The sequence below is a fragment of the Pseudomonas triticicola genome (assembly GCF_019145375.1).
In the GTDB taxonomy this organism is placed as follows: Bacteria; Pseudomonadota; Gammaproteobacteria; order Pseudomonadales; family Pseudomonadaceae; genus Aquipseudomonas; species Aquipseudomonas triticicola.
Window position 1 is genome coordinate 3693450 of the sequence record NZ_JAHSTX010000001.1, and the last position, 57671, is coordinate 3751120.

The 57671-nt window shown below is 58.2% G+C and carries 40 protein-coding genes, 2 tRNA genes and 1 other RNA gene (2 of these 43 cut by a window edge); 14 read left to right on the forward strand and 29 right to left on the reverse strand.

The window, feature by feature from the left end; translation table 11 throughout:
• From infB to rlmE, 11 genes are all read right to left on the reverse strand, one after another.
• Positions 1 to 1796, reverse strand: the 5' portion of a protein-coding gene (gene infB, locus KVG85_RS16490) for a translation initiation factor IF-2 (protein ID WP_042608863.1). Its footprint begins 736 nt before the window's first position; 1796 of the gene's 2532 nt are visible here — the first part of the coding sequence; it begins with the start codon at positions 1794 to 1796; the stop codon falls past the left edge of the window.
• Positions 1797 to 1823: 27 nt separating this feature from the next.
• Positions 1824 to 3305 (reverse strand): transcription termination factor NusA, encoded by a 1482-nt coding sequence (gene nusA / locus KVG85_RS16495; RefSeq protein WP_186618636.1) that lies wholly within the window; start codon positions 3303 to 3305, stop codon positions 1824 to 1826.
• Between the two features lie 47 nt (positions 3306 to 3352).
• Positions 3353 to 3811: a ribosome maturation factor RimP gene (gene rimP / locus KVG85_RS16500; RefSeq protein ID WP_007993601.1), complete on the reverse strand. Its 459-nt coding sequence runs from the start codon at positions 3809 to 3811 to the stop codon at positions 3353 to 3355.
• 139 nt (positions 3812 to 3950) lie between these two features.
• Positions 3951 to 4027, reverse strand: a tRNA-Met gene (locus KVG85_RS16505).
• Positions 4028 to 4124: 97 nt separating this feature from the next.
• Positions 4125 to 4210, reverse strand: a tRNA-Leu gene (locus tag KVG85_RS16510).
• 22 nt (positions 4211 to 4232) lie between these two features.
• On the reverse strand, positions 4233 to 4616 hold the full coding sequence (secG, locus tag KVG85_RS16515; RefSeq protein ID WP_016771756.1) for a preprotein translocase subunit SecG: 384 nt from the start codon (positions 4614 to 4616) through the stop codon (positions 4233 to 4235).
• Positions 4617 to 4620: 4 nt separating this feature from the next.
• Complete coding sequence (gene tpiA / locus KVG85_RS16520; protein WP_217864382.1) at positions 4621 to 5376, reverse strand: triose-phosphate isomerase; 756 nt, start codon at positions 5374 to 5376, stop codon at positions 4621 to 4623.
• A gap of 65 nt (positions 5377 to 5441) precedes the next feature.
• Entirely contained in the window at positions 5442 to 6779 is a 1338-nt protein-coding gene (gene glmM, locus KVG85_RS16525; protein ID WP_110603491.1) for a phosphoglucosamine mutase, read from the reverse strand.
• Between the two features lie 16 nt (positions 6780 to 6795).
• The gene (gene folP, locus KVG85_RS16530) at positions 6796 to 7647 is read right to left on the reverse strand and encodes a dihydropteroate synthase (protein WP_056782869.1); all 852 of its coding nucleotides are present in this window, start codon (positions 7645 to 7647) and stop codon (positions 6796 to 6798) included.
• Positions 7648 to 7655: 8 nt separating this feature from the next.
• A complete protein-coding gene (ftsH, locus tag KVG85_RS16535) occupies positions 7656 to 9563 on the reverse strand; it encodes an ATP-dependent zinc metalloprotease FtsH (protein ID WP_016771759.1) in 1908 nt (635 codons plus the stop codon).
• 202 nt (positions 9564 to 9765) lie between these two features.
• Positions 9766 to 10395, reverse strand: coding sequence for a 23S rRNA (uridine(2552)-2'-O)-methyltransferase RlmE (gene rlmE / locus KVG85_RS16540; protein ID WP_217864383.1), 630 nt, complete (start codon positions 10393 to 10395; stop codon positions 9766 to 9768).
• Positions 10396 to 10496: 101 nt separating this feature from the next.
• On the opposite strand from rlmE, the gene KVG85_RS16545 reads away from it, so the two are divergent.
• Positions 10497 to 10805 carry a YhbY family RNA-binding protein gene (locus tag KVG85_RS16545; RefSeq protein ID WP_016771761.1) on the forward strand — a complete coding sequence of 103 codons (309 nt, stop codon included), beginning with the start codon at positions 10497 to 10499 and terminating at the stop codon, positions 10803 to 10805.
• A 9-nt stretch (positions 10806 to 10814) separates the two neighbouring features.
• Here KVG85_RS16545 and KVG85_RS16550 read toward each other — a convergent pair whose 3' ends face one another.
• The 8 genes from KVG85_RS16550 to grpE form a co-directional block, all read right to left on the reverse strand.
• Positions 10815 to 11219, reverse strand: a complete 405-nt coding sequence (locus KVG85_RS16550) for an MFS transporter (RefSeq protein ID WP_076565784.1) — start codon at positions 11217 to 11219, stop codon at positions 10815 to 10817.
• Positions 11220 to 11247: 28 nt separating this feature from the next.
• Entirely contained in the window at positions 11248 to 11724 is a 477-nt protein-coding gene (gene greA, locus KVG85_RS16555; protein WP_038861135.1) for a transcription elongation factor GreA, read from the reverse strand.
• Between the two features lie 2 nt (positions 11725 to 11726).
• Positions 11727 to 14948 (reverse strand): carbamoyl-phosphate synthase large subunit, encoded by a 3222-nt coding sequence (gene carB / locus KVG85_RS16560; RefSeq protein ID WP_016771764.1) that lies wholly within the window; start codon positions 14946 to 14948, stop codon positions 11727 to 11729.
• 123 nt (positions 14949 to 15071) lie between these two features.
• A complete protein-coding gene (gene carA, locus KVG85_RS16565) occupies positions 15072 to 16208 on the reverse strand; it encodes a glutamine-hydrolyzing carbamoyl-phosphate synthase small subunit (RefSeq protein WP_016771765.1) in 1137 nt (378 codons plus the stop codon).
• Between the two features lie 258 nt (positions 16209 to 16466).
• Positions 16467 to 17270: a 4-hydroxy-tetrahydrodipicolinate reductase gene (dapB, locus tag KVG85_RS16570; RefSeq protein WP_217864384.1), complete on the reverse strand. Its 804-nt coding sequence runs from the start codon at positions 17268 to 17270 to the stop codon at positions 16467 to 16469.
• Between the two features lie 9 nt (positions 17271 to 17279).
• On the reverse strand, positions 17280 to 18404 hold the full coding sequence (dnaJ, locus tag KVG85_RS16575; RefSeq protein WP_217864385.1) for a molecular chaperone DnaJ: 1125 nt from the start codon (positions 18402 to 18404) through the stop codon (positions 17280 to 17282).
• Positions 18405 to 18701: 297 nt separating this feature from the next.
• Positions 18702 to 20618, reverse strand: a complete 1917-nt coding sequence (gene dnaK / locus KVG85_RS16580) for a molecular chaperone DnaK (RefSeq protein WP_024011565.1) — start codon at positions 20616 to 20618, stop codon at positions 18702 to 18704.
• A gap of 102 nt (positions 20619 to 20720) precedes the next feature.
• A complete protein-coding gene (gene grpE / locus KVG85_RS16585) occupies positions 20721 to 21287 on the reverse strand; it encodes a nucleotide exchange factor GrpE (protein ID WP_039759570.1) in 567 nt (188 codons plus the stop codon).
• Positions 21288 to 21527: 240 nt separating this feature from the next.
• Between grpE and recN the strand changes: the two genes are divergently transcribed.
• A complete protein-coding gene (gene recN, locus KVG85_RS16590) occupies positions 21528 to 23201 on the forward strand; it encodes a DNA repair protein RecN (RefSeq protein ID WP_217864386.1) in 1674 nt (557 codons plus the stop codon).
• 76 nt (positions 23202 to 23277) lie between these two features.
• Here recN and fur read toward each other — a convergent pair whose 3' ends face one another.
• Entirely contained in the window at positions 23278 to 23682 is a 405-nt protein-coding gene (fur, locus tag KVG85_RS16595; protein ID WP_016771770.1) for a ferric iron uptake transcriptional regulator, read from the reverse strand.
• 97 nt (positions 23683 to 23779) lie between these two features.
• Between fur and KVG85_RS16600 the strand changes: the two genes are divergently transcribed.
• Positions 23780 to 24307 carry an outer membrane protein assembly factor BamE gene (locus KVG85_RS16600; protein ID WP_110603496.1) on the forward strand — a complete coding sequence of 176 codons (528 nt, stop codon included), beginning with the start codon at positions 23780 to 23782 and terminating at the stop codon, positions 24305 to 24307.
• Positions 24308 to 24368: 61 nt separating this feature from the next.
• Here KVG85_RS16600 and KVG85_RS16605 read toward each other — a convergent pair whose 3' ends face one another.
• Genes KVG85_RS16605 through KVG85_RS16615 form a run of 3 tightly spaced genes read right to left on the reverse strand, consistent with a single transcriptional unit; the run spans position 24369 to position 26512 of the window.
• A complete protein-coding gene (locus tag KVG85_RS16605; RefSeq protein ID WP_217864387.1) occupies positions 24369 to 24674 on the reverse strand; it encodes an RnfH family protein in 306 nt (101 codons plus the stop codon).
• Complete coding sequence (locus KVG85_RS16610) at positions 24667 to 25101, reverse strand: type II toxin-antitoxin system RatA family toxin (RefSeq protein ID WP_016771773.1); 435 nt, start codon at positions 25099 to 25101, stop codon at positions 24667 to 24669. Before KVG85_RS16610 ends, KVG85_RS16605 begins: the two co-directional genes overlap by 8 nt.
• 7 nt (positions 25102 to 25108) lie before the next feature.
• The gene (locus KVG85_RS16615) at positions 25109 to 26512 is read right to left on the reverse strand and encodes a sodium-dependent transporter (protein ID WP_217864388.1); all 1404 of its coding nucleotides are present in this window, start codon (positions 26510 to 26512) and stop codon (positions 25109 to 25111) included.
• Between the two features lie 119 nt (positions 26513 to 26631).
• Between KVG85_RS16615 and smpB the strand changes: the two genes are divergently transcribed.
• A complete protein-coding gene (gene smpB, locus KVG85_RS16620; RefSeq protein WP_007953781.1) occupies positions 26632 to 27114 on the forward strand; it encodes an SsrA-binding protein SmpB in 483 nt (160 codons plus the stop codon).
• Between the two features lie 117 nt (positions 27115 to 27231).
• Here the strand turns inward: smpB and KVG85_RS16625 are convergent, their stop codons facing one another.
• The gene (locus KVG85_RS16625) at positions 27232 to 27999 is read right to left on the reverse strand and encodes a GntR family transcriptional regulator (RefSeq protein ID WP_110646639.1); all 768 of its coding nucleotides are present in this window, start codon (positions 27997 to 27999) and stop codon (positions 27232 to 27234) included.
• A 263-nt stretch (positions 28000 to 28262) separates the two neighbouring features.
• On the opposite strand from KVG85_RS16625, the gene KVG85_RS16630 reads away from it, so the two are divergent.
• The 10 genes from KVG85_RS16630 to KVG85_RS16675 all read left to right on the forward strand — a co-directional run bounded on the left by KVG85_RS16630 (position 28263) and on the right by KVG85_RS16675 (position 40413).
• Positions 28263 to 29957 carry a lactate permease LctP family transporter gene (locus tag KVG85_RS16630; protein ID WP_217864389.1) on the forward strand — a complete coding sequence of 565 codons (1695 nt, stop codon included), beginning with the start codon at positions 28263 to 28265 and terminating at the stop codon, positions 29955 to 29957.
• A 160-nt stretch (positions 29958 to 30117) separates the two neighbouring features.
• Positions 30118 to 30942, forward strand: a complete 825-nt coding sequence (locus KVG85_RS16635) for a (Fe-S)-binding protein (RefSeq protein ID WP_217864390.1) — start codon at positions 30118 to 30120, stop codon at positions 30940 to 30942.
• A complete protein-coding gene (locus tag KVG85_RS16640) occupies positions 30939 to 32396 on the forward strand; it encodes a LutB/LldF family L-lactate oxidation iron-sulfur protein (protein WP_217864391.1) in 1458 nt (485 codons plus the stop codon). The genes KVG85_RS16635 and KVG85_RS16640 overlap by 4 nt, the downstream gene beginning before the upstream one ends.
• On the forward strand, positions 32393 to 33064 hold the full coding sequence (locus KVG85_RS16645; protein ID WP_137215539.1) for a LutC/YkgG family protein: 672 nt from the start codon (positions 32393 to 32395) through the stop codon (positions 33062 to 33064). The genes KVG85_RS16640 and KVG85_RS16645 overlap by 4 nt, the downstream gene beginning before the upstream one ends.
• A complete protein-coding gene (locus KVG85_RS16650; protein WP_217864392.1) occupies positions 33061 to 35871 on the forward strand; it encodes an FAD-binding and (Fe-S)-binding domain-containing protein in 2811 nt (936 codons plus the stop codon). The genes KVG85_RS16645 and KVG85_RS16650 overlap by 4 nt, the downstream gene beginning before the upstream one ends.
• A 129-nt stretch (positions 35872 to 36000) precedes the next feature.
• Positions 36001 to 36279, forward strand: a complete 279-nt coding sequence (locus KVG85_RS16655) for a PA2433 domain-containing protein (RefSeq protein WP_217864393.1) — start codon at positions 36001 to 36003, stop codon at positions 36277 to 36279.
• Between the two features lie 98 nt (positions 36280 to 36377).
• Positions 36378 to 36766: a transfer-messenger RNA gene (gene ssrA, locus KVG85_RS16660) on the forward strand.
• Between the two features lie 187 nt (positions 36767 to 36953).
• Entirely contained in the window at positions 36954 to 38210 is a 1257-nt protein-coding gene (locus KVG85_RS16665; RefSeq protein ID WP_217864394.1) for an integrase domain-containing protein, read from the forward strand.
• 950 nt (positions 38211 to 39160) lie between these two features.
• Positions 39161 to 40141 (forward strand): site-specific integrase, encoded by a 981-nt coding sequence (locus KVG85_RS16670; RefSeq protein WP_217864990.1) that lies wholly within the window; start codon positions 39161 to 39163, stop codon positions 40139 to 40141.
• On the forward strand, positions 40138 to 40413 hold the full coding sequence (locus KVG85_RS16675) for a hypothetical protein (RefSeq protein WP_217864395.1): 276 nt from the start codon (positions 40138 to 40140) through the stop codon (positions 40411 to 40413). The genes KVG85_RS16670 and KVG85_RS16675 overlap by 4 nt, the downstream gene beginning before the upstream one ends.
• A 102-nt stretch (positions 40414 to 40515) precedes the next feature.
• Here the strand turns inward: KVG85_RS16675 and KVG85_RS16680 are convergent, their stop codons facing one another.
• The 5 genes from KVG85_RS16680 to KVG85_RS16700 all read right to left on the reverse strand — a co-directional run.
• The gene (locus KVG85_RS16680; protein WP_217864396.1) at positions 40516 to 42618 is read right to left on the reverse strand and encodes a UvrD-helicase domain-containing protein; all 2103 of its coding nucleotides are present in this window, start codon (positions 42616 to 42618) and stop codon (positions 40516 to 40518) included.
• Between the two features lies 1 nt (position 42619).
• Positions 42620 to 49057 carry a DEAD/DEAH box helicase gene (locus KVG85_RS16685; protein WP_217864397.1) on the reverse strand — a complete coding sequence of 2146 codons (6438 nt, stop codon included), beginning with the start codon at positions 49055 to 49057 and terminating at the stop codon, positions 42620 to 42622.
• A gap of 151 nt (positions 49058 to 49208) precedes the next feature.
• Complete coding sequence (locus KVG85_RS16690) at positions 49209 to 54170, reverse strand: Eco57I restriction-modification methylase domain-containing protein (RefSeq protein WP_217864398.1); 4962 nt, start codon at positions 54168 to 54170, stop codon at positions 49209 to 49211.
• A gap of 33 nt (positions 54171 to 54203) precedes the next feature.
• Positions 54204 to 57101, reverse strand: coding sequence for a DEAD/DEAH box helicase (locus tag KVG85_RS16695; RefSeq protein ID WP_217864399.1), 2898 nt, complete (start codon positions 57099 to 57101; stop codon positions 54204 to 54206).
• A 214-nt stretch (positions 57102 to 57315) separates the two neighbouring features.
• A protein-coding gene (locus KVG85_RS16700; RefSeq protein ID WP_217864400.1) for a DUF262 domain-containing protein crosses the window boundary here: on the reverse strand, positions 57316 to 57671 show its end. It continues 1675 nt past the right edge of the window; only the last 356 of its 2031 coding nucleotides appear in the window; its start codon lies beyond the right edge, outside the window; the stop codon is at positions 57316 to 57318.

Below are 57671 nucleotides of genomic sequence, written 5' to 3' on the forward strand. Positions count from 1 at the left end.
GCAACCACGCTCATCTCGTCGCCAGCGTCCGGGGTACCGTCCAGGCCGAGGATCTCGACAGGGATGGATGGACCGGCTTCCTTGATTGGCTTGCCGTTCTCGTCGAGCATGGCACGTACACGGCCGTAGTTCGAACCGACCAGGACCATGTCGCCTTGACGCAGCGTACCGTCCTGAACCAGCACGGTTGCTACCGGGCCACGACCCTTGTCGAGACGCGATTCAACCACCACACCACGGCCAGGAGCCGACGGAGTAGCTTTCAGTTCGAGAACTTCGGCCTGCAGCAGAACGGCTTCAAGCAGCTCGTCCACGCCAGTACCCATCTTCGCCGAAACCGGTACGAATGGCGTGTCGCCACCCCAGTCTTCGGAAGTCACGCCGTGAACCGACAGCTCGCTGCGGATGCGATCGAGATCGGCGCCCGGCTTGTCGATCTTGTTCACTGCTACCACCAGCGGCACGCCAGCTGCCTGAGCATGCTGAACCGCTTCGATGGTTTGCGGCATCACGCCGTCGTCCGCTGCAACCACGAGGATCACGATGTCGGTCGCCTTGGCACCACGGGCACGCATTGCGGTAAACGCAGCGTGACCCGGGGTGTCGAGGAAAGTGACCATGCCGCGATCAGTCTCAACGTGGTATGCACCGATGTGCTGGGTGATACCGCCGGCTTCGCCAGCAGCTACCTTGGCACGACGGATGTAGTCGAGCAGGGAAGTCTTACCGTGGTCAACGTGGCCCATTACGGTCACGACTGGTGCACGGGAGAACGACTCACCTTCAAACTTCAGGGACTCGGCCAGGGAATCTTCCAGAGCGGTGTCGCTGACCAGGGTCACTTTGTGGCCCAGTTCTTCGGCTACCAGTTGAGCAGTTTCCTGATCAAGCACCTGGTTGATGGTCGCTGGGGTACCCAGTTTGAACATGAACTTGATGATTTCGGCCGCTTTGACCGACATCTGGTTGGCCAGATCGCCAACCGTGATGGTCTCGCCGATCTGCACATCACGCACGACAGGGCCGGTCGGGCTCTGGAAACCGTGGGCGTTGCGCTTCTTCAGCTTGGCCTTGCCGCGACCACCACGACGGAAGCCATCGCTTTCTTCGTCGGTAGTACGTGGTGCCACACGTGGCGCCGGGGCTTTTTCTTTGACCGATGCGCGATGCGGAGCGTTTTTGCGCTCGCCATCACCGCCACCGCTGCGACGATTGTTGTCGTCGGCACGTGGTTTGTCCGGACGGCGCTGTTCGTTCTGCTTGTTGCGAACGTCAGCCGACGGAGCAGGAGCAGCAGCCACTACCGGTGCGCTTTCGCGAACAGGTTCGGCAGCGGCAGCCGGCGCCGCAACGGCGTCGCTGGCAGCGGTTTGCGCAGCAGCAGGCTGGCGACGCGCTTCTTCTTCGGCGCGTTGCTTGGCTTCTTCTTCAGCCTTCTGACGGGCAGCATTTTCTACTGCGCGACGCTCATCCAGTTCACGCTTGCGCTCGGCTTCGATTTCTTCCGGGCTGCGCTGCACGAAAACTTTCTTCTTGCGAACTTCAACGCTGATGCTCTTGCTACCAGCCACACGCAGGGTGCTGGTGGTTTTACGCTGCAGCGTGATTTTGCGTGGTTCTTCCACTTTCGCCTTGTGACTGCTCTTCAAGTGAGTCAGCAGGGATTGCTTCTCACTGTCAGTCACATTTTCGTCGGCGGCGGTGTGCGGCAGACCTGCCTCACGCATCTGCTGCAACAGGCGCTCTACCGGTGTTTTGACCTCATCGGCCAGTTGTTTCACCGTGACTTGCGTCATGCACTTCTCTCCTCAGGCCGCGCCTAATTACTCGAACCAGTGGGCTCGGGCGGCCATGATCAACTTGCCGGCACGATCATCGTCAATGCCGTCGATGTCGAGCAGGTCGTCAATAGACTGCTCGGCCAGGTCTTCGCGGGTAATTACGCCGCGCACCGCCAGTTCCATCGCCAAATCCTTGTCCATACCCTCAAGCGAGAGCAGGTCTTCGGCCGGATGGGCGTCTGCCAGCTTTTCCTCAGTAGCGATGGCTTTGGTCAACAAGCGATCCTTGGCGCGAGCACGAAGCTCGTTGACGATGTCCTCGTCAAAGCCGTCGATGTTGAGCATCTCCTCCACCGGTACGTAGGCAATCTCTTCCAGGCTGGTGAAGCCTTCATCTACCAGCACCTGTGCCAGCTCTTCGTCGACTTCCAGCTCGTCGATGAAGTTGCGCAGGATGTCGCCGGTTTCTGCTTGCTGCTTAGCCTGGATGTCCGATTCGGTCATCACGTTCAGGGTCCAGCCAGTCAACTGGCTCGCCAGACGCACGTTCTGACCACCGCGACCGATGGCCTGAGCCAGATTGTCTGCGCCAACGGCGATGTCCATGGCATGGGCATCTTCGTCAACGATAATTGCCGCAACCTCGGCCGGGGACATGGCGTTGATCACGAACTGGGCCGGGTTGTCGTCCCACAGCACGATATCAACACGCTCACCGCCCAACTCACCCGATACCGCCTGGACGCGCGAACCGCGCATACCGATGCAGGCACCTTGCGGGTCGATGCGTTTGTCCTTGGAGCGGACGGCGATCTTGGCACGCGAACCCGGATCACGGGAGGCGGCCATGACCTCGATGAGGCCTTCGGCGATTTCCGGCACTTCGATACGGAACAGCTCGATCAGCATTTCCGGCGCGGTACGCGACAGGATCAGCTGCGGGCCGCGGTTCTCGGTGCGGATTTCCTTGAGCAGCGCACGCAGACGCACGCCGACACGGAAGGTTTCGCGAGAAATGATGTCTTCACGGGCCAGCAACGCTTCAGCGTTGTTGCCCAGATCGACGATCACGTTGTCGCGGGTGACTTTTTTCACGGTGCCGGAGATGATTTCTCCCAAGCGCTCGCGATAGGCGTCAACCACTTGAGCGCGCTCGGCTTCGCGAACTTTCTGCACGATGACCTGCTTGGCAGTCTGTGCAGCGATGCGGCCGAACTCGATGGATTCGATTTTCTCTTCGACGACGTCACCGACCTTGGCGCCAGGATGCGTTTCGGCAACCTTGCTTGGCCAGGTCTCGATGGCCGGATCGTCGAGATCATTCTCTTCGACGACCGTCCAGCGACGGAAGGTTTCGTAGGCACCGGTGTGGCGGTTGATTTCCACACGCAGGTCCACTTCGTCTTCAAAACGCTTTTTGGTAGCAGTGGCCAGAGCCAGCTCCAGCGCTTCAAAAATTACGCTTGCCGGTACACCCTTTTCATTGGATACCGACTCAACAACCAGCAGTACTTCTTTGCTCATCGTACGCCTCGCCTTTCGCAAGCCATTGGATCCGCGGGATCCGCGTCTCAGTCAAAACTGGGAATAATGTTGGCCTTGTCGATCATATCGATCGGCAACAGGAACTCGTGGTCTTCTACCTGCACCACGACGTCCTGCTCTTCTACACCGCGCAGAAGGCCCTGAAAGTTGCGTCGACCTTCGAAAGGCGAGCGCAGCTTGATCTTCACTTGTTCACCGGCAAATTTGGCAAACTGCTCAAGAGTGAACAGCGGGCGCTCCATGCCAGGCGAGGAAACTTCAAGGGTGTATTCAACAGCGATTGGATCTTCAACATCCAGAACACCGCTGATCTGACGGCTGACAATGGCGCAATCGTCCACCAGCACGCCACCCTCTTTATCGATATAAACGCGCAACATCGAGTGACGACCCTGAGCCGAAAACTCGATACCCCAGCATTCATAGCCCAGGGCCACGACCACCGGGGCCAGCAAGGCCTGCAACTCTTCTAGCTTGCTCGACACCTGAACCCCCTAGTGCATGATATGTGCATGCTTTGCAAAATAAAAAAATGGGCATAACGCCCATCCTTGAAACGCCGTCGAACAGCGGCGTTGAAAGTATCCAGCTAACAAAAAGCCCCTTAAAAGGGGCTCCTAAAACTGGTTGCGGGGGCCGGATTTGAACCGACGACCTTCGGGTTATGAGCCCGACGAGCTACCAGACTGCTCCACCCCGCGACAAAGCTGGGGCGGAAGTATACGACCGATCCCTTTTAGGGTCAATGTAACCTTCCACCTGCAAGAAAGCCCGCAACAGCGGGCTCTCCTGACTAATTGGTACCGAGAAGGGGACTCGAACCCCTACACCCTATGGGCACAACCACCTCAAGGTTGCGTGTCTACCAATTCCACCACCTCGGCAATACTACGTTTGAAACCCTTCTTACTTCTGCTCTTGAGCTGGAGGCACGTCAGTCGCTGGAGTAGCCGACTTTTGCTCTTGAAGCACCGGGACATCATCAGAAGCCGGTTGTTGCTTAGGCACTTCCAACACTGCTGGATCTGGAAGACCTGCTTGAGTCAGCTGATGAGCTTTCTCTTTAGCAAAGTAACCTAACCCCAAGCTGGTTATGAAGAAACCGGCGGCAAGTATAGCAGTAAACTTACTAAGAAAGGTAGAGGAACCTTGGCTTCCGAACACAGTATTTGAAGCACCTGCTCCGAAAGACGCGCCAGCGTCCGCACCCTTACCCTGCTGCAGCAAAACCAGAGCAACTACGCCCAATGCACCCAGCAGATGAAAAACGACTACGACTGTTTCCAGCATTTTTTCAGTTTCCCGCGGCGCGACAGATCGCACCGAACTCATCTGCATTCAGGGAAGCTCCACCAATGAGCCCCCCATCGATATCCGGCATGCCGAACAGTTCGACCGCATTGGCCGCCTTCACGCTGCCGCCGTATAGAAGCCGCACACCTCGTGCGACTTCAGAATTCTCTGCCGCCAACTGCTCGCGAATGGCTTTATGCACATCCTGAGCCTGTTGCGGCGTTGCAGTCAGCCCGGTACCAATGGCCCAGACCGGCTCGTATGCAATCACTGCCTTGGCAAAGGCACCGACACCCAGCTCCTCGATGATGCTGCCCAGCTGACGCCCGACAATCTCAAGAGTTTTTCCGGCTTCGCGCTGCTCGAGGGTTTCCCCTACACACAACACCGGAATCAAGCCACATGCCTGTGCCGCTGCGAACTTGCGATTCAGCATCCCGTCTCGCTCGCCGAGAATCTGGCGGCGTTCGGAGTGCCCGACAAGCACCAGGGAACAACCTGCATCCACCAGTTGGCTGGGAGCAATCTCACCAGTCAACGCACCTTGCATGGCTTCCACCGCAGAATTCTGCGCGCCGACCGAAATCGACTTGCCTTTCAAGCCATCAATCACTTGATTGATATACAAGCAAGGCGGGAACACCGCGACATCAACACCGCTTGGCAAGGCCAGATGACGAAGGCCGTTGATCAGCTCAGCGACGCTGGCGCGGGTACCGTGCATCTTCCAGTTACCAGCTACCATAGGGCGACGCATGCTGTACCTCGTCGGTCAAAGTGGGCGCAGATGTTACCCAACACAATCATGGCTTGCAAGCCGTATCAGGCAGAAACTTCGGTTACCAGTTTTGCCAGCTCTTCGGCATAGCCGCGAACCTGGTTTTCGTCCTCGCCTTCGACCATTACGCGCACCAGAGGCTCTGTGCCGGACTTGCGCAGAAGCACGCGACCGCGCCCCGCCATCGCCTGAGTGACACGGGCACTGGCTTCCTTGACAGCCGGATGCTCCAGCGGACTTTCACCGCCGCCAAAGCGAACGTTGATCAGCACCTGAGGGCACTTGCGCAGCGCCTGGCGCGTTTGCGCCAGACCTTCGTTGCGGGATTTCAGAGCCATCAACACCTGCAGAGCCGCGATGATCGCGTCGCCCGTGGTGGTGTGGTTGAAGCAGACCACATGCCCGGAGTTTTCCCCACCAACGAGCCAGTTGCGCTCTTGCAGTTCGGCAATCACGTAGCGGTCACCGACATTGGCGCGAACGAACGGGATCGACAGATCCGCAAGGGCCAGTTCGAGACCAAGATTGCTCATCAACGTACCGACGACGCCACCCTGCAACTTGCCACGCTCATGCAGATCGCGGGCAATGATAAACAGCAGGTCGTCACCATCAACAATGGCGCCGGTGTGATCGACCATCAATACCCGATCACCATCACCATCGAAGGCGATACCCAGGTCCGCATGCTCGGCCAGAACGGCGGCCTGCAACGGCCCCATATGCGTGGAACCGCAGTTATCGTTGATGTTCAGCCCGTTCGGCTGAGCAGACAGCACGACAACTTCGGCACCCAGCTCACGGAAGACGCTCGGCGCGACCTTATAGGTAGCACCGTGGGCACAGTCGATGACGATTTTCAGACCGGCGAAATTGGTCCCGGTAGGCACGCTGCTTTTGCAGAACTCAATGTAGCGACCCGATGCGTCATTGATTCGCGACACTTTACCGATCTTGCTCGACTCGACGACGGTCATTGGCGTATCGAGCAACTCTTCGATCATCAGCTCCAATTCATCGGGCAGCTTGGTGCCTTTGCCGGAGAAGAACTTGATGCCGTTGTCATCATGCGGGTTGTGCGATGCACTGATCACGATACCGGCTTCAGCCTGGAACGTCCGCGAAAGATAGGCGATGGCCGGCGTCGGCATCGGGCCGAGCAGCATCACATCGGCACCCGCCGAGGTCAGCCCGGCCTCGAGTGCCGATTCGAACATATAACCGGAGATCCGCGTGTCCTTGCCGACCAGCACCTTGCAAGCACCCATCTTGCGGAAAGCCATACCAGCCGCCCAGCCAAGCTTGAGCATGAAGTCAGGCGTGATCGGGTATTCACCAACGCGACCGCGAATGCCGTCGGTACCAAAATATTTCTTGCTCATAAGTGCTCCATCATTCTTATTCAGCTGATTCTACGGCCGCGATCATTCGCACGACATCGACGGTTTCCGCCACATCGTGGACCCGCAATATACGTGCGCCCTTAACTGACGCCAGCGCCGCCAGTGCCAGTCCGCCATGCAGACGCTCGCCCACGGGACGATTTAAAGCGTGGCCAATCATACTCTTGCGCGAAACACCTACCAGCAGTGGTCGACCCAGTGCATGCAGGGCCTCCATGTGTTTGAACAAGCTTAGATTGTGCTGCAGGGTCTTGGCGAAGCCGAAGCCGGGATCGAGAATGATCCGCTCAGCGGGAATGCCCGCCTGGGCACATTGATCCATGCGTTCGGCGAGAAACTCACCGACTTCGCGGGTGACATCCTGATACTGCGGATTGTCCTGCATATCGCCCGGCTCGCCGAGCATGTGCATGAGACAAACCGGCAATCCGGTCGCCGCCGCCGCATCCAGCGCACCATCGCGACGCAACGAACGCACATCATTGATCAGGCCGGCACCGAGCCGTGCGGTTTCGCGCATGACTGCTGGGGTGGAAGTATCGACCGAGATGATCACATCCAGCTCGCGATTGATCAGCTCGACAATCGGCGCGACGCGCTCGAGCTCCTCCAGAGGAGAAACCGCTCGCGCTCCTGGCCGAGTCGATTCGCCGCCGACATCGATCAGCGTCGCGCCCGCCAGCACCATGGCTTCGGCATGGCGCAAAGCCGCATCGAGCTGGCTATAGCGGCCACCATCGGAGAAAGAATCAGGAGTGACATTGAGAATGCCCATGACATGCGTCTGGGCCAAATCAAGAACCCGGTTGCCGCAAGGCAACCGGGTCAGGGACTGAACAGAAGTCATTTCAAGCCTTAAACGTCAGCAGCCGGACCGCCAATCGGTTTTTCCGGACGCTCATCCTGCACGACAGGCGGGGGAGGCGTACCGGTGCCACCCGACCAGTCGCGAGGTTCGCGAGGTGTCCGGCCAGCCATGATGTCGTCGATCTGCTCGGCATCAATGGTTTCGTACTTCATCAGCGCATCAGCCATGGCATCCAGCTTGTCACGGTTATCCGTGAGGATCTGCTTGGCAGTGCCGTAGCACTGATCGATGATGCTGCGTACTTCGGAGTCGATCAGCTTGGCGGTCTCACCGGAGAAGCTGGCAGCCTGGCCGCCACCGCCGCGACCGAGGAACACTTCACCCTCTTCTTCGGCATACATCAGCGGACCGAGTTTTTCCGACAGGCCCCATTTCGTCACCATGTTCCGGGCAATCTGACTTGCACGCATGATGTCGTTGGAGGCACCGGTGGTCACACCGTCGAAGCCCAGGGTCATTTCTTCTGCAATACGGCCACCGTACAACGAGCAGATCTGGCTGATCAGCGCACGCTTGGACAGGCTGTAGCGATCTTCTTCCGGCAGGAACATGGTCACACCCAGCGCACGACCGCGCGGGATGATCGACACCTTGTAGACCGGATCATGCTCAGGCACGACGCGACCAACGATGGCGTGGCCGGCTTCGTGGTAAGCAGTGTTCTGCTTTTCTTTCTCGGACATGACCATGGATTTGCGCTCGGCGCCCATCATGATCTTGTCTTTCGCCAGTTCGAACTCTTTCATCTCGACGATACGCTTGCCGCTACGGGCAGCGAACAGCGACGCTTCGTTGACCAGGTTGGCCAGGTCAGCACCGGAGAAGCCTGGGGTACCGCGCGCGATCACCGCCGGAGCAACGTCGTCGCCCATTGGCACTTTGCGCATGTGAACTTTAAGAATCTGCTCGCGACCACGAATGTCCGGCAAGCCGACGACCACCTGACGGTCGAAACGGCCCGGACGCAGCAGCGCAGGGTCGAGTACGTCCGGACGGTTGGTCGCAGCAATAACAATGATGCCGTCATTCATTTCAAAGCCGTCCATCTCTACCAGCAACTGGTTGAGAGTCTGCTCACGCTCGTCATGACCGCCACCCATGCCGGCGCCACGATGGCGACCCACGGCATCGATTTCGTCGATGAAGATGATGCAAGGGGCGTGCTTCTTGGCCTGCTCGAACATGTCGCGGACGCGGCTGGCGCCGACACCGACGAACATTTCGACAAAGTCGGAACCGGAAATGGTGAAGAACGGCACTTTCGCTTCGCCGGCAATCGCCTTGGCCAGCAAGGTTTTACCGGTACCCGGCGGGCCGACCATCAGCACGCCGCGCGGGATACGACCGCCCAGACGCTGGAATTTGCCCGGATCACGCAGGAACTCGACCAGCTCGCCGACTTCTTCCTTGGCCTCGTCGCAACCTGCAACGTCAGCCAAAGTGGTTTTCACCTGATCTTCGGAGAGCAGGCGTGCCTTGCTCTTGCCGAAGCTCATCGGCCCGCCCTTGCCACCGGCGCCGCCCTGCATCTGGCGCATGAAGAACATGAACACCGCGATGATCACCAGGATCGGGAAGCTGGCCACCAGGAGCTGAGTCCAGATGCTTTGCTGTTCAGGCTGCTTGCCTTCAACCACAACGTGATTGTCGACCAGATCGCCGATCAGGCCATTGTCCTGAATTGCCGGACGAATGGTCTTGAAGCTGTCGCCATCGGTGCGCTTGCCGGTAATCACATAGCCGTCAACGGCTACGCGCTCGACCTTGCCATCCTTGACCTGCTGGATGAAGTCGGAATAGTTGAGGGTCTGCGGCTCGTTAGGGCTGGAGAAGTTGTTCATCACCGTCACCAGGACTGCCGCGATGATCAACCACAGGATCAGATTCTTTGCCATATCGTTCAATTAACTACCCTCTGAAGCAAGCTCCGCTACTGGCGCGCGCTTCGCATGATATTCACCAGCCTAACTTACTACATTACCTACAACTCTGGCAGGCGCCGTCTGTAACCCTTTGTGAAACACTTTCTACACAATATTCGCTTATGCCTGCAGAGCGAAATATGAAAAACCTATCGCCCTGCCGAAAAACCTCGTATTACGCATCACCGCCGCGATAACCCCAGGCCAGCATGTACTGCTCACGGGAGCTGCCACGGGAAGAGTCTGGCTTGATCATCTGGATCTTGTCGAATTTCTTCCGAGCGTCCTTCAGATAAACGTCGAAGCCCTCGCCCTGGAAAATCTTGATGACGAAATTGCCACCGGGCTTGAGGATCCGTTCCGCCAGGTCCAGCGCCAGCTCACAGAGGAACATGGCCTTGGGCATGTCCACTTCGGGCGTACCACTCATATTGGGGGCCATATCGGAAATCACAAGGTCCACCTGCGAATTACCCACGGCCTCGAGGATTTGAGCGAGCACTGTGTCCTCCGTGAAGTCGCCCTGGATAAAATGCACGTCCGGAATGCTGTCCATTTCCAGGATGTCCGAAGCGATCAGACGACCCTGACCGCCGATTAACCGACTGGTTACCTGCGACCAGCCACCCGGCGCCGCGCCGAGGTCGACCACGCTCATGCCCGGGCGGATGAGTTTGTATTTTTCCTGGATCTCCAGCAGCTTGTAACTTGCACGCGAGCGGTAGCCATCCTTCTGCGCCTGCTTCACATAAGGATCGTTGACATGTCTTTTCAGCCAACCAAGGCTTGTCTTGGAACGCGCCATTGGGCACCTCGATGATTAGGGTCGTGATTAGTTGGGCGGATCCACGAACCCTCGGGTAAAATGGCCGCCATTTTACAGAATCCAGACGAAAGGGTCAGATTATGCCGCTCACTCCAGAGCAGAAGAAACAGTACAAATCCATCGGCCACCACCTCAAACCAGTGTTGACGGTAGCGGACAACGGTTTGACTGAAGGTGTTTTAGCCGAACTTGAACGCGCCTTGGCCGATCACGAGCTGATCAAGATCAAGCTCAATATCCTCGATCGCGAGTCGCGCCTGGCGCACATCGCCGAACTGTGCAAGGTCGGCAAAGCGGACCTGGTTCAGGTCATCGGCAAGATGGCACTGGTCTACCGCAAGAACTTCAGCGCCAACAAGCAGCTGTCGAACGTTCATCGCTTCAAGTGATGCGCAGGGTCAAGGGTGTGCTTCGCGCACCCTGCCACTCCATCCCGGCACCGGCTGCATGACCAGCACCAACCCGGAAAATCCCAGCACCAGATAACTGAATACCTGCCAGCGCTGCGCATCCGGCCAGCCCACACGCACGGCGACATACATCGCGCACGCGTACAACGCCATCAACAGCACCTGCCCGCGAAAATCCCGCCATAGACTGGCAAGGCCCTCGGCCTGTACCAGCACCAAAGCCTGAAAGATCACGCACAAAGCAGCGAATCCGACTACCAGCACTTCGAATGCACTGGCCACTTCGTCGATCAACAGCGGCGCGAGGCCGATCCGGCCCAACGCCGGCTGCAAACCGATATGAATCAACCATAGGCCACCGACCCAAAGCATCTGGGTCAGCTGCCAAAGCATGGCGCCCGCATGCAGCGGGCGCCTTCTTTCAGATGTGACGAACTTCGACAATCTCGTACTCGATCACGCCGCTTGGCGTTTTGACGGCGACCACGTCACCCTCTTCCTTGCCAATCAAGGCGCGGGCCAGCGGCGAACCGACGGAGATCTTGCCGAGCTTGAAGTCAGCCTCATCCTCACCCACGATGTGGTAAGTGACGCTTTCATCAGTCTCGACGTTGGCGATCTCGACGGTGGTACCGAAAATCACTTTGCCGGTATGAGGAATGGTCGTGACATCGATGATGACCTGATTCTGAATCCGGCCCTCGATGTCACGAATACGCGCTTCGACCATGCCTTGCTGTTCGCGGGCAGCATGGTATTCAGCGTTTTCCTTCAAGTCACCCAACTCGCGGGCCGTACCGATGTCCTGGCTGAGCTTCGGACGGACGACCTTGGTCAGGTGAGCATGCTCCTCTTCCAGGGCGCGAGCGCCCTGAACAGTCATTGGGTACTTGGTTATGCTCATGCCTTCAATCCTGCGTGTAGATCCTGCAAGCGGCGCACGGTCTTTTCCGGACCGAACTTCAGCGCTTCGCAGATCGCTTCGCCCGCAGCGATAGTGGTGGTGCAGTAAATCTTGTGCTGCAGGGCATTGCGACGAATGGAGTACGAATCGGCGATCGACTGACGACCTTCGGTGGTGTTGATGATCAGCGTGACTTCGTCATTCTTGATCATGTCGACCACGTGCGGACGACCCTCGGTCACCTTGTTCACGCGGCGCACTTTCAGGCCTGCGGCTTCGATCAGCTTGGCAGTGCCGGCAGTGGCGACCACTTCGAAGCCCAAGTTGATCAGATCACGGGCCACGCCTGCAACCAGTGGCTTGTCGTCATCGCGCACGCTGATGAACGCGGTACCGCCGGTCGGCAGCACTTCACTGGCGCCCATCTGCGCCTTGGCGAATGCTTCGCCGAAGGTGTCGCCGACGCCCATTACTTCACCGGTCGACTTCATCTCTGGGCCGAGGATCGGGTCAACGCCAGGGAATTTGGCGAACGGGAACACCGCTTCTTTCACGCTGTAGAAGTTCGGGATGATTTCCTTGGTGAAGCCGATTTCCTTCAGGGTCTTACCGGCCATCACGCGCGCAGCGATCATGGCCAGGGAAACACCGATGCACTTGGAAACGAACGGTACGGTACGCGAGGCGCGCGGGTTGACTTCGATGACGTAGATGTCTTCGCCCTGCAGAGCCAATTGCACGTTCATCAGGCCGACAACGCCCAGTTCCAGGGCCATTTTCTTGACCTGTTCGCGCATCTCGTCCTGGATGTGCGCCGGCAGCGAGTACGGCGGCAGCGAGCATGCGGAGTCACCGGAGTGAACGCCCGCCTGTTCGATGTGCTGCATGATCGCGCCGATCACCACGTCTTTGCCGTCGCAAACCGCGTCCACGTCCATTTCGATGGCGCAGTTGAGGAAGTGGTCGAGCAGCACCGGGCTGTCGTTGGACACTTGCACCGCGTCGCGCAGGTAACGCTTGAGTTCGTCTTCCTTGTAAACGATTTCCATCGCACGGCCGCCCAGTACATAGGACGGACGTACCACCAGCGGATAACCGATTTTGGCGGCTGCACGAACCGCTTCGTCTTCGCTGCGCACGGTGGCGTTCGGCGGCTGACGCAGGTTCAGGCGCTCAACCATTTGCTGGAAGCGCTCGCGGTCTTCGGCGCGGTCGATGGCGTCAGGGCTGGTACCGATGATCGGCACGCCAGCAGCTTCCAGGGCGCGAGCCAGTTTCAACGGAGTCTGGCCGCCGTACTGGACGATCACGCCTTTTGGCTTCTCGACGCGGCAGATTTCAAGTACGTCTTCCAGGGTTACCGGCTCGAAGTACAGGCGGTCGGAAGTGTCGTAGTCAGTGGAAACGGTTTCCGGGTTGCAGTTGACCATGATGGTTTCGTAGCCGTCTTCGCGCAGGGCGAGAGCAGCGTGAACGCAGCAGTAGTCGAACTCGATGCCCTGGCCGATACGGTTAGGACCGCCACCCAGAATCATGATTTTGTCGCGACCCGACGGCGCTGCTTCGCATTCTTCCTCGTAGGTCGAGTACAGGTAAGCAGTGTCGGTAGCGAATTCGGCGGCGCAGGTGTCAACGCGCTTGTAGACCGGGAACACTTCCAGTTTCTGACGGTGCGTGCGCAGGTTTTTCTCGGTGACGCCCAGCAGCTTGGCCAGACGCTGATCGGAAAAGCCTTTGCGCTTGAGCTTGAACATCAGGTCGCGGTCGATCGAGGACAGACCGAGGGTCTTGACCTTCTCTTCGTCCTTGATCAGGTCTTCGATCTGCACTAGGAACCAAGGGTCGATCATGTTCATGCCGAAGATGTCTTCGACCGACAGGCCGGCGCGGAAGGCGTCCGCCACGTACCAGATACGCTCGGCGCCCGGCACGGTCAGTTCGCGCTTGAGCACGCTCATGCTGTCCGGGTTGCTCAGATCGAGCTTTTCGTCCAGACCGCAAACGCCGACTTCCAGACCACGCAGGGCTTTCTGCAGGGATTCCTGGAAGGTCCGGCCGATGGCCATGACTTCGCCGACCGACTTCATTTGCGTGGTCAGGCGCGCGTCAGCCTTGGCGAATTTCTCGAAGGCGAAGCGTGGCAGCTTGGTGACGACGTAGTCGATCGACGGTTCGAAGGACGCCGGGGTCTTGCCGCCGGTGATGTCGTTCGACAGTTCGTCGAGGGTGTAACCCACAGCCAGTTTGGCCGCGACCTTGGCAATCGGGAAACCGGTGGCTTTCGAAGCCAGTGCCGAGGAGCGCGAAACACGCGGGTTCATTTCGATCACGACCATGCGGCCAGTGTTCGGGCAGATACCGAACTGCACGTTGGAACCGCCGGTCTCGACGCCGATCTCGCGCAGTACCGCCAGCGAAGCGTTACGCAGGATCTGGTATTCCTTGTCGGTCAGGGTTTGCGCAGGAGCTACGGTGATCGAGTCACCGGTGTGCACGCCCATCGGATCGAAGTTTTCGATCGAGCAGACAATGATGCAGTTGTCCTTTTTGTCGCGGACAACTTCCATTTCATATTCTTTCCAGCCGATCAGCGATTCGTCGATCAGCAGCTCTTTGGTCGGCGACAGGTCCAGACCACGGGCGCAGATTTCTTCGAACTCTTCACGGTTGTAAGCGATACCGCCACCGGTGCCGCCCATGGTGAAGGACGGACGGATGATGCACGGGAAACCGAGGGTTTCGAGAACCGCGTTGGCCTCTTCCATGCTGTGGGCGATGCCGGAACGCGGGCACGCCAGACCGATGGATTTCATCGCCTTGTCGAAACGCGAACGGTCTTCAGCCTTGTCGATGGTGTCGGCATTGGCACCGATCATCTCTACGCCGAACTTCTCCAGAACGCCTTCGCGCTCCAGATCCAGGGCGCAGTTCAGAGCGGTCTGGCCGCCCATGGTTGGCAGGACGGCGTCCGGACGCTCTTTTTCGATGATCTTGGCCACGGTCTGCCATTTGATCGGTTCGATATAGGTGGCGTCGGCCATGTCCGGGTCGGTCATGATGGTGGCCGGGTTGGAGTTCACCAGGATGACGCGGTAACCCTCTTCGCGCAGGGCTTTGCAGGCCTGGGCGCCGGAGTAGTCGAATTCGCAGGCCTGGCCGATCACGATCGGGCCAGCGCCGAGAATCAGGATGCTTTTAATGTCTGTACGTTTTGGCATGGTTTGTCACTCAAATCCGCAGGTCAGTCGGCAAGCCGTCTTGATCGATTTCTGAAGTCCCGAGGGGCCGCCGGAACCGGGGCCGCCCTCGAGGGCTTCTCTCTACAGTCTCAAGGCGAACGCTTAGCGTCGCTTGGCCATCTCGTTGATGAAGCGGTCGAACAGTGGCGCAACATCGTTCGGGCCCGGGCTCGCTTCAGGGTGACCCTGGAAGCTGAACGCGCTCTTGTCGGTGCGCTCGATGCCTTGCAGGGTGCCGTCGAACAGCGACTTGTGGATCGCGCGCACGTTGGCAGGCAGGGTGGCTTCGTCTACCGCAAAACCGTGGTTCTGGCTGGTGATCATCACAACGCCTGTATCCAGATCCTGCACCGGGTGGTTGGCACCGTGGTGGCCGTGGCCCATTTTCAGGGTCTTGGCGCCGGAGGCCAGGGCCAGCAGCTGGTGGCCGAGGCAGATGCCGAACACCGGCGTCTCGGTTTCCAGCACTTCCTTGATCGCCTGGATCGCGTAGTCGCATGGCTCCGGGTCACCAGGGCCGTTGGACAGGAACACGCCGTCCGGCTTCAGCGCCAGCACATCGGCGGCTGGAGTCTGCGCAGGCACTACGGTGACGCGGCAGCCGCGCTCGACCAGCATGCGCAGGATGTTGACCTTGACACCGTAGTCGTAGGCGACCACGTGATATGGCAGCTCGGAAGCTTCGATGGTCGCGTGGCTGTCGGTTTTCAGATCCCAGACAGTGGAGCGCCATTCGTACTGGGTCTTGGTGCTGACGACTTTCGCCAGGTCCATGCCCTTCAGGCCCGGGAAGCCTTGCGCAGCGGCGATGGCCGCTTCTTCGGAGATGTTGTCGCCGGCCATGATGCAGCCGTTCTGAGCGCCTTTTTCACGCAGGATGCGGGTCAGGCGACGGGTGTCGATACCGGCGATTGCCACTACATTGTTGGCTTTCAGGTAATCAGACAGGGACATCGTGTTACGCCAGTTGCTCGCTACCAGCGGCAGGTCACGGATGACCAGGCCAGCGGACCAGACGCGGTCGGACTCGGCGTCTTCCGGCGTGGTGCCGGTGTTGCCGATGTGCGGGTAAGTCAGGGTAACGATCTGCTGGGCGTAGGAAGGATCGGTAAGGATTTCCTGATAGCCGGTCATTGCGGTGTTGAACACCACCTCACCAACGGTCTGACCGTCGGCTCCAATGGCTTCGCCGCGAAAAATGCTGCCATCAGCAAGGGCGAGTATGGCTGGCTTAGTCAAGAAGACCTCCCGTAAATAACGCATGAAAGGGCAATCGCAGGTTGTAAAAAAGCGGAGTGACGTATGGACACGTCACCCCGCTTCTTCACTGAAATTATTCTGCGCGCTTTTAGTGGACACACTAAAGCTGTAGCTTACAGAAAAGGGCGTTTTTGGTCCACCGCTAAAGAGCCTTAAAGGCCGGAGAATGCGACAGGTCGTCGCCAAGCGGTAAAAACCGGCGCAAAAAGGGACGTTTGCGCCGGGTTCAGCAACGACTCAACGCAGGTCGAGCACGTCTTGCATGTCGTACAGGCCCGGCTCGCGACCGTCCAGCCACAGCGCCGCACGCACCGCGCCCTTGGCGAAGGTCATGCGGCTCGATGCCTTGTGGGTGATCTCGACGCGCTCGCCATCGGCAGCGAACAGCACGGTGTGATCACCGACGATATCGCCAGCACGCACGGTGGCGAAACCAATGGTTTCACGCTCACGCGCACCGGTCTGGCCTTCACGACCGTAGACCGCGACCTTCTTCAGATCACGCCCCAGGGCATCGGCAATCACTTCACCCATGCGCACCGCCGTACCGGACGGAGCATCGACCTTGTGCCGGTGATGGGCTTCCATGATCTCGATATCGACATCGTCGCCCAGCACGCGCGCAGCGGTGTCGAGCAGTTTCAGACAGAGGTTGACGCCGACGCTGAAGTTGGCGGCGAAGACGATCGGAATGTCCTTGCCCGCCTCGGTCAGCAATTGCTTCTCTTCAACACTGAAACCGGTGGTGCCGATGATCATCGCTTTGCCGTGTTTGCGGCAGAACGCGAGATTTTTCAGAGTCACGGTCGGGTGAGTGAAGTCGATCAGCACATCGAACTCTTCAACCACACGATCCAGATCACCGGACAGTGGAACGCCGATACGGCCCAGCGCTGCCAGCTCACCGGCATCCGCGCCGACCAGCGTGCTGTCGGGACGATCGACCGCCGCCGTCAGACCAGCGCCCGGCGTCTGCTGCACCGCTTCGATCAGGGTCTTGCCCATGCGCCCGGCGGCGCCCATCACTGCAATACGTCGCATGCCGACTCCTTACAAATCGCCGAAGAAACGCTTCACACCGTCGAACCAACCGGTGGTTTTCGGCGAGTGGCTGTTGTCGTCGGCCAGGGAGCTGCGGAATTCTTCCAGCAGTTCACGCTGACGACGGTTGAGGTTGACCGGCGTTTCCACAGCGACACGGCACATCAGGTCACCGGCACCACCGCCACGCACTGGCGCAACGCCTTTGCCGCGTACGCGGAACTGCTTGCCGGTCTGCGTGCCTTCGGGGATTTTCAGTTTGACGCGACCGTCGAGGGTCGGAATTTCCAGCTCGCCGCCCAGTGCAGCGTCGACGAAGCTGATCGGCACTTCGCAGAACAGATGCTTGCCGTCACGTTGGAAGATGTCGTGTTCGCGCACATTGATCACAACGTACAGGTCGCCAGTCGGCCCGCCCTGAGTACCCGCCTCGCCTTCGCCGGACAGACGAATGCGGTCGCCAGTATCAACACCGGCAGGCACTTTGACCGACAGGGTTTTGTACTCTTCGACACGACCGTCACCGTGGCAGGAGTCGCACGGATCGGAAATGATCTTGCCTTGGCCATGGCAGCGCGGGCAGGTCTGCTGCACCGAGAAAAAGCCCTGCTGCATACGCACCTGACCGATGCCGCCGCAGGTCGGGCACGTCGTCGGCGACGAGCCTTTCTTGGCGCCGGAACCATCGCACGGTTTGCAGTTGACCAGTGTCGGAACGCGGATACTCACCGACGTACCGCGCACCGCTTCTTCCAGATTCAGCTCCAGGGTGTAGCGCAGATCGCTGCCACGCTGAGCGCCGCCACGGGCACCGCCGCGACCGCCACCGAAGAAATCACTGAAGACATCGCCGAAGATGTCCGAGAAGTTCTGGCCACCGAAACCGGCACCGCCGCCGCCCATGCTCGGATCGACGCCAGCATGACCGTACTGGTCGTATGCCGCGCGTTTGCTGGCGTCGGACAACACTTCATAGGCCTCGTTGGCCTCTTTGAATGCTTCTTCCGAAGCCTTGTCGCCGGGATTACGGTCGGGGTGGTGCTTCATGGCCAGGCGGCGATAGGCCTTCTTCAGGTCCGCTTCGCTCGTGCCCCGCTCGACACCCAATACTTCGTAATAGTCACGCTTTGCCATAAGTTCTTTGCACTCTTAAGGACGTTCGGCAAACCCCTCCTGAGCCTCGCCAAACTCGTTGAGCCCCCATTAAGGCCCGGACCCAACTCACGTCAATTCAACGATCCTGGTCTTGATTGATGCGGTATCTGCGGCGCGAAAAGCAGGAGCATTCCCGGCCATACCGCCAACATCCGAACGGTGTCGCATGCTGTAAAAATTCACGTATTCCAGATACGCCAACGCGGGAGGCAAGCTCCCGCGCGGCGACATCCTACCAGTCACCGCCGCAAGGCAGTCAACCGGGCGACCAACAACTTACTTGTGGTCTTTGACTTCTTCGAACTCGGCGTCGACAACGTCGTCAGCCTTCTCAGCCGATTCGCCTTGCGGGGCTGCGCCATCAGCTGGCTGAGCCTGTTCGGCGTACATCTTCTGAGCAACCGGAGCGGAGACTTTCGACAGCTCTTCAACCTTGGCTTCGATGGCAGCCTTGTCGTCGCCTTTGACGGCGGCTTCCAGAGCAACCACTGCAGCTTCGATTGCAGTCTTCTCTTCGGCGGTGACCTTGTCGCCTGCGTCAGCGACCATCTTGCGAGTCGAGTGCACCAGTGCGTCACCCTGGTTACGGGCAGCGGCCAGCTCTTCGAACTTGCGGTCTTCCTCGGCATTCGCCTCGGCGTCACGCACCATGCGCTCGATTTCTTCGTCGGACAGACCGGAGTTGGCCTTGATCACGATCGACTGGGTCTTGCCGGTAGCCTTGTCTTTCGCGCCGACGTGCAGGATGCCGTTGGCGTCGATATCGAAGGTCACTTCGATCTGCGGCACGCCACGTGGAGCTGGTGGAATGTCGGCCAGGTCGAACTTGCCCAGCGATTTGTTCTGTGCGGCTTGCTTGCGCTCACCTTGCAGAACGTGAATGGTCACAGCGCCCTGGTTGTCGTCGGCTGTCGAGAACACTTGCGATTTCTTGGTAGGAATCGTGGTGTTTTTCTCGATCAGCGCGGTCATCACGCCACCCATGGTTTCGATACCCAGGGTCAGCGGGCTGACGTCGAGCAGCAGCACGTCTTTCACGTCACCGGCCAGAACAGCGCCCTGAATCGCAGCACCCATGGCAACAGCTTCGTCCGGGTTGACGTCTTTACGTGCTTCTTTACCGAAGAAGTCGGTTACCAGCTTCTGTACCAGCGGCATACGAGTCTGACCACCGACCAGAATCACGTCGTTGATCGCGCTGACGTCGATACCGGCGTCTTTCATGGCAATGCGGCAAGGTTCGATGGTGCGCTGAACCAGGTCTTCAACCAGTGCTTCGAGCTTGGCACGCGAGATCTTCACGTTCAGGTGCTTAGGACCGGTCGCGTCTGCAGTGATGTACGGCAGGTTGACGTCGGTCGACTGAGCGGACGACAGCTCGATCTTGGCTTTCTCAGCGGCTTCTTTCAGGCGCTGCATCGCCAGCGGGTCACCTTTGAGGTTCATGCCGCTTTCTTTCTTGAATTCGTCAACGAGGTAGTCGATCAGACGAATGTCGAAGTCTTCACCGCCGAGGAAGGTGTCACCGTTGGTGGCCAACACTTCGAACTGGTGCTCGCCGTCAACTTCAGCGATTTCGATAACGGATACGTCGAAGGTACCGCCACCCAGGTCATAAACGATAACGGTGTGATCGCCCTTGGCCTTGTCCATACCGTAAGCCAGAGCAGCTGCGGTTGGCTCGTTGATGATACGTTTTACGTCCAGACCAGCGATGCGGCCGGCGTCTTTGGTGGCCTGACGCTGGCTGTCGTTGAAGTAGGCCGGAACGGTGATCACCGCTTCGGTCACTGCCTCGCCGAGGTAGTCTTCGGCGGTCTTCTTCATCTTCTTCAGAATTTCAGCCGAGATTTGTGGCGGTGCCATTTTCTGGCCGTTCACTTCTACCCAGGCGTCGTTGTTGTCAGCCTTGACGATCTTGTAAGGGACCATCTGGATGTCTTTCTGCACAACTTCTTCGTCGAAACGACGACCGATCAGACGCTTTACCGCGTACAGGGTGTTGTGCGGGTTGGTTACAGCCTGACGCTTGGCCGACTGACCTACCAGAATTTCGCCATCGTTGGCGTAAGCGATGATCGACGGCGTGGTACGCGCGCCTTCAGCGTTTTCAATAACTTTGGCTTTGCCGTTTTCCAGCACGGAGACGCAGGAGTTGGTAGTCCCCAGGTCGATACCGATAATTTTGCCCATGTTCACTCTCCCGAAACTTTGGATTTTGTTGCCGCAGCAGTGGTGGCTGACTGCGGTAGCACTTAAACGCTTGACTTCTAAATGGGGGCCTTGCGGCTAATTTCAAGCCTGCTCGTCAATCGAAGGCGAAACCGGTGCCGGCGCCTTGCTGACGACGACCATCGCCGGGCGCAGCAGGCGACCATTGAGCTGGTAGCCCTTCTGGAAAACCTTCAACACGCTGTTCGGCTCGACGTCGGCACTTTCCTGCATGGCCATCGCCTGATGGTGAACGGCGTTGAACGGTTCGCCATGCGGATCGATCGCTTCAAGCTGGTAGCGCTTGAGGGTGTCGTGGAACATTTTCAGGGTCAGCTCGATGCCTTCGCGCATCGGGCGGATGCTTTCGTCGTCCGGGCTCGACAGCTCGAGGCCGCGCTCCAGGCTGTCGACGATCGGCAGCAGGTCGCTGGCAAATTTTTCCAAGGCAAACTTGTGCGCCTTCTCGACGTCCTGCTCGGCACGGCGGCGAACGTTCTGCAGATCGGCAGCAACACGCAGAGACTGATCCTGCGCGGCGGCCAATTGCTCTTCGAGCACTTGCACACGGGTCGCCAGGTCGTCACCCGAACCTTCGGGCGCCTGATTGGCATCTGGGTTTTGCGTATCTACTGTCTGTTCGTCAGCCATAGAATTCTCCTTTCAATTTCGTCCGCGAGCCTGACTCGCGCTTCTGCCCCGATATATGGGGCCGCAAAATCAGGCTTCAAGGGCTGAAAACAATTGTCCCTACAAAAAAGTGCTGAATACTCATTCTTGAACGCGCTAAGAAAACTCTCTGATCAAGCAAATCGAGCTAAGGGCGGGCATTGTCAGGCCTGAACAAAACACTGTATAAATAACCAGACCTCAAGCCTGGGAGCTGCCTTTATGCTGGTGCACCTGTCCGTACACAACTACGCCATCGTTGAACATCTCGATCTCGAACTTGATCGCGGGATGAGCGTGATCACAGGGGAAACCGGCGCCGGCAAGTCGATCATGCTCGATGCCCTGGGCCTCACCCTGGGTGATCGCGCCGACAGCGGCGTGGTTCGCCCGGGCGCCGACAAGGCGGACATTCTCGCCACCTTCGACCTGGCTGATATCCCTGAAGCCAGCGCCTGGCTTGCCGAGCGCGATCTGGAAAACGACGGGCCGTGCATCCTGCGCCGGGTCATCACCTCGGAAGGTCGTTCGCGCGGTTATATCAACGGCACACCCTGCCCGCTTGGCGACCTCAAAGCCCTCGGCGAGCTGCTGATCGATATCCACAGCCAGCACGAACATCAATCGCTGCTGAAAACCGACACCCATCGCCGCCTGCTCGACGAATACGCCGGCGCGACCGATCTGGCGCGTCAGGTGCAACTGGCCGCACAGCGCTGGCGCCAGACTCGCCAGGAACTGGAGCGCCTCTCCAACTCCGGCGACGAACAACGTGCACGCCATCAACTGCTCAGCTATCAGCTCGAAGAACTGGAAAACCTCGGCCTCGGCGAAAACGAACTGGAACAGCTGGAACAGGAACACAAGAACCTCACCAACGCCGAAACCCTGCTGGGCATTTGTCGACAAGTGGTCGAGCAGTGCAGCGAAAGCGATTCCGGCAATGTGCTGAATGCGCTGACTGCCAGCCTCAATCGCCTGTCCAGCGTGAACAGTTCAGTGGGGGCGCTGGGTGAAGCCAGCAGCCTGCTGACCAGCGCACAGATTCAGGTAGAAGAAGCAGTCGGCGAGCTCAATCGCTTCCTCGACAATTTCGATGCCGACCCGGCTCGCCTGCAATACCTCGAAGAGCGTCTCGACGCTATCTACACCTTGGCGCGCAAACACCGGATTCAACCGACCGAAGTCGGCGAGATGCAGCAAAAGCTGCTCGATGAAATCGAAACCCTTAACGCCAATGATGAATCCATCGAGCGTCTGGGTGAAGAACTGGCGTCCTATGCCCGCCACTATCAGGAGAAAGCGCGCGAGCTGAGCGACCTTCGTCATCAAGCCGTCGGCAGCCTCGCCAGTGCAGTGGAGCAGGAAATCCAGCGCCTTGGGATGCCCGGGGGCCGCTTCACCATCGAACTGAAAGCCAACAGCAGCGACGAACTGCTGCCGAACGGGCTAGAGCAGGTCGAACTGCTGGTCAGCGCCAACCCCGGCCAACCGCTCAAGGCGCTGGCAAAAGTCGCCTCCGGTGGTGAGCTGTCGCGGATCAGTCTGGCAATTCAGGTCATTACCGCCCAGACCTCCCGCGTGCCGACGCTGGTATTCGACGAAGTGGACGTAGGTATTGGCGGGCCGACTGCCGAGATTGTCGGCCAGTTACTGCGCCGTCTCGGTGATCGCGGCCAGGTCCTGACCGTGACGCACTTGCCGCAAGTGGCGGCGCAAGGGCATCAGCATCTGTTCGTGCACAAGGTCCGCGACGAGAAGGCGACTCACACCGCCGTCGCCAAGCTCACAAAGAACGAGCGCATCGAAGAAGTCGCGCGCATGCTCGGCGGCATTGATCTGACCAAGGAATCCCTGGCTCACGCGAAAAAAATGGTGGTGACCGCCAAGGCGTAACAAATAGTAGAAAGCACGAAGGCGACCCTTGGGTCGCCTTCGTTCGTTTCGCGAATGTGAAATTCGCGCGACATGCTTACTTTTTCTTGCGTACGTACAGCACCAGGTTGTGATCAACCATCTCGAAGCCATGCTTCTCGACGATCGACTTCTGAAGTTTTTCGATTTCTTCGTCGAAGAATTCGATCACTTCACCCGATTCCACGTTGACCATATGGTCGTGGTGGCCACCGTCAGCCAGTTCGAAGACCGCGTGGCCGCCGTCGAAGTTGTGGCGGACCACGAGGCCGGCCGCTTCGAACTGGGTCAGAACACGGTAAACCGTGGCCAAACCGACGTCCTCACCAGCTTCCATCAACGCCTTGTAGACGTCCTCGGCACTCATGTGACGCTGCTCGGTAGAGTCGAGCATTTGCAGGATCTTGACCCGTGGCAGGGTCACTTTGAGGCCGGCTTTGCGTAGTTCGCTATTTTCAACCATGGTCAGCTTTCTCGCGATGCTGCTTCGCAGCTTCTCTTAATGCGGGTATGATCGGCGTTTACGTTGTCCCAGCCAAGATAGTGGAAGTCGCCCACCGATGCAAAACACCAAGCTCTTGCTAACCAGTTTCACCTTTGTGGGACTGCTCGCACTCGCCGGTTGTTCATTCCCCGGGGTTTACAAAATCGACATCCAGCAGGGCAATGTCGTCACGCAGGACATGATAGACCAGTTACGCCCGGGAATGACCCGGCCGCAAGTACGGTTTATCATGGGCAACCCTCTGCTTGCCGACACGTTCCATGCCGATCGCTGGGATTATCTGTACAGCCTGCAACCGGGTGGCGGCGAACGCCAGCAGGAACGAATCAGCGTTATCTTCAATTCCAACGACCAGCTTGTCAGCCTGTCCGGTGACTTCATGCCCGGCGTGAGCCGTGATGAAGCCATTCTCGGCAAGGACAGCGGCACTACCGTGACCGCGCCTGCTGAAAACACCGACAAGCCAGAAGCTGAGAAGCCAGCCAAACCAGGCTCCTTGCTGGATCAGATCCAGAAGGACGTTGATGGTGTGGAAACCGTACCGGTTCCGACACCAGAGCCGCTGGACACCTCGCCGCAGTAATAGGCGAGGCAATAAAAAACCCGGACATTCCGGGTTTTTTATTGCCTGCAGTTTGGTCTGATCAAGAATTGCGTGCTTTAGCCTTGGCCGCGCGCAAGCGTCGAACTTCTTTGGGATCAGCCAGCAGCGGTCGATAAATTTCGATCCGGTCGCCCGCCTGAACAGGGCGAGAATCCGCGTCAGCCACGACCTTGCCAAAAATCCCCAGCGGACACTCCGCCAGATTCAACTCAGGAAACTCTGCCGCGATGCCCGATTCGTGCACCGCAGCACGAACACTAACGCCCTCAGCAACGCTGATCGTACGCAGAACCTGGCGATCAACCGCCGCGTACACGACTTCTATCTCGATCACCGGCTTAACCATGCATCTGCTTGGCGCGCTGGCAGAAAGCATCCACCAGCTGGTTAGCCGCCTGATTGAACAGCGGGCCCAACGTAGCGCGCACCAACGGCCCGGCATAATCGAACGACAGATCCAGACTGATCTTGCAGGCCTTTTCGTTCAGCGCCTTGAATACCCAGATGCCGTGCAACTGAGTGAACGGGCCTTCTTCAAGATTCATCTCGATCGACTGCCCCGGCACCAGCGTATTGCGCGTGACGAAATGCTGACTGAGGCCGCCCTTGGCCACGCCGACACTGGCGCGCATGTGTTCCGGGGAGCTTTCCAGCACTTCAGCCTCCGAGCACCACGGCAGAAACTCCGGGTACCGCGCGACATCGTTGACCAGGTCGTAGAGAAACTGCGCCGGGTACGGCAGGAGCGCGGATCGTTGGATATGTGTCGTCATGTAAGCGTTACTTCCAGAGCTGAGCGGCAAAGACTACAAGAATGCCGATAGGCGCCACGTAGCGCATCAAGAACAGGGACAGGGCAAACAGAACCGGGTTCTGGATGGACAATTCATCCCGCACCGCTTCACGCCCCATCACCCATCCCGCGAACAGCACGAAACACAAGCCACCGAGGGGCAACATGATCCGCGAGGTGAAGAAATCGATCACGCCGAAGAAGTCGAGACCGCTCTGCGCACCCCATTGATAGAGGCTGAACGCCCCGCCTTCGTTCACGAAAAACTTGGCTTGCTTCCAGATATTGAAAGAAAAAACCGTACCCAGACCAACGAACCAGCAGGTGAACGCAAGCCAGAACGTCACCCAGATTCGGCTGATTTTAGTGCGTTCAACCAGGTAAGCCACCATCGGCTCCAGCAGGGAAATCGCCGAACTCCACGCTGCCACCGCGACCAGCACAAAGAACACCACGCCCATCAACTGGCCGAAAAAGACATTACCAAAAGCAAACGGCAGGCTGACGAACATCAGCCCCGGGCCTTCGCTTGGGTTCAGGCCAGCAGCGAACACAATCGGAAACAGTGCCAGGCCGGCGACCAGCGATACGAAAGTATCCAGCAGCGCGACACCGACCACCGTGCCCGACAGCGAGGTGTTCTTCGGCATGTAGGCGCCGTAGATCATGATGGAGCCGACGCCGACGCTCAGCGAGAAGAACGCGTGCCCCATCGCTGGCAGCAGACCGTCGAGGACTTTTTCCGGGTGGAAGTCGAACATGAAATGCACGCCTTCCATGAAATGCCCAGTGGTCATGCTGTAACCCAGCAGCACCAGAATCATCACGAACAGCAGCGGCATCATGATTCGCAGGCTGCGCTCAAGCCCGGCGACCACGCCTTTGGCGATCACGAAGGCCGACAGCAGCATGAAAATCGTGTGCCAAAGTGTCAGGCGCCATGGATTGGAGATGACATTGCCGAAATAGGCGCCGACCTGATCGGCCGTCGCGCCCTGAAAATCGCCACGGCCCATGTCGACGATGTAATCCAGCGACCAGCCGCCGACCACGCTGTAGAAAGAAAGAATCAGCAGGGCCGTGATCATCCCGGCAAACGCGCCCCACGACCATTTCGCCGAGTGTCCCGCTTCCAGCGCCAGCACCTTCAGGGCGTTCGCCGGACTTTGCCGGGCGCGCCGGCCGATCAGGGTTTCCGCGAGCATGACCGGGACACCGATAAGCGCGATGCACGCCAGGAACATCAGCACAAAGGCGCCGCCGCCGTAGACCCCGACCATGTAGGGGAACTTCCAGATACTACCCAGTCCCACGGCCGAACCGGTCGCGGCGAGTATGAATACCCAGCGGCTAGCCCAACTGCCGTGGACAGAAACCTTGTCTGTCGACATCGTTTATCACGCCCAAGCGTTAGAAAAAGAGGCCGCATTGTCCGGGATTCACTCAACCTGCTCAAGCACGCAGCAACACCGTAGCCGACAGCCGAACAACTCCATATAATGCCGCCCCTATGGCTAAACAGAAGAAACACCCAACAGGGACCATCGCGCAGAACAAAAAGGCGCGACACGATTACTTCATCGAGCACAAGTTCGAGGCTGGTCTGGTCCTGGCCGGCTGGGAAGTAAAAAGTCTGCGGGCGAGCAAGTTGCAGCTGGTCGACAGCTATGTGCTGCTCAAGGACGGCGAAGCATGGTTGCTCGGCAGCCACATCACGCCGTTGATGACTGCAAGCACCCACGTCATCGCCGACCCGGTGCGCACGCGCAAACTACTGCTCAACCGCCGCGAGCTGGACAAGCTTGCCGCCGCCGTGCAGCAGAAGGGTTACGCCTGCGTCTGCCTGTCCTGGTACTGGAGCAAGCACATGGTCAAGTGCGAGATCGCTCTGGGCAAGGGCAAGAAGGAATACGACAAGCGTGATACCGAGCGCGAGCGCGATGCCGGTCGTGAATTGCAGCGTGCGGTGCGCAACAAGGGCAAGGAAGACTGATCTTTCTCCTTTAGCGCCAATTCGCGAGCAGGCTCGCTCCCACCTTGGAATGCATTTCAAAGGTGGGAGCGAGCCTGCTCGCGAAAGCTATTTCAGCATCAACACAAACACACCTGATCACATCCCCTTGCGCCGCTCCGCCCGAGCCATGCGCTGCACCTCTTGACGCACCTCTTCCAGCACTTCCTGCACATACAGAATATGTCGGCTGGACACTTCTCGCGCCTGCTCGGCACGCCCTTCGATAATCGCCAGATACAATTCCCGATGTTGCGAGATCAGCATGTCGCGGGTTTCCGTACGCTGTTTGTACATGCCGCCGATGTTGGTCACGACGTTGCGCTTGAGCAGATCGAACAAGCCGCGAATCGTATGCAGCAACACCGCATTGTGACTGGCCTCGGCAATCGCCAGATGAAATTTCGCATCCGCCGCGCCCTCTTCCGCCCGGCTGACTTCTTCGTGACGCGAGTAGCAGTCCTGCAGCTCTTCGAACGCAGCGGTCAGGCGCTCGCGATCGACATCGGTGGCGCGCAATGCGGCGTAGTAGGCGCACGATGCCTCCAGGGTGTGCCGGAATTCGAGCAAATCACGTTGCGCTTCGGGATTGCTTTCAAGCAATTGCAACAGCGGATCGCTGAACGTCGATCCGAGACCCTCCACCACATAATTGCCGCCGCCCTGGCGACTGACCAGCAAGCCTTTGGCTGCCAGTTTCTGAATCGCCTCGCGCAACGACGGGCGTGATACGCCAAATTGTTCGGCCAGCGCGCGCTCGGCCGGCAGCCGCTCGCCCGACTTCAGCGTGCCCTCGAGGATCATCCCCTCGAGGCGCTCGACAATATCGTCAGACAAACGGCGCTGACGTATCTGATCAAAGCCCATAACTCATTTCTCCACGATCCCGACCGCTCGCCGGGGTGTCTATTCTGGCCTATCCGCGCGCCGCCGACACCTGCCAGACACCACTTCGCCAAAGCGGATCAGTTGCTCCCTGCACCGCATCTTCGACGAAAGTTTCAGAGCGGCAAATTGACACACCGCCACCAAGGCTTTTACCCTAGCCGACAGCGCTTGTAAATTGGTCTTACCAATTATCCAAGATTGCTCAAAGTGCCTGACCAACAACAATTAGGGGCCACCCCACTATGCAAACCTGGCAACAGCTCTACAGCCCGCTCGGCAGTCTTGGCGTCTCCGCTCTCGCGGCCGTCATTCCCATCGTGTTCTTCTTTCTCGCTTTGGCGGTGTTCCGCCTCAAAGGCCATGTGGCCGGCAGCATCACCCTCGCGCTTTCGATTGCCGTGGCGATTTTCGCCTTCCAGATGCCAGTGGACATGGCCTTCGGCGCCGCTGGTTACGGTTTCGCTTATGGTCTGTGGCCGATTGCCTGGATTATTGTCGCAGCGGTGTTCCTCTACAAACTGACGGTGAAAAGCGGTCAGTTCGAGGTCATCCGCAGCTCGGTCCTGTCGATTACCGATGACCAGCGCTTGCAGGTGTTGCTGATCGGTTTCTGCTTCGGCGCCTTTCTGGAAGGTGCCGCCGGTTTCGGCGCGCCGGTCGCGATTACTGCCGCGCTTCTTGTAGGACTGGGCTTCAATCCGCTGTATGCCGCCGGCCTGTGCCTGATCGCCAACACCGCGCCGGTGGCGTTCGGCGCGCTGGGGATTCCGATCATCGTGGCGGGCCAGGTCACTGGCATCGACGCCTTCAAGATCGGCGCCATGACCGGTCGCCAGTTGCCACTGCTGTCGCTGTTCGTGCCATTCTGGCTGGTATTCATGATGGACGGCCTGCGCGGTGTGCGCGAAACCTGGCCGGCCGCGCTGGTGGCAGGTCTGAGTTTCGCCATCACCCAATACTTCACTTCCAACTTCATCGGCCCGGAACTGCCGGACATCACCTCGGCACTGGCCAGCCTGATTTCCCTGACCCTGTTCCTCAAGGTCTGGCAACCACGCCGCGCCGCCGGCCAGCACATCGTTGGCGCCGTGTCCGCCTCAGTGGTCAGCGCCAGCGTCGGCGGTTTCGGCCAGAAGCGCACCACCGTGGCTTCGCCCTACAGCCTCGGGGAAATTTTCAAGGCGTGGTCGCCGTTCCTGATCCTCACTGTGCTGGTGACGATCTGGACGCTGAAGCCTTTCAAAGCGATGTTTGCTGCCGGCGGCTCGATGTACGGCTGGGTGTTCAACTTCGCGATTCCGCACCTTGATCAACTAGTGATCAAGACTGCGCCGATCGTGGCCAATCCGACCGCCATTCCAGCGGTGTTCAAACTTGACCCGATTTCCGCCACCGGCACGGCGATTTTCTTTTCCGCGCTGATTTCGATGCTGGTACTGAAGATCAATTTCAAAACTGGTCTGACCACTTTGAAAGAGACCTTCTACGAACTGCGCTGGCCAATTCTGTCGATCGGCATGGTGCTGGCTTTCGCTTTCGTCACCAACTACTCCGGCATGTCTTCGACCATGGCACTGGTGCTGGCCGGTACGGGCGCCGCGTTCCCGTTCTTCTCGCCGTTCCTCGGCTGGCTGGGCGTGTTCCTCACCGGTTCGGATACGTCGTCGAACGCGCTGTTCAGTTCGTTGCAAGCGACCACCGCCCACCAGATCGGCGTCAACGACACCTTGCTGGTGGCGGCCAATACCAGCGGCGGCGTGACCGGCAAGATGATCTCGCCGCAATCGATCGCCGTGGCCTGCGCCGCGACCGGTCTGGTCGGCAAGGAATCGGATCTGTTCCGCTTCACCCTCAAGCACAGCCTATTCTTTGCAACGATCGTCGGTTTGATCACCTTGGCTCAGGCCTACTGGTTCACTGGCATGCTGGTGCACTAAACCTACAAGACGCCTACAAGAAATACGGAAATAACCGACGCCGGCCCGTGATCCGGCGTCAGCAATTCACCACCGGGTCTGTAAGGCTGCTGAAAGCAATGCGCTTTATATTCGGCAGCCGCAGCAGACGGATAACCGGGCCCACCCGGAGACACGCCTGATGAGCGAGCTTTTTTACAACGCCGTGCCGAACGCGACCCGCGTGGCACCGCCACTGCCCGAACCTCGGCAATACCCCAGCGAAAAACCGTCGCGGGTCTACCTGTTCGGCACGTGTGTGGTCGACCTGTTCTACCCCGAAGCCGGGATGGACGCGATCCATCTGCTGGAGCGCGAAGGCATCCGGGTCGAGTACCCGCAGGGGCAGAGCTGCTGCGGCCAACCGGCCTACACCTCGGGTTACACCGAGCAGGCGCGGACGGTAGCGCGCTCGCAACTGGCGTTGTTTGCCGGGGATTATCCGGTGGTGGTGCCGTCGGGTTCCTGCGCCGGCATGCTGCGCGAGCATTACGCCGACTTGTTCAAGGACGAGCCGGAAACGTTGAAACAGGTGCAGGCCCTTGCGGCGCGCACTTATGAACTGGCCGAGTTTCTGCTGTTCGTCTGCAAGGTGCAGCTCAAGGACAGCGGCGAACCGGTGAAAGTCGCGCTGCACACCTCGTGTTCGGCACGCCGCGAAATGAATACCCACCTGCACGGCCGCGAGTTGTTGGCGCAGTTGAGCAATGTGGAGCGGGTCAATCACGACCACGAAAGCGAATGCTGTGGCTTCGGTGGGACATTCAGCGTCCGTATGCCAGACATTTCCGGCGCGATGGTGGCTGACAAGACCCGCGCATTGAAGGAGTCCGGCGCGCACAAGGTACTGAGTGCCGACTGCGGCTGTTTGATGAACATCAACGGCGCGCTGGAGAAACAGCAGGACGCGTTGCGCGGGCAACATCTGGCGAGCTTCCTCTGGCAGCGAACCGGAGGTGCGCAATGAGCACCTCAACGATTATTCCTACGGTCGCCGTAGAAGAAGACTTCCGCACCCGGGCACACAATGCCTTGGGTGATCAGCAGCTGCGGAACAACTTCCGCACTGCCATGGATTCACTGATGACCAAGCGGGCAGCGGCTTTCAGCGATGCCCACGAAAGAGAACACTTGCGCGCACTGGGCAATTCGATCAAGGCCCGCGCGCTGTCCAGGTTGCCCGACCTGCTCGAGCAACTGGAACAGAACCTGACCCGCAACGGTGTGACAGTGCACTGGGCGGAAACGGTGGACGAAGCCAATGGCATCGTCTTATCGATCATCCGCGCTCACGAGGCGCGGCAAGTGATCAAGGGCAAATCGATGGTCAGCGAAGAGATGGAGATGAACCATTTCCTCGAGGCTCGGGACATTGAATGTCTGGAGTCCGACATGGGGGAGTACATCGTCCAGCTCGACCACGAGAAGCCTTCACACATCATTATGCCGGCGATCCACAAGAATGCCGGTCAGGTCGCGTCCTTGTTCCACGACAAACTTGGCGTGGAATACACCAAGGACGTTGACCAACTCATTCAGATCGGTCGCAGGGTCCTGCGGCAGAAATTCTTCGAAGCCGACATCGGCGTCTCCGGCGTCAACTTCGCCGTGGCCGAAACCGGCACCCTGCTGCTGGTGGAAAACGAAGGTAACGGGCGCATGACTACCACCGTGCCGCCGGTGCATATCGCCGTTACCGGCATCGAAAAAGTCGTGGAAAACCTGCGCGACGTGGTGCCGCTGCTGTCACTGCTGACGCGCTCGGCGCTGGGCATTCCGATCACCACTTACGTCAACATGATCTCCGGCCCGCGCAAGGAACACGAACTCGACGGCCCGCAGGAAGTGCATCTGGTGTTGCTCGACAACGGTCGCAGCCAAGCCTTCGCCGACAGTGAATTGCGCCAGACCCTGAACTGCATCCGCTGCGGCGCCTGCATGAATCATTGCCCGGTATACACGCGAGTGGGCGGCCACACTTATGGCGAGGTTTATCCGGGGCCGATCGGCAAAATCATCACCCCGCATATGGTCGGCCTGGCCAAGGTCCCGGACCACCCGAGCGCGTCCTCACTGTGCGGCGCCTGCGGTGAGGTCTGCCCGGTGAAGATTCCGATCCCGGCCATCCTGCGCCGTCTGCGTGAGGAAAACGTCAAAGCTCCGGACGCGCCGAATCAGGTGATGCGCGGTCAGGGCAGCAAGTATTCGCGCAAGGAACGTTTCATCTGGAACGCCTGGGCCAGACTCAATAGCTCGCCGACGCTGTACCGCTTGTTCGCTTTTTTCGCCACGCGCCTGCGCGCCCTTACGCCGAGCAATGTCGGCCCATGGACGCAAAACCACAGCGCACCAAAACCGGCCGCGCGTTCGCTGCATGACATGGCCCGCGAGCATCTGGGCAAACAGGGAGAGCGTCGATGAGCGCCAAGCAAAATATCCTCGGCAAGCTGCGGAAAAGTCTGACCGGCACCACGCCAATTGCCGACAACTTCGACGTCGATCTGGTCACCCAGCCCTACACCTACAGCGCCGAGCAACGCATCCCGCAACTGCGCAAACTGATGGAGGCGGTGCACACCGAAATCCACCTGACCTCGGGCGCCGAGTGGCCGGCATTACTGGCGCAACTGCTGCGCGACCGCCAATTGCCGAGCCTGCTGATAGCACCGACCACACCGCACGGGCAACGCATCGCACAGCACTGGGCGAACAATCCCGAGCTGCCAGAACTGAAGTCCTACGACCGGCCAATGGAAGCGTGGAAAGCCGAGCTGTTCAACGACACCCCGGCCAGCCTCACCGGCACCCTCGGTGCGATCGCCGCAACCGGCAGCCTGATTATCTGGCCAACCCGTGAGGAACCGCGCTTGATGAGCCTGGTGCCACCGGTGCATTTCGCCCTGCTCAAGGCCAGCGAAATCCGCGACAACTTCTATCAGGTGCAAGAGGAATTCGAATGGGCGCAAGGCATGCCGACCAACGCGCTGCTGGTCTCCGGCCCGTCGAAAACCGCCGATATTGAACAGGTGCTGGCGTATGGCGCGCATGGCCCGAAAGATCTGGTCGTGCTGATTCTGGAGGATCAATGAGTCTTCCTGCTGCTTTCCTGCGTGATGCCGAGCGACTGATTCCAGCAGACCGGCGCTTCGACGATCCGCTGTCGACCCTGGCCTTTGGTACCGACGCCAGTTTCTATCGACTGATCCCGAAACTGGTGATCCGCGTCGAATCCGAAGACGAAGTGGTGGCGCTGCTGCAACTGGCCCAACGCGACAAGGTGCCGGTGACCTTCCGCGCCGCCGGCACCAGCCTGTCCGGACAGGCGATCAGCGATTCCGTGCTGATCGTGCTTGGGGATAACTGGAACGCCCGCGAGATTCGCGGCCAGGGCACGCAGATCCGCCTGCAACCGGGCGTGATCGGCGCGCAGGCCAACGCCTGGCTGGCACCGTTCGGGCGCAAGATCGGCCCGGACCCGGCGTCGATCAATGCCTGCAAGATCGGCGGCATCGTCGCCAACAACGCCAGCGGCATGTGCTGTGGCACCGCGCAAAATACCTATCACACCCTGGCCGGGATTCGCCTGGTGCTGGCCGACGGCACGCGTCTCGACACCGAGGACCCTGCCAGCGTCGCTGCATTTCGTTCAAGCCACGGCGAGTTGCTCGAACGACTCGCGACATTGGGTCGCGAGACCCGCGCCAACGTCGAACTGGCCGCGAGAATTCGCCACAAATACCGTCTGAAAAATACCACCGGCCTGTCGCTCAATGCCCTGGTGGATTTCGACGAGCCTGTGGATATCCTGAGCCACCTGCTGGTCGGCTCCGAAGGCACGCTCGGCTTTATCAGCGCGGTGACTTACGACACCGTCATCGATCACCCGAACAAGGCCTCGGCGCTGATCGTGTTCCCCGATGTCGAGACTTGCTGCAACGCGGTGACCGTGCTGAAAAGCCAACCGGTGTCAGCGGTGGAGTTGCTCGACCGACGCAGTCTGCGCTCGGTGCAGGACAAAAAAGGCATGCCCGCTTTCGTACAGCTGCTGTCGGAAAATGCCTGCGCGCTGCTCATCGAATCCCGCGCAGCATCGTCGACATTACTGCAGGAACAACTGGCGCAAATCATGACGTCCCTGCGCGATTTCCCCGTAGAGAAGCAGGTCGACTTCACCGAAGACCCGGTGGAAAACGCCCGCCTCTGGGCCATCCGCAAAGACACCTTCCCCGCTGTCGGCGCCGTGCGCAAAACCGGCACCACGGTGATCATCGAAGACGTGACCTTCCCGGTCGAACAACTGGCTATCGGCGTCAATCGCCTGATCGAGCTGTTCGACAAACATGCCTACGACGAAGCGATCCTTTTCGGACACGCACTGGAAGGCAATCTGCACTTCGTCTTCACCCAAGGCTTCAACAGCCCGGAAGAAATCGCACGCTACCAAGCATTCATGGACGACGTCGCGCAACTGGTCGCCGTGGAGTTCGGCGGCTCGCTGAAGGCCGAACACGGCACCGGCCGCAACATGGCGCCGTTCGTGGAACTGGAATGGGGCAGCGACGCCTATCAACTGATGTGGCAGCTCAAACGCCTGCTCGACCCCAACGGCATTCTCAATCCGGACGTGGTGCTCAGCGAAGATCCGCAGATCCATCTCAAGCACCTGAAACCGCTGCCGGCGGCGGACGAGATTGTGGATAAGTGCATCGAGTGCGGTTTCTGCGAACCGGTCTGCCCCTCGAAAGGCCTGACCCTGAGCCCGCGCCAGCGCATCGTCATCTGGCGTGATATCCAGGCGAAAAAGCGCGCCGGCGTCGACACCACAGAACTGGAAAAAGCCTACGAGTACCAAGGCATCGACACCTGCGCCGCGACCGGCCTGTGCGCGCAACGCTGCCCTGTAGGCATCAACACCGGCGAACTGGTGAAAAAGCTCCGTGGCCGACACGCCACGCATCAGAAAACCGCTGACTGGATCGAAGGAAATTTCGCCAAAACCCTGCAAGGCGCACGCTTCACCCTGCACGTCGCCAACGGCGCGCGGATGATGCTCGGCGCGCCGCGTCTGGCGAAGTTGTCGGCAACGCTGACGCGACTGTCCAAAGGCCAGGTGCCGTTATGGACCAACGCCATGCCACAGCCGGAAAAAGCCATTCGCTTCAGCCCGAGCGTTTCGGACGAGCGCCCGCGCGTGGTTTATCTGGCGGCTTGCGTCTCGCGGGTCATGGGCCCGGCGGCGGGTGACAAAGAACAAATGTCGCTGTACGACAAAACCCGTGGCCTGCTGGAAAAGGCCGGTTACCAGGTAGTCTTTCCCGACAATCAAGACAACCTCTGCTGCGGCCAGCCGTTCGCCTCCAAAGGCTACGCCGAACAGGCCGAGCACAAACACCAGGAACTGATCAGCGCCCTGCTCCACGCCAGTCGCGGCGGCCTCGACCCGATCTATTGCGACACCAGCCCGTGTACGTTGCGACTGGTGCAGGACATCGGCGAAACACGATTGGATCTGTACGATCCGGTGCGCTTCATCCGTACGCATCTGCTGGATCGCCTGGACTTCACACCCCAGGAAGCGCCGATTGCCGTGCACGTGACCTGCAGCACTCAGCACTTGGGCGAAAGCCAGGCGCTGATCGATCTGGCGCGCAAATGCAGCACCACTGTGGTGATTCCCGAAGGCATACATTGCTGCGGATTTGCCGGCGACAAAGGCTTCACCACACCGGAGCTGAACAGCCATTCGCTGCGTACGCTCAAGGACGCCGTGCAGCACTGCAGCGAGGGCATTTCCACCAGCCGCACCTGCGAAATCGGCCTGACCCAGCATGGTGGCATCGACTACCACGGGCTGGTTTATCTGGTGGATCGGGTGACCCGGGCGAAGGCTGTCTGAAAAAAAATAGAACTCTTGAGCGAGACGGCAATCCACAGAACAGGCCCCGACAAATCGGGGCTTTTCCTCCATTCGGTGGCTCGCCCAGCGGTCAGCGAAGCCTGGATCCCTCAGTTCAAGGAGATACACATGAAGCGTTCTGTACTGTTAGGTCTGTTCGTTACTGCCTCGATGATGGCGTCCACTTCGTTCGCCGAAGACAAGCCTGCCGATCTGTGCGATGCCAACATTCAGACGATCAACAACGCCAAAGGGCAGTTGTCGTCGAATCCGGAATTGAGCCAGCGCGCTAACGCCAGTGTGAGCAAGGCCGAGGCGCTCAAGGCTCAAGGCAAAATCGACGATTGCATTGCGGAAACCTCGCAAACCATCGTCGAACTGCGCAAAGCCACCGGCACCAACAACTGATCCATACTGACGGGCCAACGTGCGGGTTGGCCTCGTCGGCAGATTGACGTACACTGTGCACGCTTGTTGCCCGATCAGATTCACCGGGCAATGAGTTCGGGGCCGTTTAGGATTCGACGCCGGTTGCGAAACTCTAGGTGCATGCCGACTTGGTAACAGAAGTCGTAAATCCACTGTTGCAACTACTTATAGTTGCCAATGACGACCAATACGGTGTTGCTCTCGCTGCTTAATTGCAGCTGACAATGCTCCTGGTACCTTCGGGTCCAGCAATCATCAGGGGATGTCTGTAAACCCGAAATGATTGTCATATAGAACAGAATCGCCGTGCAGTACGTTGTGGACGAAGCGGCTAAAACTTACACAACTCGCCCAAAGCACCCTGCCCGTCGGGTCGCTGAGGGTTAACTTAATAGACACGGCTACGCATGTAGTACCGACAGCGGAGTACTGGCGGACGGGGGTTCAAATCCCCCCGGCTCCACCATTTGATCATCTAAAGACGTCCACGGACGTCTTTTTTTGTGCCTGAAATCCAGTAAATACGCGGCCTCCAGCGCTTTTGCGTTCTTTTGAGAGTTTTGGAGTTCCAGCCATTTGGGTATTCCAGACGGTATTCCAGCTCATCCGGTGCTAATCTTTGGAATACCGAATCAGTGCCTGAGGACAATCTCATGCCTGCTCAAACCCTCCGCCTCTCCGATCGACAGCTCAAGGGAGTCAAACCCGCGTCCAAGGATTACGTCCTCACGGATGGTGACGGTTTGCAGCTCCGGGTACGCAGCAACGGCTCGTTGCTGTGGAATTTCAACTACCGCGAACCGGTTACCAAGAAGCGCATCAACATCGGCTTCGGGACCTACCCCGAACTGTCTTTAGCGAATGCACGAAAGATGGCAGTCGATGCACGCGAGTTACTCGCGCAGGGCATTGATCCGAAAGTGCAACGCAATACGTTGAATGAAGCCAAGCGCGCAGAAACGGAACACACCTTCGAGAACGTCGCCACCGCCTGGTTCGAACTCAAAAAAGACTCGGTGACCCCGGCCTACGCCGAGGACATTTGGCGGTCGCTCACGCTGCACATGCTCCCCGATTTGAAGACGACACCTCTCGCGAAAATCACCGCGCCGATGGTGATCGGATTGCTTCGTCCAATCGAAGCGAAAGGTAGCCTGGAGACAGTCAAACGTCTTAGCCAGCGGCTAAACGAGATCATGACCTACGGTGTGAACTCTGGCCTGATCTACGCCAACCCACTCAGCGGTATCAGGGCGGTATTCAAAAAGCCCAAGAAAGAGAACATGGCTGCGCTTCCGCCGGAAGAGCTCCCGGAGCTCATGCTGGAGATCGCGAACGCCAGTATCAAACGCACGACCCGCTGCCTAATCGAATGGCAGTTGCACACGATGACTCGCCCCGCCGAGGCGGCGACTACTCGCTGGGCAGACATCGACTTTGAAAGGCGTGTCTGGACTATCCCACCGGAGCGGATGAAGAAGCGCCGCCCTCACAGCATCCCGTTGAGTGATCACGCTGTCGCACTGTTGGAGTCATTGAAGACTCACAGCGGCCATCGCGAATACGTCTTTCCGGCTGACAGAAATCCGCGTACCCATGCCAATAGCCAGACCGCCAACATGGCGTTGAAACGCATGGGGTTCCAGGATCGGTTGGTCAGCCACGGCATGCGCTCGATGGCCAGCACCATCTTGAATGAACATGGGTGGGACCCGGAACTTATTGAGGTCGCACTGGCGCATGTTGACAAGGATGAGGTGCGCAGCGCCTACAACCGAGCCGACTACATCGAGCGCCGGCGCCCGATGATGGCCTGGTGGAGTGAGTACATCCAGAAAGCCGCCACCGGTAGCCTGCTCGCTTCAGCATACGGCCAAGTCAGAGACAAGAACGTGGTGCCGATTCGCTAGCGCGGTACAGGCGCAAGAACTGCAGAAACAACTGAACGTTCAAGGTTCGGGGCAAGCAGCCTCACTTATCCGCTTCTAAGCGCGGGTCCATCCAAACAGGGCTGCAAAGCCGCCCTGTTTGGATGGACCTTACTTTGAAGAGCTAAAAGCGACCACGTTGCCCAGGATTTACCACGGAATTCCACCGGGGGATAACCGCTCTTCAAGTCCTAAGTGGCGCTGAATTTCGAACCTTGACCGGGTTTATCCACAGGCGTAGAACTGGCCGTGCAAGCGCTGTCGATGACAGCAACCCCAGGTGGCCCGAACCTTGAAGGTCACGCCGCTCTCGCGGTGGTTCCCCCCAAAAGGCGATTCGCGTCCGGCAGCTCGCTAGGTCACCTCCCCGGTGATGGATGCCTACTTCAGATCATGGCCCTCGTGCGCCAGACGACACTTCCTACTTCGCTGCCCTGCAGCAACCTATCCGCTTGGCCGAATCTTGCGCCAACCTGCGCCCGTCTCTTTCTCCTGGAAAGAGACGGGCGCTCCCACCACTGCTGCAGCCCATATAGAACGGGGCTTTGCGGCAATCCCCCACGTGACAATCGGCGTGACAAACGCCGATGTCACCAGCAACAGCGCTGTAGATGATGGTGCCGCAGACCTAGGAATGGACTGCACCTGACTGACAGTCAGGCATGCCCCGGTCATCGCATTGCTGCGTTCACCCGGCTCAGGATCTTCAGGCGCAGGTCTCGTCAGCCAGCGCTGCCTCCACCCGCCCACCGGTAACGGTGCTCAGGAGGCCAGATCATGAGATGCCCTTGCTCCCGGTCGTAAGGAGCCGCCAGTCCTGCGTAGAGGACATTCCCCACAGGTCGCAGGGGCCTTGATCCCTGATAACACTCAGCATTCTTGGCGGGATGACGTGGGGCGAGGATCGGAGAGCGGAAGATGAGGTGACCGATATGGCATTGGTGGGTAGGCGCGATGGCCGCAATTTCGGCTACGGCAGACAGTTGAGCTACGCGGGGCCGCAAGCGCTGAAAGACTTGTTTGGCCGCGGCCACTACGGCACGGTCAAGGCGCACAGTGATCGGTGGCAGGCCTTCGTGAAGTGGTGCCGCTCCGAACAGGGACCGGGTATCAACGATGCCCGGCAGATTGATCGGAAAGTGTTGGGCGACTATGCGGCGTATCTACGCGAAATGGTTAGGCGCGGTGACCTCGCCGTCAGCACCGCACAAAATCGGCTATCTAGCGTTAACAGGACCATGGCAGCGCTTCGCGGTGATCAGTACGTGAAATTGCCCAGTCCGAGCAAGGCATTGGGTAGGCAGCGCACCGGCGTTCGACACTCGGTGCCTCAGGGCCAAGACCGCGAACAGGTTAAGCAGATTGTCGCTGTGCTTTGCCGCCATCATCAGCAGCGGGCCGCCGCGATAGTCCTGTTGGCACGAGCCACCGGCATGCGCTTGCGTGAGTCTATCTTGGCGAACCTGCCACGGTTGAGCCGTGAGGCTAACGACTTAGGTAGGATCAACATTCAGGATGGCATCAAAGGAGGCCGCGCCGGATTCTCGGCGCCGCGTTGGATTGCGGTGGACGAGCATGTTCGAGGTGTCCTCGGGTTTGCACGGCAGGTGTCGCCTGCGGGTAGCCGCAACCTAATTGCGCCAGACGAAAGCTACCTCAATCTCCTACAACAAATCATCCGCCCTGCGCGGGATATCCTGCATGCACACAACCTCAAAGGCTTCCATGAGCTACGAGCGGCGTACGCATGTGAGCGCTATGAGCAGATCACCCAACACCGCGCGCCTATCAACGGCGGCCACTGTTGCCGGGTAGATAGGATCCTTGATCATAAGGCCCGGAGGCAAATCAGCTATGAACTGGGGCATGGCCGCATCGAAGTAGTTGCTGCGTACATCGGGGGGCGGGTATGACCAAGGCGTTTGATATGGAGATGTTCTTGGGTGGTGTGCTGACCGGATCGCATGCGACGCGTCAGCGACATTTGCGGCAAGCGAAGATTATCCACGCTGCAATTGCAGAGCGATGGCAGCGGGAGACGCCTTGGGGTTGGAAGCGGAAACATCTGGCTTGGTTTCTCAAACATCGACTGAAACAGCGCAGCGAGGAGACCCGATATTACTATCTACTCACTGCTCGGTTGATAACTTGGCGCCTAGAAATGCCATGGGTTTTCGACCTTTGAGCGAAAACTGGACTCCAATGCGACCGAAGGCAAGGCATCGCCTCCAGCGCGCATTGAGAGCCTAAAGAGTTGTGCCTCACAACCCAACCATGGCCTTCTATTTCAAAACCACTCACTCATCTGTCCGTATCCATAGACAAACGCCAGCTTTCGGGCCCTGGTCAGACTGACGTAAATAAGCGCACGCTCCTCGTTTTCCTTCTGGCGCCTGGTCACCAGATCAGATGCCTGGCTAATCACGAAGTCCAGGGGGACCAAGCCCTTATTCACCGATAGGATGAATACCGCATCAAACTCAAGCCCCTTCACCCGGTGCATGGTCGCCAGGTTGATGGCACCATCTGGAGTGGAAGCACTGTCACGATCCAGCATATGACAGCGCAGGCCACAGCTCTCGAATGTAGCTTGAATTTCCAGTAATTCCTTGCGGGTACGAGCGATCACGCAGCAATTGTCAGAGGCCAAATCATTGGCCTGAAGGTCCCCTATGACCTGTCGTACCTGCTCAGCCATACCGGCAAAACTCCTGATGACCGGACTAGGTCCGTGCATCAGCGAATGGTAATAAGCGTTGCTATCCTCGCCGCCATCAAGATCGTCCACGGACACACCCTCAAGCACACTAACCGCGACCTTTCGGGTTTCATCCGTAGTACGGTAGTTCACTTTGAGGCGGGAACTGCGACCTCGGATATCGATACCGCATTGGCCCAATATCACCTTGTTCTTGCCATAAATGCGCTGGTGCCCATCCCCGACAATGAACAAATCGTTAGAACTCGGAGGTACCAGAGCACGAATCAGCATGAATGCCTGGGTGCCCATATCCTGCGCCTCATCCACGATAACCGCGCACAGCTCCGGTCGGAGCTCAGCGCGGCCTTCAAGCAGCCGGCGCGCATCGCGATAAGCGTCATCCGGTTCCTTGAGGTAATTGCTCGACAGCAGATGTCGGTAGCGTTCAAACACAGGCCAGATATCGATACGCTGCTGCCTATTCAGTGGCGTGCCGCGACCGATACGTGAAGCGGTCTTGAACTCATCGGCAGTCATGATCGATAGGGGCTGAACCACCCTCGCCCATTCTTCCTGGAAGAACGCGAGACTCAGCTCAGAGCCTGCCGGCTTATCGGAGTAAGCCTGTTCCCAGAGCTGCCTTTCCTGCTGGGCATTCATCAACAGCCCATAGTCATAGCCCTGCTTCTTCAGGAAGCTGATCACCCAAGCATCCAGGTTGATTACCTCGATACGCTCGCGTTGTGCCGGGCTGCAAATCTTGTTCAGATTTTGCTGGATATCCGTCGCCAGGTTGCGAGTGAAGGTGGTGAACAGCACCTTATTACCTGGATTGGCCACATGCTCGGCCAGCCATTTAGCACGATGCATGGCCACTACGGTCTTACCAGTACCGGCACCGCCCAGCACTCGCACCGGGCCATTTTTCTTGCCTTCCACCAAGCGCCGCTGCGCCGGGTGCAGAAAAACCCGCCATTTCTCCAGCGACTGATTGAGCACCTCCCGCAGTGCCTCTTCATTTTCTGCCACAACAAAGCATGCGCGAGACTCGGGGCGCGCCAATGCCGTAGTGAAGTCGTCGGTATCCACTTGCTGTGTAACTACCGGAACAGCCTCGTTGAAAGCCTCCTCGAAGCTGGCGCCAGCCATCAACATGAACAAGCCATCATGTACATCTGCCGGGATCTGCTCATTTAGGCGCGCCGTCTCCAGATCAGCCTCGATCTTCATGCTACGCACGAGTGGCAAGGTCTCCTCCGGCACTCCCAACTGAATCAGCTGACGATCGCGGATGGCATCAAACAGTCCAGGCTGTGCGACCATGGCAGGCTGTTCGGGCGCCACCAACTCTTGCTCCTGGACAGTAAATACTTGCAGACTGCCTGTGTTGGGGTTGATCTCGACCTTACGACGGGCCGCCCAAAAGTAAGCCTGCTCGTGGTGGTCTATGTAGAGCATCAGATATAAGTTCTGTTTCTCCACTGTCGCCAGGATGATTCGAACATCTTGGTTCACCCGGATCGAACGCAGTTTGTCATCCCTGAAAGCTGTCAGCTTTTCGTAGTGCAGACCGCCATGCTGCGGATCCTGCTGGAACAGCATGACCGCCTTGTTAGCCTGAGCTTGCTCGTTCGGCGTGAGCTTCAACAGGCTGTCAAAATATTTGTCCGAAAACGCAACACTAACCATTTCAGGCTCCTGAATTCAATTGGGTGATGGCCTTAACCAGATCCTCGGCGCTGGAAACGATGATCCAGCCTGCTTTCTGCAAATACGCCATCGCCGCCTGCTGGTCTTCCAAATGCTCAAGCAGCAGAGCAATTTTCTGCTCGGGTAAGAGCAGCTCTGCTTCACCGACCACCTCACCCTGCTCATCCATAACCGCATCGCCGACAACAGCAGACATAGGCCAAGCAATCTGATGCTCACCCAAGGCGGTGGCTACGTTCTCATCGAGCAGCTGGAACCAGTTGGGCAACTGGCGTGCTTCCACCGACTCTTCCGCCACCGCGCCAACCAACGGCCAGAGCAAGCCTGCAGCTGTCCCATCGTGCTTGGACTGAGGTGTCCAGGCATAAAACAGCGGCAGGAACTGCAGAAAATTCACCGCAGCCCAGAATCTCTGCCATTGATAGCGAGCAGCCTCTTCACTGCCTTGCTTCAAGTCATAGCAAAATGACACTAAGGCTTGGTTCAGATCAAACTGTCTGACCAAATCCGCACCGGCAATCAAGCCCAAGCTGATCAGCGCAGCCCCTTGCGCATCCTTGACTTCCACCGCCCCCGCGAGAGCTATCGGTTCTGGTTGCTGATCGGTAAAGCTGACCGGCAAGCCATGGAGACTTTGCAAAAGCTTCGCCCGAACTTCGGCGTCGGCCAACGAAGCAGCCGGCAAGCATTGCAGAATGAAAAATAACGCTTGCTCCGACAACGCTTGCGGATTCTGATCGGCAAGAAAGTGCATGAGTAAGTCGAAGGTGGGCATGCTTAGGTGTTGAGCCGTATTGGCTGTCCCTGCCAATTTTGCCAGCCCCGCGATCGCCTGATGATGCTGCGCTGGTGAAGTCATACCGGTTAGTAATGGCACATCCGAGGCTTTATCACCGATCACCTTGTTAACGTCATACCAGTTCAACGTCCATACCACGAAACCGGCATGCATCAAGCTTTGTCGCTTGATCAAGTCCTCGCTACTTTTCTGTCCGTGAAATTGGTAGCCATCAAGGAAGATCGCAACTGGCTTGAAACCAGCCGATGCAGGCCAAAGCACGAAATCCGGTCGACTGGCAAACTGGACACTCTCAGCCTTGCCCAGATCAACCTGGGGCTCCACTTCATAGGCCTGCTCGCCGATCGTTAGCCGGTAACCGGTCTTACCGTGAATGATGTCAGCCGATACCCTGACCTTCTGACCGCTGACGCAATCCATACCACTGAATCGCGCAAGCGCCTCGGGGAAACGTGCTTCCAACTCACTCTCCACCCATGGATTACCGGAGAGGGAACTTAGGGACTCACTGTTCTGCACCCACTCATGCTCACCTTCGACAATGTCCTTGAGCATTTCCAAGGCTATCGCCTTACTGGTGCTCTCCATGCCATAGGCATTGCGGTACTCCAGCAGGCAGCGATAACAACCATCCATCGTGTGCTCGTAGCAATCACACGTCTCCATGACATCGTAAGCCATCCGGAACACAGCCTGCATGTTCTCAGCCCGGCTCAGTAGCTCATGCAGATACCCAGTCCCGCCGGGCACGGAGTCGTACAACACAATAAAATGTCGACGTTCGTCTGTTTCCCCTATCGGCTCGCTCTGGTGGGCTACTCGCAGATGGTCAACTTTTCCGCCAAACCGTCGTTTGAGTCCCAACTGCAGGGCCGCAACAAAGGAGTTAATCTGCTCTTCAGTCCCCCCCGTTGCCAGTCTTGGCAACAGAATACGTAGGGCTTCCGAGGTAAATTGGCGGTACAGATACAGGCAGTTGTCCAGTCCAAAGTCGTCACCGCCATTGACAAGCTTTTTCACGCCCTTGGCATAGCTACAGCTCTTCAGATGAACCGGCTCGCCCTTGCCTGCCATCACCTTACGGCTCTGCACCGAGCCACACTCGCGACAAACGGCAAAACCGGATCGCTGCAACTGCTCGCCAGCCACCTGGAACATCATCTCCTCGCCGTCACGGCGACCGAAGTTCACCTCAAGGAAAGTCGCCGAGCGGATAAACTCGAAACCAAACGGACGATCCTTATCATCCAAAACCCAAGTGATATGGATATCTGCAGGCTTAAAATCGATCAGCATCTGCTTACTAAAAAATACCGGCTCCCGATCATCCGAGTGGTCGTTCAACAGCGCATCGCGTGCGTTAGTAAACGCATACACCTGAGTCATCCTCAGCATCTTGGTACGAGCGCTTGAATCCCCCCACTGACTGGTATGGCAACGCGGGCAGATCTTTTCGCTGAAGCCTGCAGTGGGGTTGTCCGCAGCCGCGGAGTAATGGCATCGCGGGCAGAATCTCCAGTCCTGAATATTGCGCCCTTTGGCGGTTTCCACTCGGGATATCTTCACCCTGCGGTTCCCGGCATAGAACACCGATTCAGGCGCCAATTCCGTCAGCGCTGCCTGTGCCGGTCGCTGGTATTCGTACTCGCGCTTGATCAGCTCGCGCTCAGCCCCATCACCAGAAGTCGCTTTTTCTGATCGGAAGATAACCGAATGCAAGGTTGCTCCTTCCTCTGGGAAGGCGTAGTTGGGGAGTAAGCCTTCATCTGTCAGGAAATTGAGCGTTTCGCGCCGGTTCATCACATAGCGCAAACGATTGAAACCCTCACGCTCTCGCTCAAGCTCAGCGAGTTCGTCACGGGTATGCTCGTCCTGTGGTGCCTTGGCTAGCTTATCGATCTGCTTTTTCAGATCCGCACTGCGCGCAGCCATATTTGCCCGCTCATCAGCAACCACCTTGAGCCGCCCAAGCACATACAACTGCAAATGGTCATCCAGATGCTGCGGTCCGCCAAACAAGAACTGGCGCAGCAACTCAAGATCATCACCACTGAGCTCTCTGGCTACATAAGCACTGAAGCCATCCCAAATTTCCTGCATATTGTGTTTAAGGAAATTCAGCAGGGTATAGGGGAAGCGGTCTTCTTGGACCTTTTCCACCGCATCCAGCACCGGTTGCATATTCGAAGGCACTAGGTTGTCGCCCCTGGATTCTCTGGTCCAGCAGTCCATGGCATATGCCAGCAATTGCCTACGCAACACATACCGCGCTTTGAGAAAAACCGCTGGGGGCTCCACCGGGGTATCCAGCATGCGGCTCGGGTCGGCGTAGAACACCAGGTCATGGGGCCGACCGTTGGCCACGGTCAGGACGAAGGAGTTGCCATCACGCCGCCCACCTCGCCCAACGCGCTGCAGGTAGTTCGCCTGTGCCGGTGGCACGGAGCAAAGCAGCACGCTGGACAGGTTGCCAATGTCGATACCCATTTCCAGGGTCGGCGTAGCAGAGAGCAGGTTGTATTCCCACGGTTTGCCACCCTCACGCATAAAACTGTTCTCGACGCGGATCCGCTCCGGCGTGGATAGCAGCCCGGTATGCTCATGAGCTATCACCCGGTGAATGACGCCATGGCGGAACAAGTTGCGATACAGCGAGTCCCGTGGGGGTACAACTTGCAAGTATTGCAGATCCGGGTGTGCCGCGTTCAACAGCGGCATGCCTAGCCAAGCCTTGGCATGGCTTGCCGGCAACAGCAGAGAACGATGGCCCGGGCACTCTACGTTATGCACTTCCGAGGTGACTTGCAGCACTTCAGGCACCACCGCCCACAACTGAACACCACGCTCACTCAGCTCCTCTTTAAGCAGCCCAGTCGAACAAAGAGCCTTGAACGACGCCCCCAACACCGACTCCAACTGTTTTCGATCGACCAACTCTCCCGGATTCAGACAAGCCAGCCAACGCTGGTACCAGGTAGCGCCCTGACTTCCAGAAAGCACTTCAAAGCCATCACCATTACTCGCTGCCGGATAACGTGGACGAGCGGCAGACGGACCGCTGGCCGGCGCGTAATCAAGGAGGTTCAGCAGATAAGACTTCCCAGAATTCCAGCGGTAGCTCGCGAGGTCCTCTAACGCGAATGCACCCAGATACACCAGATGCAGCATCAGACCCTGCATATACTGCTGGGCTGCCTCAGAATCAATCCGATAACCGAGCGTATTGTTTACCTCAGTCGCCCAACGTTTCGCAGCCTGCTGCACCTTATCCAGCGGCCACTCTAGCGCTGCAATGCCTAAGCGATTTAACGAGCGACCTACCTGCGCACGCCAACCCAGATCCTCCAGCACCTGCCAGAGCATGCGATTACGGATGATCTTCAAATGCCGGGCCGGATTGCGCACCTCACCGGACTGCTCAAAATATTCAAAGTCCCCATCAAAACGCTTATCCGGCGGCATGAACTCACGCAGGTAATACGGCAGCGTCAAATGCCCATGCCGACCTTCATGCTCTAGCCAATAACGCTCAAACAATTCCGGTATCTGCAACAGCGGCACCGGACCGGTCTGATTTTCCAGCAGCTGAGTCAAGGCCATTCGAACGTTGTTCTGCCAGGTACGGGCGGCAAAGAAACCGGCGCGATGTGCTGCATCCTGCACCGAATCACTAAAGGTCAGCAGTTTTCGGTCATCGTTATCGCGACTGCTGAATAGCTGATGAATAGCCACCGCGCTCAGACTCGCGGCTCGCGCACCGAACACCACCAGGGATGCTTTTGCGGAGCAGTACGGGCAGTTGTGCTGATGTACAACCCGGTTTACCTGGCCGACACGCTCCTCCTTGAGCAAATCTGGGCGACTGACACGCACCAGCGCTTCATTCCCAGCCTGGCATGCCTTGCACCCACCGCTATGTTCCAGCCCTGCGGTAAAGCCGCACTCACGGCAAACCCGGAAGTGGGTCAACCTTGGGCCGCTCATCTGCTTATCACCACTAGGCTGCCAAGGCATCAACAACCCGGTTTCCTGGTGATTGCTGAAGAACGCCGAGTAAATATTGGCCAGATCCAATTCGATCTGCTGATTGACCGGTTGGGCCACCTCCATCCGCGTCAACCAGGCCGTACCGTGACACTCACGACACTGCACGAGTGGCAACCGAATCTGCTGCTTGTCCCTGGCCGGCGGGTCATCACCGAACGCCAGCAAGGGCGGCAAGCGCTTGATACTGTCGGTCTCCTCGATCTCAAGATCATCTGCGGGAACAGGCTCACGCAAGGTACCGACAATTCGTCGCAGCTCTCGTGCCCACAGTTGCAGGCGCAGCTGCATCAGGGGCAGCTTCGTTTCCGCCCTTGCATGAGCTGCCAATGACAAAAGAGCAATCAGTGCCTGTTCCGGCTGACGTTGAAAACGCTTTGGAATCTGAGCGGCCAGACGATTCGCCAACTCTCTGAAGGTTGGAGTATTGTCACCCTGCCGCAGATGTCGCAATAAATTGGCCAGTTGCCCGTGCTGCTTCAGCTCCTTACCAAGCGCTATACGCCCTGGTATTTCCTGTAGATCCATCTCTGGCTGTTTGCTGAAGTACAACTCGTAAGCGACCAGCAAATACTCGTTCAAGCCCTGGCGCAGCGCGATCTGCAGGGTCTCTGGACCAATGTCCGGGTTCAGGTTGAGGAACGATAGCGTGTCGATGAATTCATCCGGCGACTGACGCTGCTCAGTGATCACCGCCTCCCGTGGGAAGGGAGCGGAAAATATATCGCTGGCATACTGAAGCAGCCCCACCACACTGTCTTCACCTCCCAATGTCGCCGAGGTACCCACGCAGATCAGGCGCTCCGGCGCCAGATCAAAGCGGGCACGTAAGCGGCGGATCAGGAGCGACAGATCCGTACCTTGGGCGCCATCAAAGGTATGCAGCTCATCCACTACCAGATAACGGAGGGTGTCGGGCCCATTGTTCACCCACAGTTTCTGGTCCTGCGGGCGCATCAATAGGTAGTCGAGCATCTTGTAGTTGGTAAGCAGCACGTCGGGCGGATTCTGGCGCAGGGTTTCCTTATCCGTGATTACCTGGTCCGGTCCCATAGCCTTGACGCCCTGGCCATCACCGCCGACAAACAACCCAACACGCAGTCCCTTCAGTGACGGTTGATTATAAATTTCTTTGGCAAAACGCTTGGCCTGATCCGTCGCCAAAGCGTTCATCGGGTAAATGACAATGGCCTTAATCCCGGGCTTGCCAGCCTTCTGGCAGAAATCCAGCACCGGGTACATAAAGCACTCGGTCTTACCCGAACCAGTACCCGTCGCCACCAGTGTATTGGCTGCTTTGCCATTCGCCGCAAGGCGCCGCCAAGCCTGCTCCTGGTGAGCATGAGGAGGGAATTCAGTCTTAAATCCAGAAAAGAAATCGCAGCCTGACTGACCACTCAGAAATGGCAAACCAACGGTAACGTAAGGCCCTTTGATGAAAGCCTCGCCGTCCTGCTGCTCCTCAACCAGACGGCGGAACTCCCCCCGGAATGGTGCGGTTTCAGTCTCGAAACCAGTAATGATAAATTCGCGTAGTGCAGCGGATACTTCGCTGGCCAACAAGCCGGGAATCATGAAACGTCCTTATCATCTGGGACAGAGCAAATGCCCTGCTGAAGGTACCTTGCAGTGCGCTGAGCCGCGCAGCCAGACCCCTAATATAAAAATTTTACCTTAGGCAAACCAACACATCTCCGCTCATGCGCCTGCACCGCTTGGCGCGTGATTACACGCATCCAGCGCTCTCCTCAAAAATTGCCCAAGCCACCCGGTAGTCTTCTTCCCGATCAGGTTTAAAGAACGGGGCGTGGTAAGTGATGGTGGTTTCCCAGGGACCACCAGGCCGGGTGTCGTCCTGATAGGTTTTGCGTACAACGCCTTGGGTCAAGTGCTGGATATCTTCCCAGCCGAGGGCGATGTCGTGAGCATTGAAGGCCGGGGACTCGACCGAGTAGTGGGTGCCTTCGACCAAGTCACTTTTACGGGATTTTCTAGGCAAGCCGACACCGACCAGCCCTTTGCTGGGCGTGAAGACGATGCGGCCGGTCTGGTCATACCAGGTATCGGCTTCGTACTGGCGCATGACCGGGAACTGCACCCGGTAGATGGTGAGCAGTTCTTCCAGGGTCAGGCTGAGCGCCTGGGCGACAAGAACATCGATTTCGACCAATGCCTGACGGCGGGCGTAGTCAGTGCGCAGCGCGTCATGGCGCTGCCACTCGGGGGTGAGTTTGGCGAAGAAATCCTGCGGCAGCGCGGTGAAGGGCTCGCGAATGGCCCAGCATTGCTGGCGGAAACCGCCTTGCCAGTTGGACTTCCAGAGGTCGGCGTAGTGGTTGGTGACACAATGAAGCGAGAGAACACGAGAGGCAATCGAAGGTAGCAGTTCCACCAGAGGCAGCGCAGCCCATGTCGCCATCAAATTACTTCGGCCAGTGGACTTCACATAAAAATCACCGAGAATTGAAATGGTTGTCGCGGCCTGACGAAGCAGTAAATCCTGCGATTTAAAACTGGTCGTTTGAACACCATGGATGTGTGCCGCTCCAGGCATCACGACCATGGAAATCATGGTTCGCTCACCGGACTGAGACAGCATTCCACGATAAGCCAAACGATAATACTCCGTCACCAACCGCTCCCTATGCTCACCCTCCTCAACCCAATTTACGCGCGGGGTGCGGTCGCGATAGGTGGCGGAGTCACAGGCGGGTAGGTAGTTGGTACGCGGCAAGTAGTCATCAGGCAGAGTTACCAGATCGAGCTTGTCGTAGGCCTTGTTGGTGTCGCACACCGCCCGAGGGGTGTTGTAAAACGGGTTGCCGACGAAGAAATGGGGGCCGGAAAGTATCCATTGCTCTGGGTTTTCTGGGAACTGAGTATCGCGCTTAATAGTGCCGTCACGCTGGGCGTAAGTTTCATCGAACATCACAGTGGAAAAATATTGCCCTTTCAGATCCCCCAGGCGTCTGGGCTGGGCGGCAAATTTTTCCAGTACGTTGATGAGCTGCAGGGCATGCAGGGCTGGCAGACGAGCCTCCAGGGCATCGGTGCCGGCATCGTCGTAGAGCTGGGCGAACAAGGCCAGTTCATGCTGGCCAACTTCAATAATGCGATCGCGGTGGCCATCGAGGTTCCACTTCACTTTTACCCGGCCATCGGGCAGCTCCATTTCCTCCTTGATTCCGGGCACCTGGCCATTGCCATCGTGCGCAAACGATTGGTCAATTGTACCGGGTACAAACAGATTGGAGACGTGCTTGAGGCTCGGCTCACCGATCGGGCCATGAATATTGATGCTGAAAAGCGTCTGGTTGTGCACCTCGGCAAATAACCTGGTTTCGTTGATGAACTGGAAGTGCGCACGCAAACGAGGATAGAGCTCCCGCCGGAACAACCCACCCTTGGGATCGTCGTAAATGCCCTCCGGATGCAAAAAGCCACACACACCCTGCTCATTGGCATTGGCCCAGGCCCGAGGCAGGAAGCATTTGTACAGATTGGTTTGAATGCCCTTGAGCTGCGGATAGTTCTGGGTGGCGTTCAGAAACGCCTGTGAGCCTTCCGCTTCCGCCAGCTCGTCAAACCAGGCCTGTTGCAATTGGGGGCTGCGCTTGAAGGCGGCTTCGCGCTGGTCGGTAAGCTGCTGTGCGCTGAGTTTGTGCAGCACAAAGGCCGGGTTGTAATCGCCGAGAATCCCGCCTTCCTGCCATTCCACCTTGCGCCAGGGTGGATTACCCAGAGTGATATCGAAGCCACCGCGCTTGGCGTAGATGTCGGCAAAAGCCAGTTCCCAGTGGAAGAAGCGGAAGTGTTCACCCAGCTCGTTGGCGATGGCCAGGGTCTTAAAAAATGGATTCTTGAACAGCTTTTCCAGGTTGAGCTCGCCTTGCTGGGTACTGACGTCGCGGACAGCCTGGGTTTCGGCGCGTAGGGTTTGTTGGGGCTCGTCGGCGGCGAAAAGGTCCTCGATGGGTTTGGCGAACAGATCATTTCCTTCCGCTGGCTCAGCACTGAACAAGCCATCTTGCGTCGGGGCAAACTCGAAGGTGCCAGCGCTGTTAAGGATGGTGTTGAGGTCGAACAGCCATTTTTGTCGGTCAGGCAGTTGCTCTGCCTTATCTAGCGGCCAGAACCAAAGGGCGCACCAGTAGTCCATGGCCAGTTTCAAGCGGCGGTAGGGCGAGGCGAGGCGGGCATTTGTATTGAAGATGCCAGTGGTGTGCAACTGGTCTTTTTCTTTGGTGCTGGTGTGGTGTTCGGCCATACCCTGCTGGCCCCACAAGGGGTAGCTGTCTTCGGTGCGCCGGCGGTGCAGCTCCAGCATCTGGGTGTGTTCGCGCCACAGGCGATCGACTGCATCACTGAGCGTTTGCAAGGTGCGAATTTCCTGCGCTTCGAACGGAGCACAGAAAGCTTTTTTCCAGTCTTTGATTGCCTTGAAGGCATCCGGACGCAGCTGTTTGGCCACGCTATCGTTGGAGTCGACCATGCCAGGGTCGGGCAGCAGGAAGTGGTAAATCTCCCCTTCTTTTCGCCCTCCCTCGCCTGCCTGCTCCAGCAAGCTAACGGGGTTGAGCCGGCGAGGGGCATGGTTGTACCAGAGTCCGTCCTTGGCTTGTTTCTTGAGTGTGCTGGCGGGGTAGACCTCGCGGCGAGCACCAATCAAGCTATTGCCGGTGAACAGCTGGTAGCCGAACCAGGGTACGTTGTGGCCACCGCTAAGGGCGTTAAGCCAGAGGGAGACTTCCGCCAGTTCAACAGCGATAGGGTTGAGGTCAACACCGAACACGTTGTGGTCGGCGATGTGCATTTTTACCCGCTGCAGTTCGTGCTGGTAGTCCTCGTGGGGAATCCGCTGGCCCAGTTCCTGTTGTTTGCGCGTGAGGTAGGCCTCTGCGAGCTGGTTGACGGCCTCGTTCAAGAAGGCCGCACTGCCCATAGCAGGTTCGCATACCGTCAGGTTGAGGATGTCGTCGGCGGTGACGTCGCTTGTCAGGCGCTCCTTGAGGGTGTACTTCACCAGGCTTTTGGTGAGCACTTCCGGGGTGTAGTAGCTAGCGGATTTTTCCCGATCGCGCCCGGCCATCCGGTAGATGAATTTGTCTTTGGGGTGGACACGCAGCTTTTTCTTTTTGTCCTCGATGTCGTAAACCCATTCGCTGTCCTCGTCGAATTCGTTCAGCTGACTTCGCGTGACGAAGAAGCCGGTTTCCAGTTCATCGGGGTTGATGTTTTGACCTTTGGCGGCGACTTCGTAGAGGGCCTCGGTAGCGAAGAAACCACGGTAACTGAGTAGCGCTTCATACACGGCACCGAGCTGGTTGATACCGAGCTGGGTGTAGCTGACACGACCACGACGCTTACGGCCCTTCTGAGGCCGGGTCAAGGACATGCTCTGGATCACTCGCTGCAGGGTTTCGTTGCTGAAGGTGACGCGATTGAGCAGCGGAGTGTTAGCCGGGTCAAACAGGTGGCTGTCCAGGCCCTGCAGGGTGAAGCCGTTGGCGGTGCTTTCGTGCAACTGGTCGAGTTGGCGGTTGAGCTGGTGGCCGTTGTAGATCAGGCCGAACATGCGCTGCAGGCTGTGGTGAAAATAGTGACCGCGACGGCTTTCTTCGGTGGTCAAGCGAACACTTTCCAGATCGCGCAGGCTTTCCAAACTGTAGCCTTGCCGCCAGGCATCGTGCTGGTGCGGCAGGTAGCCGAGCTCTGGCCGAGCTTCGATATAGAACAGGAAAAGGATGCGGTACATGGTGCGCAGGCATTCGCTGGACAACTGGTCGGGGTCCAGCGCATTGCTGCCACTGTAGATGCCCTCTTTGCGGTCTCGGGCCTGCTCGACCAGTTGCGCGGCCGCTTCGTTACCGAGCAACTCAATAGCGTGGCGCAGGGCATATTTCAGATCATCGGAGACGGCAAAGGCGTGTTTGTGACTGTTTTCATCCAGGCTGTCGAGTCGACTCTGGCCATCATCCGGCACCAGGCTTTCTCGGTGCAGCAGTACCGCGGTGGCCTTGAGGGTGCGGTCGTCTCGACGTCCGAGAATCTCTTCCCAGTCAAAACGCAGCATGCGATTCTGCGACCACTTGTAGCGGTCAATCAGAATGCCCTGGCGGTCGCTGAGCAGCAGTACCCAACGCGGCGGCTGCTCGTTAAACGGGCTGGATTGGCGAAACACCACTTCATTGAGGATGCGGTACCAGTCGGTATTGCTCAATTTGTCGTGGTGCGGACCAGAGCCGAAGAACTGGTCACGGTGCAGTTGCAGCGACAGCGGATCTTCGCCCTCGCTATTAGCATCCAGTGCACCCAACACCCATAGCTGGTCACCCAGCACACTGAGCACTGGCAGCTCCATATTGGCGGCAACCTCACGGTTGCCGGGCTGGTAGGGAATACCCAGCGCAACAAGCAGGTCGCGGTAGAACTCGCGTTGCAGACGGATGCGCTCACTGGCGCTGCGTTCAGTCTTGAGCTTTTGGCGCAGGGCAAAATAGCCCTGATTCAGGTTGCGCAGAGCGCGCTGCGGGGTGACGAAACCTTCGCCCTGCTCTTCCCGGATTTCCCACTCTTTGATGGTGTCAGCCAGGTCGCCCTGGAATACCTCTGCAAGGTAATGGGCGCTAAAAAACTCGTTATCGTTGCTCAACCCGATAAAGGTGGCCACGCTGTCCTGTAACGACATCTAACTTTTACTCCTTTGCCTGAGCCCGACTGCTCAGTCTGTGACCCGGGTAAATACGGCAAGAATTTGAATAAATGGCACAGGTTCTATGGTGTGAGTGTCCTGCACCCAGGTCTGGTAGTCGGCAAACACCTTTTCAATCCGGTTCAGACGCTCTTCTTTGCGAGCGGCCTTGAAATGCTCCGCCTGACTGGAACCTTCCAGTTGCAGATCGAGCTGCAGGACCTGACGCCCCTTAAGCGCCTTGAGCTCGGCCAGCTGACGCTCCAGCTGCGGTCGGTGTGCGGCGATGTAATCCTGTTGCAGTTGCTGCATCTGCTTGCGCGCAGCGGTAATCACTGCCGGCCGCAGACGTTCTAGCTGAACGATAGCCAGCGGCTGAGCGCGGTTAGGCAAGCGGTTGTCCAGCTGCAGGCGCTGCAACCACGCTTCGGCAGGTTCAATGCCCGTGACCGCGTCGTTACGGATCCTGATGGCGAACCACTTCCAGATCACTGGGTGTGCCTTGCGGTTGGGAATCAGGCCACTGACCAGGAACACACTCTCGTCGGGTTGCATTAGCTGGGTGACCCGGTCGATATCCGGCAGCGCTAGTACCGGCGCACTGTGCCGAGCCACTTGGGCCAGCAGCTTGTCTTGCAGCCATTGGATCGCCGGATGTTGGGGCCAGAGGTAGTGCAGCTTGGGCCAGGCGTTCTCGTCCTGACGACTACGGCGAATTTCTTCGGCAAAACGCTGCTTGTCAGCGGTAAGTACCAGGCTGCCATCTTCCGGGCGGATCTCCGGGGGTAGGAAGCGGAAACGGTAGTCCAGGTCGTCCGGAGGCGTCAGGGTGATGGTTTGACGCTCATTGTTGGCCGTGAAGTTGACCTGGCGGCGCTCACGGTTGATGGCTTCCAGCGCCTGACGAGCGAACTCATAGTCACTGGGGAACAAGCTGAAGCCGTCGACGGTGAACTGCTCTACCTGCTCAGGAGTTTTTGGCTGCACGGCCTCGGGGTTGAGAAACAGCGCAAGCAGATCGTCGCCTTCATTACTGTCATCGGCTTGGTATTGCTGATCAAACGATTGTGCGTCGGTGCCGGTGGCCATGGCCTGCATGGTCAACGCTTCTTCAGCGTCCGCATCGTGGACCTTCATGAAAGTGGCTGGATCACCGATGTTACGGTAGGCCTGATCGTCCTTCTCCTTGAGGATTTCCAGTATGCGCTGGTCGCCCTTGACCGTCGGGTTGCTACTCTGGGCAATCAGGTAGGTGATGATCGGCGTCTGTTTTTGGCCGTAGCGGTCAACCCGACCGTTGCGCTGCTGGAATACCATCAGCGACCAGGGCAGATCAAAATGCACCAGACGATGAGACAGGTAGTGCAGGTTGATACCCTCACTAGCCACGTCCGAACACAGCAATACACGCAGCTTGCTTTCCGGCTTGCCGAAGGCTTCGACGATGGATTGCTGTTCTATGTCGCTCATGCCGCCATGCAGTATCTGGATGGCATCGTCCTTAAGCTTCAGATCCTGCTGCAATTGGGCCTGCAGCCAGTTGAGCGTTTCGATACGTTCACTGAAGATCACCAAGCGGTCGTCAGTGTCGCTCTTCTTCCAGCCAAAGTCCTTGCTGTTCAGCAGGCCGAGAAATTCCCGATATTTGTTGAAGCTGGTCGGGGTGATGTTGCGCAAGGCATGCTGAAGGTAGTGGAGCGCTTCAATTTCAGCCTGCTCGTCGGTGCTGGCACCCTTACCCTGCAACTTGGCAATGCGTTGCTTGACCGATATCTCGGCGGCAGCCGGCGAGCTAAACATGGCTTTCTGCAGGCCGATACGCACTAACTGGCCGTTGCTAGTCGCACTATGCTCGCCACGGTAGGTGAAGGGCACATCAAGCAGGGCTTGGTAAGCACCCTCCTCCTCCAGCGAGGCATACAGGTAGATGTCCTTGACTACCCGCTCCTTGAACTCCTGCTTTACCTGGTCGCGGATGTCCTTCTTGAAGCGCCGGATGACCAGCCCCTTATCGCGGAAGTCCTCCTTGGCGTAGTCGTCCGGATCGGAAATAGCAGTCGGGTCAAGCATGTTCATCAGGCTGGCGAAGCTGCGCGCCTTGCCGTCATGCGGCGTGGCCGAGAGCATGATCAGCGTATCGGAGCGGCCAGCCAGCAGTTGCGCGAGCTTGGCACGCTGCGAGCCACTGCTGCGCTCGGCGACGTTATGGGCCTCGTCGATGACAATAATGTCCCAGTAGGCCTCTTCCAGATGGCGGCGATACTCGTTGTCCTGCTTCAGCGTGTCGATAGAGATGATCGACTTATCGTAGTAGTAGAAAGGGTTGTGATTACCCGGTATGTGATTGCGCACACGCTGCAGGCCGGCGGAGTCCAGCCGAGTCAGCGGGATAGTGAATCGGTTCCACATCTCCTTCTGGAACTGGGTCATCATGCTTTTCAGCGTCAGCACCAGAATGCGCTTGCCGCGGCCCCGGCGGATCAGCTCCGTCATCAGGATGCCGGCTTCCAGGGTTTTCCCCAGGCCCACCGAGTCGGCAATAAGGATCCTCTGGCGATTCTGCTTAAGCGCCTGCAGCGCTGGGTCGAGCTGGTAAGGCACTGTATCCATCGCTGCGCGATGGCCCAGATGAATCTTGCCATCTGCTGGAGTGATCTGCCGCAGCTGGGTTTCGATGAACAGACGGCTCTTCTCGAAGCCTGGAGTGGTGTCCTGCTCGAAGCGGGTATCTGCCGGATCCAGAATACGGATCACGTCAGCCTGCTCCTCTAGCCGAGAGAGAAACTGCGCACTCTTGCCATTGACCAGCTCGGATAACCCATCGACGGTGAGGATGTAACCACCGTCATCGCAGGGATCAGCTCGGCGCACTACCCATTCGCAGTCACGGATAACGACGCGAGCGCCTGGAGCATAAAGACTTTGCATTGAAAATTCCTGTAACAGACACGACCCCGACATCCAGTGTCATGTGACGACAACGATAATGGCCGGATGATGCGACATATCCACCAGTGAGGTGAAGCCTTAACTGGATATTTAGCTGACCGGATGAAAATCATGCGGCAATGGGCGGCCAACCACCGCTCACCAGTTCCGACTGTAGTGATGCGCACTGGTGAGCGCTGCCATTTACTCCACGCTACTCAACGGCAAAACGCCTTTGGTAATGGCGCTGCATTGCCGCCAGCATCGACGCCTGATGTTCAGCCGCCCATGTATCTCCCCATTCGTCGTTCGAGTAGATCAAGTCCATTTTCAAAGAGTCTGGCCGCTTCTCAAGGGCTCGCTTATTGAGGAATCGCTGGCGCTTTTCGTTGTATGGCAGATTGCTGTACTCGGAGTTAATGCTACGCGAGACCAGCGCCAGATTGCCAAAGCGGTTCAGCCAGGTGTTGGTGACCTTATTGGTATCGGTCGCCTGTGGATTCTGCGGCGAAATATGCTCCACCGAGTTTTTGGCTGTGAAGCGGAAGTTGCCCCATGCATCATGATCAC

Excerpts from the sequence above, each read along its gene's own strand:
- nusA (WP_186618636.1), bottom strand. The coding sequence starts at position 3,305 with ATGAGCAAAGAAGTACTGCTGGTTGTTGAGTCGGTATCCAATGAAAAG.
- secG (WP_016771756.1), bottom strand. The coding sequence starts at position 4,616 with ATGCTGGAAACAGTCGTAGTCGTTTTTCATCTGCTGGGTGCATTGGGC.
- tpiA (WP_217864382.1), bottom strand. The coding sequence starts at position 5,376 with ATGCGTCGCCCTATGGTAGCTGGTAACTGGAAGATGCACGGTACCCGC.
- glmM (WP_110603491.1), bottom strand. The coding sequence starts at position 6,779 with ATGAGCAAGAAATATTTTGGTACCGACGGCATTCGCGGTCGCGTTGGT.
- folP (WP_056782869.1), bottom strand. The coding sequence starts at position 7,647 with ATGACTTCTGTTCAGTCCCTGACCCGGTTGCCTTGCGGCAACCGGGTT.
- ftsH (WP_016771759.1), bottom strand. The coding sequence starts at position 9,563 with ATGGCAAAGAATCTGATCCTGTGGTTGATCATCGCGGCAGTCCTGGTG.
- rlmE (WP_217864383.1), bottom strand. The coding sequence starts at position 10,395 with ATGGCGCGTTCCAAGACAAGCCTTGGTTGGCTGAAAAGACATGTCAAC.
- KVG85_RS16545 (WP_016771761.1), top strand. The coding sequence starts at position 10,497 with ATGCCGCTCACTCCAGAGCAGAAGAAACAGTACAAATCCATCGGCCAC.
- KVG85_RS16550 (WP_076565784.1), bottom strand. The coding sequence starts at position 11,219 with ATGCTTTGGCAGCTGACCCAGATGCTTTGGGTCGGTGGCCTATGGTTG.
- carB (WP_016771764.1), bottom strand. The coding sequence starts at position 14,948 with ATGCCAAAACGTACAGACATTAAAAGCATCCTGATTCTCGGCGCTGGC.
- dapB (WP_217864384.1), bottom strand. The coding sequence starts at position 17,270 with ATGCGACGTATTGCAGTGATGGGCGCCGCCGGGCGCATGGGCAAGACC.
- dnaJ (WP_217864385.1), bottom strand. The coding sequence starts at position 18,404 with ATGGCAAAGCGTGACTATTACGAAGTATTGGGTGTCGAGCGGGGCACG.
- dnaK (WP_024011565.1), bottom strand. The coding sequence starts at position 20,618 with ATGGGCAAAATTATCGGTATCGACCTGGGGACTACCAACTCCTGCGTC.
- grpE (WP_039759570.1), bottom strand. The coding sequence starts at position 21,287 with ATGGCTGACGAACAGACAGTAGATACGCAAAACCCAGATGCCAATCAG.
- recN (WP_217864386.1), top strand. The coding sequence starts at position 21,528 with ATGCTGGTGCACCTGTCCGTACACAACTACGCCATCGTTGAACATCTC.
- fur (WP_016771770.1), bottom strand. The coding sequence starts at position 23,682 with ATGGTTGAAAATAGCGAACTACGCAAAGCCGGCCTCAAAGTGACCCTG.
- KVG85_RS16600 (WP_110603496.1), top strand. The coding sequence starts at position 23,780 with ATGCAAAACACCAAGCTCTTGCTAACCAGTTTCACCTTTGTGGGACTG.
- KVG85_RS16605 (WP_217864387.1), bottom strand. The coding sequence starts at position 24,674 with ATGGTTAAGCCGGTGATCGAGATAGAAGTCGTGTACGCGGCGGTTGAT.
- KVG85_RS16610 (WP_016771773.1), bottom strand. The coding sequence starts at position 25,101 with ATGACGACACATATCCAACGATCCGCGCTCCTGCCGTACCCGGCGCAG.
- KVG85_RS16615 (WP_217864388.1), bottom strand. The coding sequence starts at position 26,512 with ATGTCGACAGACAAGGTTTCTGTCCACGGCAGTTGGGCTAGCCGCTGG.
- smpB (WP_007953781.1), top strand. The coding sequence starts at position 26,632 with ATGGCTAAACAGAAGAAACACCCAACAGGGACCATCGCGCAGAACAAA.
- KVG85_RS16625 (WP_110646639.1), bottom strand. The coding sequence starts at position 27,999 with ATGGGCTTTGATCAGATACGTCAGCGCCGTTTGTCTGACGATATTGTC.
- KVG85_RS16630 (WP_217864389.1), top strand. The coding sequence starts at position 28,263 with ATGCAAACCTGGCAACAGCTCTACAGCCCGCTCGGCAGTCTTGGCGTC.
- KVG85_RS16635 (WP_217864390.1), top strand. The coding sequence starts at position 30,118 with ATGAGCGAGCTTTTTTACAACGCCGTGCCGAACGCGACCCGCGTGGCA.
- KVG85_RS16640 (WP_217864391.1), top strand. The coding sequence starts at position 30,939 with ATGAGCACCTCAACGATTATTCCTACGGTCGCCGTAGAAGAAGACTTC.
- KVG85_RS16645 (WP_137215539.1), top strand. The coding sequence starts at position 32,393 with ATGAGCGCCAAGCAAAATATCCTCGGCAAGCTGCGGAAAAGTCTGACC.
- KVG85_RS16650 (WP_217864392.1), top strand. The coding sequence starts at position 33,061 with ATGAGTCTTCCTGCTGCTTTCCTGCGTGATGCCGAGCGACTGATTCCA.
- KVG85_RS16655 (WP_217864393.1), top strand. The coding sequence starts at position 36,001 with ATGAAGCGTTCTGTACTGTTAGGTCTGTTCGTTACTGCCTCGATGATG.
- KVG85_RS16665 (WP_217864394.1), top strand. The coding sequence starts at position 36,954 with ATGCCTGCTCAAACCCTCCGCCTCTCCGATCGACAGCTCAAGGGAGTC.
- KVG85_RS16670 (WP_217864990.1), top strand. The coding sequence starts at position 39,161 with ATGGCATTGGTGGGTAGGCGCGATGGCCGCAATTTCGGCTACGGCAGA.
- KVG85_RS16675 (WP_217864395.1), top strand. The coding sequence starts at position 40,138 with ATGACCAAGGCGTTTGATATGGAGATGTTCTTGGGTGGTGTGCTGACC.
- KVG85_RS16680 (WP_217864396.1), bottom strand. The coding sequence starts at position 42,618 with ATGGTTAGTGTTGCGTTTTCGGACAAATATTTTGACAGCCTGTTGAAG.
- KVG85_RS16685 (WP_217864397.1), bottom strand. The coding sequence starts at position 49,057 with ATGATTCCCGGCTTGTTGGCCAGCGAAGTATCCGCTGCACTACGCGAA.
- KVG85_RS16690 (WP_217864398.1), bottom strand. The coding sequence starts at position 54,170 with ATGTCGTTACAGGACAGCGTGGCCACCTTTATCGGGTTGAGCAACGAT.
- KVG85_RS16695 (WP_217864399.1), bottom strand. The coding sequence starts at position 57,101 with ATGCAAAGTCTTTATGCTCCAGGCGCTCGCGTCGTTATCCGTGACTGC.